This is a genomic window from Anaerolineales bacterium, from assembly GCA_003105035.1.
GTDB lineage: Bacteria > Chloroflexota > Anaerolineae > Anaerolineales > UBA4823 > FEB-25.
The window spans coordinates 17,614-63,241 of sequence record PQAL01000021.1 but is presented as its reverse complement, the minus strand read 5'-3'; the positions used below and the strand labels follow the sequence as shown (position 1 = coordinate 63,241).

Sequence of the window (45,628 nt, the reverse complement as noted above, 5' to 3'; positions counted from 1 at the left end):
TCTATTTTTTAGGGTTCAGATCAGAGCATGGCGGTTCATAGAAATTCTTCTTTAAGGATCAGGCTTGTTCCAGATATCTTTCAAGTTCCCAATCTGTGACCTTCATCTGGTATTCCACGATTTCTTCCTTCTTTGCCCTGACGAAAGTTTCGTAAATCGTATCGCCTACTGAGTTTCTGATAACGGTGTCATTCTCCAACTCGTTCAATGCTTCACCTAATGAGCCAGGCAGCTCTGCCACACCCAATTCCTTACGCTCATCACTGGATAGCTCATAGACGTTAACCTGATTCAAGGGCTTGGGGCAAGGTAATCTCCGATCGATGCCATCCAGGGCGGCTGCCAGCATAGCCGTGAAGGCCAGATAAGGATTGGAAGACGGATCGGGGAAGCGAAGCTCAGCACGCGTGGAATTATCCCTGCCAGGTGACCAACGCGGGATGCGGATGAGAGCCGAGCGGTTTATTTGCGCCCAACCGATGTATACCGGAGCTTCATAACCCGGCACAAGACGTTTATAGGAATTCACCGTGGGTGCTACGATAGCTGCCAGGGCACGTGCATGCTGCAACTGACCAGCGATGAATTGATAAGCGGTATTTGATAAATGGAATTCATCCTCGGTGTCAGAGAATAGATTTTTACCCTGCATGTCAAACAGTGATTGATGCACGTGCATCCCCGAGCCATTGATGCCAAAAATGGGTTTCGGCATGAATGAGGCAATCAAACCGTGCTGGGCAGCAATCGCCTTGACGGTGTATTTTAAAGTCAAGACGTTATCGGCGGTGCGTAAGGCGTCATCGAAGCGGAAGTCGATCTCATGCTGCCCCAGTGCCACTTCATGGTGGCCAGTTTCCACTTCTAATCCCATCCCTTCCAAGGCATCCATCAGCTCGGTGCGAACCCTCACAGCTTCATCGTTGGCTGAAAAATCAAAATAGCCGCCCACGTCATGGGGAACTGGATGAATACTCTCCTGACCGTTTCCCCCGCGGAAGAGGAAAAACTCCGGTTCAGGGCCAACGTTATACTTCCAGCCGCGCTTGGCTAACTCAACCAGTAGTCGTTTAAGGGTGCCGCGCGGGTCCCCAGGAAAAGGTTTACCGTCCGGTTGGAAAATCTCACAGAAGATGCGCGCCCGGCGTAAATCCGGCAATGTCCACGGCAGCACGGCATACGTGTCGAGATCCGCTACCAGGCGCATATCACTCTCCTGGATGCGGGCGAATCCTTCAACCGACGAGCCATCGAACCACATGCCATCTTCTAATGCGTCGGCTAGGCGGGCGATAGGGATATCCACGCTCTTCACAGTGCCGATTACGTCTGTAAATTGCAAGGAAATAAACTTTACTGCGTCTTCTTTTACACGTGAGATTAATTCCGCACGATCCATACATCCTCCAGTCACAAACAGATCAATTATTATCCGGTTGATCTTCCTGCTGACAATTGCCCGATATTTTATCACACCCTAAGAAACCCAAGAGGGTTAATGGAAGTGGTATGATATGCCGTCAGGAGAAAATATGCAGGAAATCGCTATAATAACCGATACAGATTCAAGAATTCCGTTTGAGATTGCAGCACGTTATAACATCTACCAGGTGCCCATCACAGTAAACTTTGGTGAACAATCCTATGAAGCGGTCTATGCGATCAACGATGCAGACACCTTCCGCCGTATTGATGGAGAGGGTAAACTGCCTACTACAGCCGCTCCAGCACCAGGAAAATTCATCGCTGCGTATAAAAATGCATTCGATGCTGGAGCAGCGAAGATTGTATGCATATGCGTCAGTAAAGAAATGAGTGCCACCTTTAATGCTGCGGTCACTGCCAGTGCAGAATTTCCTGACCGGGAAATCCAGGTGATTGATTCCCGCAGCCTGTCAATGGGGTTGGGGTTTATGGTTCTGGCAGCCGCGGAAGCTGCTGCTCAAGGTGCAACTGTTCGGGAGATCATCCAGGTGGTGGATGATCTTCGATCAAGGACTTGTTTGTATACAGCCCTTTCCACATTAAAATATCTGGCCATGGGTGGCCGGGTAAGCAACCTGGCTGCTGGTGTTGCATCAGTGCTGAGTGTAAAGCCCATCTTAACCATCCGTGACGGAAAGCTAGACTTGCTAGAACGGGTGCGGACCCAGAAAAAATCCTGGGAAAGGGTCATCGAACTATGTGCCCTTTCTATCGGTGAAAAACAGATCGAAAAGATGTGCGTTCTGCACGTCAACTCCACCCAGATGGCCCAACAGTTTTCCGAAGAGATGCGGAGCAGGATGAGCTGCCCAGCGGATATTCCACTGGTTGAAGTCACACCCGGCTTATCTGTCCATTCTGGTGCCGGGATGGTCGGCACTGTAATTGTGGTTAAATAGGTGCATGACAGTCATCACGCTGCTAACGGATTTCGGGATCCGGGATGGATACCCAGGAGTCATGAAGGGGGTGATCTGGAGTATCGCCCCTCAAGCTCAGATTGCTGATCTCAGCCATGAAATTGCCCCTCAAAACGTGCTGGAAGCTGCGCTATTGCTTGGTCGTTCCTACTATTATTTCCCGGATGAGAGCATTCATGTGACGGTCGTCGTCCCGGGTGTGGGCACGCCTCGCCGGGCGATTGCTGCCAATATTGGCTCACACTATTTCATAGCCCCCGATAATGGACTATTGACTATTGTTATTGAACAGGCCGAATCTAATAATTTGCCTGCGAGGTTTATTAACCTGAACAAACCAGCATATTGGCTGCCATCGGTGTCGAACACCATTCACGGGCGTGATATATTTGCTTCGGTCGCAGCCTATCTGGCCTTGGGAACAAGGTTTAGATCCCTGGGAACCTTGATTGATGATCCGATCCGCTTGGAAATACCCAGACCACAATCGACTCAAAAAGGCTGGATTGGACAGGTAATTTCCATTGATCATTTTAGAAATTTATCCACCAACCTGCACTTCAGTCTCGAGGGTGAGCAAAGGAATGCAATTGTCAGGATAAAAAATAAGTCGATATCCGGTTAAGCATCCAGTTTTGCGCAGGAACCATCTGGAACCCTGATTGCCTTACGAGATAGTAGCGACTCAATTGCCATATCCATCGTGAATGGGAATGCCGCGCAGTCCCTCAGTGCACAGGTTGGTGACCAGGTTGAGTTGATCTTATCTTGATGGTTTGCGCTTTCTGGCCAGCCAAGGGAATATCCTGGTTGCTGCTGCCACCAAAGCTCAATGCGTGACGATCAGAAATTAAGTATATTAAACTGAAGAAGATCTACAAGATTACCAATGACATATCGGTTGGAATCCTAACTTCCCAATATACTTATTTCTCAGAATTGTTCAACACAAACGCGACATTCCCCTTGAGATGCCTCTGGGCGGATTGTTCACATAGCCTGATAAACTTAACTTAACCTTGTTTCCTTGCCAAAAGCACCCCCCTGCGGTATCCTTAGCCGTTGGGAGTGGTTGAGTTCCGGTGGGCTCCCCGGTCTTCAAAACCGGTGGCGGGTCGCGTTGCGGGCCGCGGTGGGTTCGACCCCCATCCACTCCCGCCTATTATTAATGGTAAAGGATTGGGAAAATTATGCTTCCTGAAGAGAACGATCTCTACACACCGATCATCACGAAATACTTTCGGGTGTTCGAAACCTACGAAGGTGATGAAAAGAAAGGCTATTTACTACGCTATCGGGGTAATTTGCTTAACGATAATTCTGCCGAGGCGTATGAGCAGCTAGCGCAGGAGCTGCGGCCATTATACGTGACTCCACTGTTCCGCATGGAAGGTGATCAGCAAGTTATCCAGCTGATGAAAGGTATCATTCAACCCAAACCAACCAAGGTCTGGGGAAATATTGTGTTTTTCATCCTGACTGTAATCAGCGTGACGTTTGCTGGGGCATTCTTCTTTTCGACCGGCGTACTACCTAACACAGTCAATGGCTGGATGAGTTTTATGAAAAGTGGCCTTCCTTTCGCCATACCGCTCATGACGATCCTGGTCTTCCACGAATTTGGCCATTACCTTGCCGGTCGGTATCACAAAACTACAGTCACCCTGCCTTTTTTCATCCCATTTCCACTCAGCTACTTCGGGACGATGGGTGCGTTTATCCAATTAAAAGAACCACCTAAAAACAGACGGATATTATTAGATATCGGCATCGCCGGTCCCCTGGCAGGTGTGCTGGTGGCTATCCCAATTCTGATTTTAGGTATCTATCTTTCACCGGTTCAGAAGATCCCTTACCCATTGCCACTCGGCCAGATTTTTGAGGGCAACTCTATCATCTATCTGCTCCTCAAATTGATCATCAAAGGGCAGCTTTTACCCCAACCGGCTACCTATGCGGGTGTAAACCCCATCTTATATTGGATCCGTTACTTCTTTACCAGCTCGCCCCTACCCGCGGGTGGTTTCGATGTCATCATCAACCCGATTGTTTGGGCGGGTTGGGCCGGGCTACTGGTGACATCCCTGAACCTGATTCCTGCTGGTCAGCTAGATGGTGGGCATATCATGTATGTCTTGATCGGAAAGAAATCGGTGAGGTTGCTCCCCTTCATCTTGGTCGCTTTAATTTTATTAGGCTTTGCCTGGAGTGGCTGGTGGCTATGGGCAGCACTGATCTTCTTCCTCGGTCGCCTGCATGCAGAACCGCTCGACCAGATCACCCCACTCGACCCGAAGCGCAAAGCCCTAGCAGTTCTGGGTGTGATTCTCTTCATCCTGGTATTTATCCCGGTCCCGCTGGTGTGATCGGCTATCCTCCTCAGGTCAATTAGATCTATATTCACAATCAAGAAATATTATAAGGCTTTCCCCGGATTTATTGATAGACTATTCATGTGTCAGGCTTGGGGGAAGTCGCGTGAGTCTCGTAATGCTAACTACGGTCTTGCTTCGGCCAGCACTTCGATGTGATCAATTGCACCCGCCAGGCTGTATACCGTGAAATCAAACTCGGTCTCCCCCGCCGATTTCCACTTACGCATCCCGAGGATATTCCCATCGGCATCGAAAGCCACAGCCAATAACCATAACTGCGAAAGTGTAGACCCTTCGGGGAGCAGCACATTGCCGCTCAGCGTGGCTTCACTGCCATCTGGGTCGATCACCACCTGGTCGATATTCACCTGAGGATCAAGGTAGCGTTCGTCAGCACCATTAACTATCAGTGCGCTTAGTAGTTCACTGCGCGGTTCGAAAGTATCTGGCAAGGGTGGGGCAAAGTATGCCATCAACGGCATGCTATCTCCCGGTCTTAGGATATTCAATGGTGCATAGGCAGTTTGGCTGGCGAAAGTCTCACCCTGATCATCCAATAGACCGATCCATACCGATAGGTTTTCGAGACTCTCTTCGAGATCATTCTTGATGGCAACGATACACCAGGCACCCCCATCGCCGGTGCGTACGCAGCGTGGCGACCCTAGAACCACGGGCACAGCAGTGGGGCTGGGGAGAGCTTCTGGGGTGGCACCGCTCAAAGGTATGACCAGCTGTAAACCCTCACCCATGAAATGCGGGTCGACTGTGGGATTAGCCGCCTTAAGCTCATCCAGGGTGATCCCGAATTGAAAGGCAATACCCAGCATGGTGTCATCGTTTTTAACAGTATACAGGAATGGAGTGGGGGTAGGCGAGGGTGTCACGGGGATCGTCAGCTGGATGGTTGGCAGCGCACGAGTGGGGCTAGGCGTCACCGTCATATATGGAGTCAGCACGCCTGGAGAGGTGATGGTGGGGCTAGCTACAGTAGTCACCTGGGCGCATCCACTAACGACAACGCTCAGGATTAACAGCAAAATGGCTAGTCTTGGTATCATAGACCTTGATTATACCCAATCCGAGCAATGGTTATTTTCAGAACAACCATAGAGAATGAATCATAGTTATTGCCTGGTTCTCAATATTTATAAGACCACTCAATGGATTTTTCATTTCATGTATCAGAAAAATCTTGTCGTTCTCAACTTGCTCTACGTGAAATGCTGTGCTAAACTTTAGCGAAGAGACCAATGGCTGAAGAAAAGATGTATAAAGCCGCCCTGGAGGCGATCGACCAGGGACAGACTGCCCGAGCTCGTGACTTGTTCACCCGCCTGTTGCGGACGGATTCCTCCAAGTCAGAATACTGGCTCTGGATGAGCACGTTGGTTGAATCCAACCAGGAGCGCATCTACTGTCTTGAATCTGCCCTGCGAGTTGATCCCGATAACGAGGCTGCAAAACGCGGGCTAATCATCCTGGGAGCCCGGGAGGCAGGTAAGGATGTCACACCTGCGCCACCCACTAAACGCAACTGGGAAAAAGAGCTGGAAGTAGTCGCCGAGCCACCCAAATCCCTGTTCAGGCGTATCTGGGACAACCGTGTTTTCCGGTTTGCTACCCTCATCATTGCGGGTCTCATCGTGGTTGGGCTGGTTCTTGGCACAGTATTTGGCACGCCGCATAAACCCGAAGAGGTAGTGATCATCAAGGTCTCTCCATTCCCAACCAAGACCCCTGAGCCAACCCTCACCCCTACAGCTACACGCACCCTGGCGGTACGCACACCTACCCCGGCTTTTGTAGGTGCCACACCGCTCTGGAAGTTCCTATCAGAGACATACACACCCATGCCGTTATATATCAACACACCCCACCCGGCACTGGAGGCGTATCGCGCGGGGATCAGTGCTTATGAGAAGGAAAATTGGGCCGCAGTGTTGGACTTCATGAAACAAGCAGCTGCGCTTGAGCCAGGCTCGCCCGACATCCTTTACTATATTGCAGAAGCCTACCGCATGATGGGTGAATACCAGGAAGCCGTGATTGCTTATGAGCAAGCCCTAGAAGTCAATCCACGATTTGCCCCTGCATTCCTCGGGCGGGCTTTGGCATATGAAAAAATCAATCCGACAGCGGACATCGAAGGTGAGCTGAACTACGCCATCGAGTATGATCCCAACTATGTCGACGCCTACCTAAACCGAGCCCGGGTGAAGATTGAGCATAACAATCCGACCGGTGCATTGGACGACTTGCTGGCGGTGGATAAACTGGTCCCGAGCCAACCTATGATGTATATTTTATTAGCCCAGGCCTACCTAGAATTGAACGACTCGAATGCTGCGTTGGAGGCTGCCCAGGTGGGCTACCAGCTAGATAAAACATCCTTAACTGCATACATAACACTTGCCAAGATCTACCTCGCTAAAAACAACTCGAAGCAGGCCATTCAATTTATTGACCAATACAACGGATATGCCCCTGATGATGCCGAAGGTTGGGCAATAAAGGCACAGGCTGAGTATCAGCTGGGAAACTTCACCCAGGCATTGAATGCCTGCCAGGAAGGCATCACCGCAGATGAAAGCAATGCCCAATCCTGGTATTACTGTGGGCTGATCCACCTGAACCAGGGAGATGCACGCGCAGCTGTTAATGAGTTCGTTGCAGCAGTCAATGTCGATCCAGCCAATTATCCATACAGCCTTGCCTTAGCCAGGGCTTTATGGGCTGACGACCGGTTGTCTCAAGCGGCTCAACAGTTTGATGGTGCCGAGCTGCTGGCTGCTACCGATCGCCAGCTAGCTGAAGTGTATTACAACCGGGCTCGGGTTTACGAACAGGCCGGCAACTTGACCAAGGCTAAGAAAGATTGGGAGCAACTGCTCGCCCTACCTCCCGACCAGGTGCCTACTTACTGGCTGCAGTATGCCCAAGAACATGTCAGGTTAATAAACCCTGCCACACCGAGCGAAACGCCCGAGGGTACCAACCAAGCAACTAAGACCGAAACAACTACGGGTACACCTGCACCGAACCGTACTCCGACCCCCAGCCCAACTCCGAAGAAGTAATTCGTAACAGATACATTTATCCTCAATTTGTTAGAGTAATGTTAGAACTACCCTGATGATGTCTTGTCACTCAGGCAAGGACGCGCTATAATGCGCTCGAATTAGTAAAGGGTAGGGAAGGTTCGAGGAAAAATGCCAGTATATAGCTATCGTTGTGAAAATTGTGGTGTCCAGTTCGATCGTTTTCAAAGCTATAACGATCCGGTCCTCACCCGCTGCCCTGAATGCAACAAGAAGGCACTCCGTAAAGTTTACACACCCGTGGGAATTGTATTCAAAGGCTCAGGCTTTTACTCCACCGATCACCGCTCAGCGTCTGGTTCCTTCAATCGTTCACCGAAGGAAAGCGAGTCAGGAAAAAAGGACGAGCCAGCGAAGCCAACTACGGAAAAATCATCGGAATGATAAAAACAATTTTTCAAAATGGGCACAGCAATGAGCCCATTTTTTTTATTAATATCATGGATAAAACAACGGGGAGTTGGAGATATCTCCAGTTTCCTTAATAACAGAGCAATCAGAGAATTGTGACTAAAAATTTGTCTCGGCCACTACCCCTAGAGTGTGTCTTGAGCTTTCATGCCCGCATTAGAAAATGACTAATCTCTTCAACCAAGGGTCGCCCTGTTGCCAAAATGGGAACCTGGAGGCTAGTGGTTAACAGTTTTTATCACCATGGGTACCGTAAGCTCTATTAAATAATAAGCTCCTCGACTTGAGCGTTCTTTGCGAAACACCACAGGTTTTTTGTGGTGCTGAGCGCTTTTTGCGAAACACCCGGTGGTTTCCCGGGTGCAGGACTCGACCGGTCCCGCAAACGGGAACCTAGAACCTAGCGGTTAACAAGCCAGTACCCCCATGGGTACCGCAAGCTCTATTTAAATAATAAGCTCCTCGACTTGAGCGTTCTTTGCGAAACACCACAGGTTTTTTGTGGTGCTGAGCGCTTTTTGCGAAACACCCGGTGGTTTCCCGGGTGCAGGACTCGACCTGTCCCGGAAACGGGAACCTAGAACCCAGCGGTTAACAAGTTAGTACCCCCATGGGTACCACTCGCTCTCAGTTAAAACGAAATTAAAGAAAAAAAGCTCCTCGACTAGGACTCGAACCTAGAACCTAGCGGTTAACAGCCGCCCGCTCTGCCGAATTGAGCTATCGAGGAAAGCGTCGTGATTATAAGCGTAAGGCCAAGCAGTGTCAAGGATTTGGCTTTTTAGCCTTAAGCAGGTAGCGTATCACTTGCCTGGTGATGTTGTCGGGTGATTCCGACTTATTAATGAAGCCTGACACCCTCTCAAAGTTGGTCGCTTGAATTTCTGATTGTAGGCTTTTTTCGAATAGCATTATTACAGGAATTGAAGCTGTCTTTTCATCAACTTTCAACAGCTCATCGACGGGATTCGAGTTTATATTATGCAAGTCATAATCAAGCAAAATTAGATCTGGCATGTGTAGCCTGGCCAGAGATAAGCATTCATCCCCACTAGCCGCACCGAACGCAAACAAGCCGGTGAAGCGCAAAGCAAAAATGATTAACTCCCGGAACTCCCGGTCATCATCAACGATCAAGATCTTGGTCAATGTCACCAGCTTCGGGGAGTACTATTCAGGTGAAGCGATCTCCATCTCTTCGAGGATGCTGTAAAGCAGCTCTAAGAGCACCTTTTTTACCGCTTCTTTGTCTTTCGCCACACAAGGTAACAACTTCACCTGTGGGCTCAAACGTAAGGCAATGCGAATATCAGCGATATCCCAGGCTTCCTTGTCATCCTGCTTATTGGCTGCAACAACATAAGGAGTGGGTGCATAAGCCCGAAATGTCTCCAGGATATTTCGCGCTTCTCGGAAAGTCTCCGGTCGAGAGCTGTCCACCATAACGATAAATCCCAGCATGCCCTCGGAGAGGATTTCCCACATAAAATCAAATCGGCGCTGACCTGGAGTACCAAACAGGTATAGGACCAGGTTTTCATCAATGGAGATGCGGCCAAAATCCATGGCTACCGTCGTTTGATCTTTAACCCGTTCTGATTCGAGGGAAATTTTTCGTTCAGTCGAAACTACTTCAATCTCACTGACCGAACGGATGAACTCGGTTTTTCCCGCATTGAATGGACCAGTGACCACCATTTTTACAGTTTGCATAACGACATCCCTTTATGCGATGCTATCTCTCGATTAGATTGAACGGATCCGGTTAATAATGCGGTTGATCAACGACTTAAATTCTGGCTTATTTGTCTGTGGTAATCCGATGCGTGGCTGGACAGGTGGTGCAGCCTCAACGGTTTGGACAGGTGGTTGCACTGGCCTGCCTTCTGGCCTGACCATTTCAACCAGGCCGGCCTGGATGAAGCTATACACGATCTTGCGGATCTCCATGTCGTTTTTGTTGGTTGCCCTGGCAATCTGGTGGATCGTGTTTTTGGGATTGATAAACGAAATAACTTTCCATTCATCAGCGCTGAGGTTCAGGGTGCGTAAATTCACACCCGGGCGTTCGCTGAATTTTAAAGCCATCTCCAGGCTGGGAATCTCGCCCTGTAGCTGTTCCCACTCGCGCATCTTTCGGGTACCATCGATGATCAGGTTCTCCAGATTGATGCGCACGGTAATCTTATCGCTGGGTGGAAGCAACTCATTTTCAAAACGGAATAAACCCTCACTCCAGGTGAACAAGCGGTTGACCATGCTCAGGTAGTAAGCCTGTAAGCTTGCTAGTATTTCCTGTTGGGTGATCACATTGGAGTTGATTAATAAGAGGCCCAGTTCCTTATCGGTCATCGCCCCCACACGCTCGTTGATGGCACGTACCTGGGCAGCATTCAGCTTGTTTGCATGATAGAGAACCATGGTTAAGCTGGCAGCATCTGCACCATTACGAGCAAAGGACAGTTTTCCTTCCCTGAAGGATACAAAAACCTGTTCCTGGGAGCGTTCTACAATCAGCGTGCCGGTTTTGCGCGCAACGTTGACCAAGTTGAGCAATTGGGTGATCGAAAAATCGCGTAGATTGCCCTTTAATGCCATGGTGGGGCCTCCTGCCACCCCTCATTATGAAGAGGTGCAAAGATTATACATTTAAGACGATGCCGCGTCAAATAATAATGCGGTTTGCTGGTCGAAACTTGACATTTTTGTAAATAGGGATATACTGACCTGACATTCGTAAACATGCACGGGGAGCCCGGTATACCTGGGCTGAGAGGAGATCCACAAGATCTCGACCCGCGAACCTGATCCGGATAATGCCGGCGGAGGAATCGCAAGAACAACCAACTCCTTCCACCGGTAACGGGGTAAGGAGTTTTTCTTTTATGCACCGAGTATTCATATTCGCCAATGGGAAGATGGAGCAAGCGCCTCCAATCATCAATGAGCTCCGTCCTTCCGATCTGGTCATTGCGGCTGATGGGGGTACACACCATTGCCGTGCTCTGGGAATCTTACCCCAGGTCATCATCGGTGATCTCGATTCGCTCAAACCAGATGATGTTTCCTATTATCACTCAGCAGGCACGGAGATCAAACAATTTCCGGCTCACAAGGATGAAACCGATCTGGAGCTCGCCTTGTGGCTGGCTATCGAGCGAGGAATCAGCCAGGTGAACATAATTGGGGGGATGGGTGCCCGTTGGGATATGACCATCGCCAATGTTATGTTGGCTGCTCATCCGAAATTCTCAGGCCTATCCATCAGCTTGCTGGATGGAAATCAAGCGTTGCACGTCATACATGGTGAAAGCCGATCGACTTTCGCTGATCGAGTCGGAAGTACATTATCACTGATTCCGCTCGCCGGTGATGCCCAAGGAATCACCACACATGGCCTGGAATATCCCCTGGTGGACGAAACCCTTAAAATCGGTTCCCCACGCGGTGTCAGTAACGTTATTATCGAAAATCCTGCCTGGATCTATCTCCGGCAAGGAACACTTTGTTGTTGTTTATCAATGGGCGAGAACGATTAATCGCATTTGGAAATGAAAGGGGCAAGAAAATGAAGGTTAAAATACTTACCGTTTTGTTTGTAGCCTCCCTGGCCCTATCTGCATGCAGTTCACCTTCATCAACGTCTGCTACCACACAAGCAGAACCGCAAACACTGGTGGTAATGACGCATGATTCCTTTGCTGCTTCGCAATCTGTGATCTCTGAGTTCGAAACCGCAAACAATGCAAAAATCCAATTCATTGCTTCAGGTGACGCTGGTACCGCCCTGAATAAAGCTATCCTGGCCAAGGATAATCCATTCGCCGATGTATTTTATGGTGTGGACAATACCTTTCTGAGCCGAGCAATAACTGAAAATATCTTCCAGCCCTACAGCTCGCCTGTCCTGTCGGAGATCCCTGGGCAGTACAAGCTGGACCCGACGGACAGTGCCTTACCAGTGGACTGGGGCGACGTATGCCTGAACTATGATAAGGTGTATTTCGCTGTCCACAACTTGCTGCCTCCGCAAAACCTTGAGGATCTGCTCAAGCCCGAGTATAAGAACTTGCTGGTGGTGGAGAACGCCGCCACTTCCTCACCCGGATTGGCATTTCTTTTAGCCACTATCGGTCATTTTGGTACCGACAAGTACCTGGATTACTGGCGGGGACTGGTGGCGAATAACGTCCTCGTAGTGAACGACTGGGAAACTGCGTATTACACCAATTTTAGCCGCTGGGGTGGCGATCGCCCGATTGTTGTTTCTTATAACTCCAGCCCGGCATTCGAGGTGATCGGATCGAAGACCCCCGTTACAGCGCCTGAGACAGGGGTGGTAACCGGTGATGGCTCGTGCTTTCGGCAGATCGAGTTTGTTGGCATCTTGCGTGGCACCAAGAACCTGGACCTGGCCCAAAAATGGGTTGATTTCATGCTTTCTAAGACTTTCCAGGAAGATATGCCCGAGCAGATGTATGTCTTCCCGGTCAATCAGAACACCAAGCTGAACGACACATTCCAGAAATTCCTGGTAACACCTGCCCATCCAGCTTACGTCAGCCCGGAGGATATCGCTGCTAACCGGGAGGCCTGGATAAACGCCTGGACTGAGACCGTATTGAAGTGAGCTCTCAGCGCTTTTGCACTCTCACTGTTATCCTGCTGTGGGTAGCACCACTATGCTTCTTGCTGGTGTTTTACTTCTACCCCATGGGGAGCATCCTGAAGCTGAGCCTTGAGCGATCTGCGGGGAGCATCTTTGCACCCTTCATCGAGGCGATCAACTCAGCTGCCACGTGGCGAGTGGTGATCTTCACCTTTTGGCAGGCTATTCTATCTACCTTGTTGACGCTTGCGCTGGGTTTGCCCGGAGCCTATTTACTCGCTCATTACGAGTTCAAAGGCAAAGCACTCCTCCAGGCACTGACCGGGATTCCCTTTTTGATGCCCACCCTGGTAGTGGCAGCTGCGTTCAACGCTCTCTTGGGACCAAATGGCTGGATAAATATCGGGTTGACCCGAGCATTTCACTTGAGCACCTCTCCAATCCACTTCACTAACACTTTGATAGCAATTCTGGTGGCACATGTATTCTATAACACGACCATTGTGCTGAGGATGGTGGGTGATTTTTGGTCACATCTTGACCCACGCCTCTCACAGGCGGCGCGCATGTTAGGCGCTAGCCGCTGGCAAGCGCTTCGGAAAGTAACCTTCCCCTTGCTTGCTCCTGCGATTGTAGCTGCAGCCCTGCTGGTTTTCATCTTCGATTTCACCTCTTTTGGTGTAATCCTCATCCTGGGTGGGCCCCGCTTTGCCACATTGGAAGTAGAGATCTATTACCAGACCATCAGCCTGTTCAACCTGCCTCTGGCAGCGGTGTTATGCATCATCCAGTTAATATGCACTCTTGGATTAACCATCATCTATACAAGATTACTCCGCCGACTTTCCATACCACTTTCCCTAAAATCTCGCCGCGTAACCCAACGTAGATTATCCACTCTACGTAGTAAGGTGATGGCTGGCATTATCATTATTACTTTGCTCGTCTTGCTGATCTTACCATTGGCAGCCTTGATGGTTCGATCGGTCACCCACTTAGAACCAAACCGGGGTGAGCAGTTCGTCGTGTCACCGGGCTTCACCCTCGATTTTTACCGGGCACTATTCAGCAATACCAGCCAATCGATATTCTATGCACCCCCTACGACCGCCATCGTCGTCTCCCTGGGTTACGCCACAGCAACCACCGTTTTAGCACTGCTGCTGGGTTTCCCGGCAGCATTGGCCCTGTCACGAGCAGAGACATCACCCGTGAGCCGGGGGTTCGACGCTTTGCTGATGCTTCCTCTTGGCACAAGCGCAGTCACACTGGGCCTCGGTTTTATCGTTGCGCTGGACAAACCACCTCTTGACCTGCGCTCTTCATTGTTATTGGTGCCACTGGCTCATACCCTGGTGGCTTTTCCATTCGTTGTGCGTAACCTTACCCCTGCCCTGCGCAGCATCCGGCCACGCATACGCCAGGCGGCAGCCATGCTGGGTGCCTCGCCGAGCTCTGTGCTCAGGTTTATTGACCTGCCATTGATAACCCGTTCACTTATCGTTGCAGCTGCTTTTGCTTTTACCATATCCCTAGGTGAGTTCGGTGCCACAGCCTTGATTGCCCGCCCGGAGTACCCCACTGTGCCGATAGCAATCTACCGCTTGTTTTCACGACCAGGGGAGATGAATTATGGCCAGGCCTTAGCGCTGAGCACCATCCTGATGCTCGTTGCTGGAGCTGGCATGCTTCTTATCGACCGGTTACGTATAGGGGATATCGGCGAGTTTTAATGTAGTTCAGGGATGAGGATTGAGCTTATGGCGATTCTGGAGATACGAGAAGTAAGCAAATCATTCGGCACTACCCGGGCATTAGCAGGGATTATGTTTGGCGTGGATGCCGGTGAGATTGTGGCATTGCTGGGTCCGAGTGGGTGCGGAAAATCCACCTTGCTCAATGTGATTGCCGGCCTTGAGATTCCTGACCAGGGACAGATATTATGGGATGGAAAAGCGTTGGATAACATCCAACCCCATCAACGTGGCTTTGGCTTAATGTTCCAGGATTTCGCCCTTTTCCCGCACATGAATGTCTATACGAATGTCGCGTTCGGATTGAAAATGGCGCACCTCGATGAATCCACAATGGACGAACGGGTGAAGGAGATGCTGACCCTTGTGGGATTGCCCGATTTTTCGAAACGTGATGTAAACACGCTTTCGGGTGGCGAGCAACAGCGGGTGGCTTTAGCCCGTGCCCTGGCACCTCACCCCCATCTGCTGATGCTAGATGAACCCCTCGGCTCACTCGACCGGAACCTGCGTGAGCGACTGGTCGTCGAGCTTAAAGATATCTTGCATCGCATGCACCAGACGGCTATCTACGTCACTCATGACCAGGAGGAAGCCTTTATCATCGCCGACCGTGTCATTTTGATAAACGCAGGGCAGGTCGAGCAGATTGGCACTCCCGAGGCCATCTACACCGATCCAGCCACCCTGTTCGTGGCGCGCTTCCTCGAGATGACCAACCTGGTCCCAGCCAGGGTAGTCAGGCAAGCAGGACGGACCGAAATCATTTCGCAGTTGGGAAATATCCCGTTCGACACAGCTTTATCGGGGGATGTGACCCTTTTGGTCCGTCCAGATACCGCCCGGTTGGATAACGCTGGACCGTATACGATCAGGGGTGAATTAGAAGCGACATCCTTCCGCGGTAGCCGCCAGAGAGCAACCATTATTGTGAACCAATTCCCACTCACCTTTGAATTCCCCTTTTCCGAGGTGCTTCCAGTACCAGGCACTCAAATCAACCTAAGCATCACACCCCAAAACAGCTTAAAAGTATTCTCGAAAAAATAAACCAACAAATCATCTTTCCTCCTTGTTGAGAAGCTGGAACTGAAGGGCAGGGTAAATCGTCATAGATATGATCACGCAAAGACTCTCCTATGCCAAAACGGATACTCCTCGCCCTCGTGATGTTATTGCTGCCATTGAGTGCTTGCACTCAAATCTCAGTAACCGAACCCACGCCACCACCTTCCAGTGGTATTGAGGGATGGGTGACGATTGGTCCTGTTTGCCCCGGCCCAGTACTAGTCGGAGACACCCACTGCCAGGACCAGCCTTACCAGGCAACAATTTCGATCCTTGACGCTGACAACCAGGAAGCGACCAGGGTTCAATCAAGCATGGAAGGATATTTCAAGCTTCCCCTGCCAGCTGGCGAATATACCTTACACCCCATTTCCGGGTCACCCCTGCCTCAAGCATCTGACCAGATCGTAAATGTTACCGCAGACCAGTATACCGGAGTAAAAATCAGCTACGACACCGGGATGCGGTGAGCCAGTTGTAAAAACAAGGGATATTTCGTCATCGAACTTGTGGGTATTGATCACCTCGGCGTTCGCGATTGATCCGACGCCAGATCAACCAAACAAAAAGGGCTCCGAGCATCACCAACAACACGGCGATCAGCACCGGTAATACGATGGCGATGACCGATAAGATGGTAGAAGTGATATCTTCAGCGACGCTGACAGGAACATTACCAGCCCCTCCAGTGGTTGCAGTGACTGCAGGTCTAACTGCCAATGACTTCACTGCGTGGACAGTGCCTGCCACCAGCAAGCCCATGACCATCGCCAGTACCGGGTGAATTTTAGTAATAATATGGGCACTTGAGGCGAATAATATCGCACCGGCGACCGGCCGTACTAAAGTTTGGATGATATCGTTGGCATGATTGACCGCCGGAACTTTATCGGCGAAGAATTCGACAGCCGATAAGAGCACCAGAACTCCAATCACCCACCAGCTTTCAAGGGTGTCCCATGGTGAACTTAATGTGATTAAGTCGGTAAATTTTGATAATAATGCTACAACCAGGAGAGGGATATATGCATTTAACCCCGCACTTGCTGAAAGACCAAAAGCTGAAAATATATCCATCGAATGAACTCCTCAATATCCACTTTGAGCGTCAATAGCTTATTCTATCAGTATACGTAACTGTACGCAATTTGGTTGTTTTTTTAACACTGGTGTTGTCGTCTCTTTATTATGATGTTGATGTGTATAGAATTGGCAAATATAGACGAATGCGGTATGATTGCCGTTTGATTTATCCTCGGAGGCTCTATGGTAAAACCTATCTTCATTGGCTTTGTAATCATCATCTTGCTTACAGGTTGTGGTCAGATTCTAGGCCAGCCTGCACCGACCCTGACTCCCTCTCCCATCGTCGACACCGTGACCCCCAGCCCGGTTCCAACCGACACCAGCACCCCTACTTTAACTCCGACGGTCACTGAAACACCTACCCCTTCATTGACTCCAACTCCGGTGGTCTATGGTCCAGCGAATTTTCCTGCCAATGTCGACCCATTGACTGGCCTGGTCGTAAGCGACCCAACCTTGCTCGAGCGGCGACCAGTGGCTATCAAAGTCAATATTGTCCCACGTTCGTCCAACCGGCCTCCATGGGGATTATCGCTCGCTGACATTGTTTATGATTACTATCACAACGGTGGTTATTCACGATTCCATGCCATTTTCTACGGTAACAACGCCAATCTGGTCGGCCCTATCCGCTCTGGCCGCATGCTAGATTATGAGCTGGTGCATATGTACCAGAGCATATTAGCATATGGTAGTGCCGATGCATTGATCAACCAGCGTTTCTTCAATTCGGATTTCTCCAACCGCTTGATCCTGGAGGGGAATCCTATTCCATGTCCACCTACAACTACTGACCCCATGTGTCGTTTTGAGCCTGCAACTTATGATCTTCTGCTAGGTGATACCGCCATGATGACAGCCTATACCACAGCTCATGGAGTGAGTAATTCCCGTCAAAACCTGGATGGCATGACCTTCAATCCAGCAATCCAATCGAATGGTGTGGCTGGCAATCAAGTTTATGTACGCTACTCAGGCGATAACTACACCCGCTGGGATTATGACCCGGCATCGAGCAAATACATGCGTTTCCAGGATAATACTTACGATACCGGTCAGGGCGAGGAGTACACCCCACTCACCGACCGGCTCAATAAACAGCAGATAAGTGCATCGAATGTTGTCATCGTGCTGGTGAGACATGAGTATTACCAGCAGCCACCGAATGAGATCATCGATATATTGTTAAGTGGAACCGGTACCGCATACGCTTTTAGGGATGGGCAGATGTACCAGCTGGTGTGGAATCGCCCCAACATCAACTCTGTTCTTTACCTGACCCTTCCCGATGGAACAGCGTTCCCCTTCAAACCGGGATCGACCTGGTTCCAGGTTGTTGGCGTCTCTACCCAGCCTACCCAGGAAAATACGGGTGCCTGGCGGTTCAACTTCTTAATGCCGTAATTTTGAAAAGGCGTTTTTTAATAATTGCGGGAGTGTTGCACTTAGATTCTTGAGCTACAAATCACGTAGAATACGCTTCACCAATCCAGGCCCTTCATAGATCAGGCCCGTATAAATTTGAACAAGCACTGCTCCGGCGTCCATCATCTTGTGGACGCCGATTGCGTCAGAGATTCCGCCCACGCCGATCACCGGCAGCTTCCCGGAAGTTCGCCGAGTAATCTTCTCAACCATCGCCAGACTTTTCTCGAACAGTGGTTTACCACTCAAACCTCCCTGCTCTGACCTCAACGGACTTGACACCCCTTGGCGCGATAAAGTTGTGTTGGTAGCAATCACTCCATCGATATGATTGGCCAAAATCACATCCAGGGCATCATCCAGCTGGTCATCGGTTAAATCTGGCGCTAGTTTGACCAGGATGGGTAGTGTTTGCCCAGATTTTTCTATCAGGCCCTTCCTGCATACAATTATCTCCGTAAGTAATTGATCGAGTGCTTGCCGTTCCTGGAGTTGGCGTAATCCAACCGTATTGGGAGAGCTCACGTTGATTGTTATGTAATCCACTATAGTAAAAAATGAATTAAGCAGAAAAAGGTAATCTTGAATAGCGCTCTCGAGGGGTGTATCCTTGTTTTTACCAATATTTAACCCCAAGATCAAGTTTTTTGGGCGGGGTTGCCTCACCTGATTCATGACGAATTCAGCCCCGAGTCCTGGGAAGCCCAGACGATTGATCAAAGCCTTATCTTCTGGCAACCGAAATAACCTGGGCCTGGGATTTCCCACCTGAGGCTGTGGGGTAACTGTGCCGATCTCAATGTGGCCAAACCCCAGGCAAGCCAACCCTCGCCAACCCAACCCATCTTTGTCATAGCCGGCAGCCAGTCCGATCGGGTTTGAGAAACTCAGCCCGAATGCCTGAACCGGTCTTGCTGGCAGCTGGTAAATCGCACGAAGCACCGCCGCGGTAGGCTTAAATCCACCTGCTATGCGAATGGCATAAAGAGTCAGTTTATGGGCTGCCTCTGGATTCAGACAGAAGAGCAATGCCCGGAAGTATGGATAGATTTTCACTGGCTCGATTTTAAAAACTGGCGTACTTCTGCGATCTTAATTGCATCTACTTTTTTGGCCCGCTCGTAATGATCCAGTAGATTGGTTAGAGTGACTACCGAATGCAGCTGGTAGCCTTCTTCGTCCAGGGCTTGGGATGCACGGGATTGGCGGTCGACCAATACTACGATATCCTTCACCATCAAGCCTGCTGAAGATAGTTTTTCGATTGATTCGAATTTTGACCCGCCGGTCGTAGCTAGGTCATCAATCACCACAACCGTCTCACCCGCTTTGTACTCCCCTTCGATTTCAGCCTTTGTGCCGTAAGCTTTTGCTTCCTTGCGCGGGTAAATCATTGGCCAGCCGGCCTGCAAGCTGATTGCAGTGGCGATCGGCAGCGCGGCATATGGCAGCCCAACCAGGCGATCGAAAGACAGTTTTTTTAGTATTTTGATGTATGCCTTTGCCACCTTCTCCAGCAACTTCGGATACGAAACCAGCTGGCGTAGATCGATATAGATGGGTGACACCAGACCTGATTTCAAAGTGAATTGACCAAACTTAAGGCAGCCAGCTTCGAGTAATCCATCGGCAATTTCTGCGATATCTCCAGATGGGTCTGGATGGATCCTCTCAGCTTTCGATACCCATGGTTTCGAGAGGATCTCTTCTTGAACTGCATTGATCTGACGTTGAATACCTTCAGCGGTCTTTGTTGGGTTGTCAGACTGTGAGATAGCCCGCGAGATAGGTAGAAGCAAACCCAATCCATCCGGTTTTAATCCGGCGCGCAAGGTTTGCTCCAGGTTGCCACCTTGCACACCAATTCCGGGCGCCAGGATCCACAAGTCTGGCGCAAGATGCCTGACCCGTTCAAGGGCTTCAGGCTGTGTGGCTCCGACGACCAATCCGAGGTTGTTTTTAGAATTCCATGTGTGAGCTAGAAGGGCTACTCTTTCATATAGTGCTATACACCCAGCATCAACATCATCTTCTGGGTCCTCGACCACCCATAAATCTTGTAAATCGCTGGCTCCGGGATTGGAGGTTTTACATAATAAGAAGACACCCTTTTCCGAATCAAGCAGGAAAGGCTCAATGGCATCGTAGCCAAGGTATGGGTTGATGGTGACTGCCTGGGCTTTATACACCTGAAATGCTGCTTTTGCATACGCCTGGGCAGTCGATGCAATGTCGCCACGCTTGAAGTCCAGGATGACCGGGATTTCAGGTGGGATGCTGGCAATAATCTCCTGCAAGACTGCCATCCCCTCTGGGCCAAAAGCTTCAAAAAATGCGCTGTTGGGTTTGTAAGCTGCGGCGACATGGGTGGTTGCCTCAATCAATCTCAAACAAAAATCCCGAAGACCATCTACCGTAGGGGTCGCTAAGTCGGTTGGGTGGGGGTCAAGGCCAACACACAGGAGGGAATTTGCTCGCTTACACCTTTGCTCCAGCTTGCTAAAAAAGCCCATGCTTAAGCCTTTCCCAAAACCATAGCCAGTAGAGCCATCCTGACATACAACCCGTATTCCATCTGGCGGAAGTATGCGGCCCGTGGATCACTATCGAACTCCATGCTGATCTCTCCCACACGTGGGAGCGGGTGCATGACGATCATATTCTGCTTGGCGGCTTTCATCAGCTCAGGTGTAATCACATAAGAGCCGCGTACACTTTCATATTCTTCTTCACTGGCAAAGCGCTCTTTCTGGACGCGCGTCACGTATAAGACATCGGTTTCCTTCAATACTTCCTCCAGGTTACTATATTCCTTCTGGGCCATCGTGCGGGGGAGTTCTTGCACGATCTCAGCAGGCATACGCAGGATCTCTGGAGCGATGTAATTCAAGCGTACATTGTATAAGGATAACAGGCGTGCAAGTGAATGGACCGTGCGACCGTATTTGAGGTCACCCAGCATGGTGACAGTCAGACCATCGATAACACCCATCTCTTCACGAATAGTGAAGGTATCCAGCAACGCCTGGGTTGGGTGTTCACCAATACCATCACCAGCATTGATGATGGGTTTGCTGGCATATTGGGCCGCCAGTGCAGCAGAACCGGTTTCAGGATGGCGCAGCACGATCACATCCGCATAACACTCCAGGGTTCGGACGGTATCAGGTAACGACTCACCCTTGGCAACCGAAGAATAGCGTACCTCATTGATGGGGATAACACTCCCTCCCAGGCGTTCCATAGCAGATGTGAAGGATGAAGAAGTTCGCGTGGACGGCTCGTAGAATAAGCTGGCCAAGATTTTACCCTTCAAAAGGTCGAATGTCCCTACATGATCCACCATCATGTGCATTTCGTGAGCTACTTCGAAGATATATTCCAGGTCGGAGCGTGAGAATTGCTTCACAGATATGATATCCTTACCATACCAGGGTGCAGTTCGCTGGTCACCAAAGGGCAGGTGGGCGTTTTGCTGGTGCACAGATTGGGTGTTATTGGTCATCATGATATCTCCTTTTCGTTAATTATTCTGATATTGCGATTTCTCTGATGTTTCTCCCTGAGCCAGGAGGCGCAAGGCCTTCACCATCCCGGAAGGCCACCTTGCCACGCAGCACAACTTCCCTGATGCGCCCGCGAACTGTTCGCCCTTCAAATGGAGTCCAGCCGCAGCGGGTAAATGTATTAGAGGCGGCAATTTCCCACTCTGCGTCTGGATCTACTTCTACTCTCGTTTCGGGCTGCTCAGGAATATGAAAAATCTGCCTTGGACGGACCACCATGCGCTGGATGGTGTCACCCAGGCTCAGCCTTCCTTCGCTCACCGCGGTTAATATTAGCGGTAAGGCAGTCTCCAGGCCTGGGAAGCCCGGTGGTGGGTTTTGCCCAGACTTCTCATCCAGGGTATGAGGCGCATGGTCAGTGGCAAAACAATCGACCACTGGCAGGTTCTCCCATAAAGCTTGCTGGTCTACCGGTGAAGCCAGGCGAGGCCGCACTTCACTCAACCCTTCACCAATTTTAGGGATATCCTGGTTGGTGAGGAAAAGGTGGTGCGGAGCCACTTCGCAAGTGACCTTGATGCCCTTTTCCTTCGCCTGGCGGATGAGCAAGATCTCTTCCCGCAAGGAAACATGGGCGATGTGCACTGAACGGTCAAAGATTGCTGCCAGCAGGATGACTGCAGCCATGGTGCGGGCTTCTGCATGGGCAACGATAGGCAAAGCGCGTGGCCAACGCTTGAAATGCTCCATCCACAAGACCATGTCATCCAGGCGTAGTGGACCATAGGTCTGGTCCAGGTACATCTTCAAGCCAGCTGTGCTGCTACCCAGTGCAGCTGCATCATCCAGGTTGTCGGGCCCAGCGCCTAAGAATTGCGCATAATCGCAGCGTGCCTTGGACTGTGCTGCTTCTAACGCCAGTGCCAGTGTCTCCTGGTTGGTCACTGGTGGGCGGGTATTGGGCATAACCAGGACGGTGGTAAAACCCCCCGCCAAAGCTGCAGCCGTGCCTGAAGCCCAATCTTCCTTGTGTGTGCCCCCCGGTTCCCGGAAGTGCACGTGCGGGTCAATCAGGCCGGGTAAGGTTAGCATGCCGGTCTCCCCATGGGCAAAAAAATAGAGCCGCTAGGGCTCTCCATTTTTATAAAAAAATCGCCCAATGGAGCGAGCGCTCCTGGGCGATATTTATCAACGAAGCAGAGTAATTTGCAATATTTCACTCCGCCCGATTTTACAGCGATTCTTCCACATGTCAAGGGCAAAAGGGGTGAGTTTTCCCTACCAGCGGATATTCATCAAAGCATCCATAGAATGGAAATCGGTCAAGTCAAGGTGGAGAGGGGTAACCGAGACATAACCACGTTCCAGGGCACCATAATCCGTACCTTCATCCGGTATAGCCGTGGGAGAATCTCCACCGATCCAGTAGTAGGGCTTGCCGCGTGGATCTACCCGCCGGTCAAGCCGGTCACGGTACACGCGCAAGCCTTGCCTGGTCACCAGGATACCCTTGATCTTGTCATCTGGTAGATAGGGGATATTTACATTCAAAAGGAGATCAGGTGTAAAACCTTCCCTTTCCAGAGTGGCTACGATCCGGTTGGCAACCCTGGCGGCCGGACCATAATCGACGGCAGCCTGGGCTTCTACAGGAACGTGAAGTGAATAAGCAATACCGGGCACACCCCCAATGGCAGCCTCCATGGCTGCCGTGACCGTGCCCGAATAGGTCACGTCATGCCCGATATTCGCGTTCGGATTGATCCCTGATACAACCAGGTCAATCTTTTCAGCAATAAAGCCTAATAATCCAAGTGCCACACAGTCGGAAGGTGCCCCATCTGACGCCCAGGCTGGTGAGCCATCGGCTAATTGGGTCTCTTTCACCCTCAAAGGGCGGTGCATGGTTTTTACATGCCCTGAGGCAGACCAATTACGGTCTGGTGCAAGCACGCTCACGGTAGCAAGCTTGCGCATTTCCTGCACCAGGGTGAGCAATCCTGGGGCAGTTACCCCATCATCATTGGTAACCAAAATATGCATCCTGAGATTATAACAACAAATCCCCTTTGCATGCCGGTTGGGAAGGTTTATCAGAGAGTATCCTTATCTTGAAACGCTCCGCCTCAGCTTAGTGGTAAAATGAATCTCACAAAGCAATCGAAAATGGATCATCTGGAGGAAAGCGAATGAGTCCAACAGTAAAAAAGGTTATTGGAGTGGTATTAATTTGTATCACAGCATTGGGCTTCCTCCTGAGCATTTTTATGCTATTCCAGGTGTGGAATTATCGTCAGCCAGTCATCAATGGCCTGCAGGTGGGTCTTGACCACACATCGACATTGCTTCAAACCACGGATGAAGGGTTATATATCATTGAGCAAGTGGTATCGAATGTATATACCAGCACCTTATTGCTCAATGATTCCAGCAAAGCATTGGCGCAGACCATGCAGAGCACAACAGATTTTATGGATTCGGCGGGGCAGTTCGTTGGGCAGGATTTAATCAATACCATCACCAATACTCAGACTGCACTGAACTCTGCACAATCCAGTGCCAAGGTGATTGATAACGTGCTCAGCAGCATTGCGAGCGTGCCCCTACTGGGCTTGCAGTATAACCCGGGTACCCCCTTAAACACAGCCATTGGCAACGTATCCTCCAGCCTTGATCCGGTCCAGCAATCCCTCATGAATTTTCAAACCAACCTGGATACCACCATATCCAACGTCCAGGGGTTGACAGACCAGGTGAACGAGCTTGATAGCAAGATCAGCAATATAAATAATAACCTTTCAGACGCGCGAGCAACGATCAAGAATTACCGGTCTCAAGTGGCTTCATTAAAAATTACCGTAGCTAACGCCAGGGCGAATTTAACCAGCTGGATCACCGGATTGGCAACCATCCTGACGATCATCATCCTCCTGCTGATGATTCTGCAGATTGGCTTGTTCCTGCAGGGGATCACACTGCTGATGCCGGAACATTCCACCAACGAAAACAAGCAACTACAGGAATAGAGGCGCAGATCTCTTGGTGATTTATGCGTAGTAAGGGATCCGGGAATGATTGAGATCGCCATCATGATTGAAGGACAAAATGGCCTCAACTGGGAGCGCTGGCAACGCATTGCAGCGACCGTTGAAGCCTGTGGTTACGCAGGTCTTTACCGCTCCGACCACTTCACCAACGCCAGCCCACCCGATCTGGATAGCTTGGAATGCTGGACTTCACTGACCTGGTTGGCGTCTCACACCCAACGGATTGAGTTCGGCCCTCTGGTTTCTCCACTGTCTTTTCGCCACCCTGCTTTCCTTGCACGTATGGCCACTGCGGTGGACGACCTCTCTGGAGGCCGTCTGTCCTTTGGGGTCGGAGCTGGCTGGCAGGCACGCGAGCATGCCAATTTCGGGTGGGATTTGCTGGATAAACCACGACGTTTTAATCGTTTCGAAGAAGGCCTGGAAGTCATTTCTAGATTACTGAAGAGTGACCAGCCAGTGGATTTTTCTGGGAACTATTATCATCTACAAGAGGCGATTCTCTTGCCCAGGCCAAAACGGCTTGGAGGCCCACCTATCCTGGTGGGTGGGAGCGGCGAAAAGCGCACATTACCATTGACTGCCAAATTTGCCAATGAATGGAACGCCCCATTTACCACGGCAGTAGAATTCAAACGCCTGAATTTCCTTCTTGACAAGCTTTTACTGGCTCAAGGTCGCTCGGTAACGGACGTCCGCCGATCGCTGACCGTTGGCTGTGTTTTCGGCAGCGATTTCAGCGAAGTGGAACGTAAGGTCAACATACGTACGCATGGTCAGCGGACTGTGAGCGACTTGCGTGAGCGAGGCCTGGTGGTTGGCACTCCAGGTGAGATCGTTGAGCAGTGCCGTAAACTGCAGGAAGCAGGCGTGCAGCGCCTGATGCTGCAATGGCTGGATTTGGAGGATACGGCAGGTCTTAAGGCCATGGCGGATGGCATCCTGGGGGCACTATCCTGATGAGGGAAACGGTGGAGGTTACCATAAACCAGAAAACACCCTTGTGCTTGCTCATCTTGCTGGTGATGACGGTCTCCATCGCTTGTTCTCTTCCTGGCATCATTCAAAAAGCTTCTTCAGCCAAACAGACGGCTAGTGCTCTGAAAACTGAGGTAGGTGGCGTTATCAGTTTTGGGAGCTCGATTATCGAGACAGCCCAGGCACTCGAGACCCAGCATCCTGGTGTACTGGCAACCGTAAAAGCGATTGGTACTCAGTCTGCTCCACTCTTGAGAGCCCTCGAATCCGCTGCTACCGACCATCCAAATCTTGTTCAGACTGCACAGGCAGCCATCCAGCAGGAAGTTCCGTCCGGTGAGCCACCGTCTGACATCCCCCTGCTCGAGCACCAGCAAATGGCTAATTACTTCGGTTCCAGTCAATATATATTCTATACCAGCTCAAGCGCATATTCTTATGTGCTGGATTTTTATCAGAGTGGCATGGCAAATAATGGCTGGCAATATATCAAAGATGAGTCGCACCTTTACCCCAATGCTACCCAATTGGTCTTTGAAAAAGGTGATCGCCGAGCTACCATAAACCTATCATTAAACACAATGAACAACACCTCTACTATCATTATCAATATTTCGAAGTAATATATGAACAGGATCGATGCCTTCTTTGCCCCACAATCTGTCGCAGTGATCGGAGCATCCACCAATCCCGAGAAGCTGGGATATGCTGTCGTTAAGAATTTATTAGATGGGGGTTATTCTGGCAAAGGAAAGGTTTACCCCATCAATCCCAGCGCAGCTGAGATATTAGGATTCAAAGCGTATCCTTCCGTAATGGAAGTGCCAGACCCAATCGATTTAGCCGTCATCGTTATCCCTTATCCTCATGTACCAGAAGCGCTGCGTACATGCGGGCAGAAAGGTATCCGTTCTGCCATCGTTATCAGTGCCGGATTCCGTGAAGCAGGCCAGGAAGGCCTGGAGCGGGAGCTCGAGCTGGTACAGATCTGCCACGAGTTTGATCTACGCCTGATCGGCCCGAACTGCCTGGGAGTGATCGATTCCTATACGCCATTGAACGCTTCTTTTGCCGCTGGAACACCCCCTTCAGGGCCGCTGGCATTCATGTCTCAGTCGGGTGCCCTGGGTACAGCGGTACTGGATATTGCCCTGGCAGGCCGACTCGGCCTGTCCAAGTTCGTTAGCCTGGGGAACAAGGCCGATGTTTCCGAGATCGACCTGTTGCAGACCTGGGTAAAGGATGATCACAGTAAGGTCATCCTGATCTACAGCGAGGGTATGCCCAGCGGGCAGGAATTCATCCGGGTTGCACGGGAAGTAACCCGCGCAAAACCGGTGGTGGCGATCAAGTCTGGAGTTACTCAATCAGGTTCGCGGGCTGTATCCTCCCACACCGGCTCTTTGGCCGGCTCAGAACAGGCGTATCAGGCTGCTTTTCAGCAAGCCGGCATCCTGCGGGCAGATTCGATGGAATCCCTGTTCGATATGGCCCTTGCCCTCGGTTATCAGCCGCCATTAAAAGGTGACCGTATTGCCATCATCACCAACGCCGGCGGGCCAGGCATACTGGCTACTGATGCTCTGGAAAAAAGTGGCCTCGCATTAGCCAGGTTTGAGCTGGAAACGATTTATGCCCTCGAGCAATACCTGCCGGATGCTGCCAGTGCAGCCAACCCGGTGGATGTCCTGGGTGATGCTCGCCAAGACCGTTATCGCTTTGCCCTGGAACAGGTAGCTAAAGACCCGAATGTGGATGGGATCATGGTCTTGCTGACACCCCAGGCAATGACTGAGATTGACGCGACCGCCCGATCAATCGGCACCATCGCAAAAACTCTCAGCATTCCTGTGCTTGGGTGCTTCATGGGTGAAGCCCGCATCAAGTCGGGAATAGACATCCTGACCGAATTTGGTGTACCGAATTACCCATTCCCTGAACGGGCTGCGAATGCCTTTCGCGCCATGGCGCTTTACCGCTCAATACAGAGCCGGCCTACGCCCCAGTATAAGCAGTATAAGGTCAACCGGGAAGCAGTGAAAAAAGTATTTGACAAGGTACGCGCTGAGAACCGCCTGACCATCGGTGATGCTGAATCGCGGCAGGTGCTGCAGGCATACGGACTGCGTATCCCTCAATCCGAGATTGCTGAGACTCCTGAGGCAGCTGCAGCCATCGCCGCCAAGATCGGTTACCCGGTTGTTTTAAAAATCGCCTCCCCCGATATCCTGCACAAGACCGATGTCGGCGGTGTGAAGGTCGGCTTGCAGAATGCTGCGGATGTGCGTGACGCATTCGAGCTGATGGTTTACCGGGCTCAACGCTATATCCCGGAAGCACGCATCTGGGGCTGCCTGGTCCAGGAGATGGCGCCCGCAGGAGGTCTGGAAATCCTGGTAGGGATGAATCGCGATCCCCAGTTTGGGCCGTTGATCACCTTCGGCCTGGGTGGCATCTATGTTGAGACGCTCAAGGATGTCACCTTCCGGGTTGCCCCTCTCTCCCACCAGGAAGCCGAGGAGATGCTGGAACAAGTACGCGCCCATGCCCTGCTGGATGGTGTACGTGGACAGCCGCCGATGGATAAAATCGCCATCGTGGATGCCCTCCTGCGCGTCTCACAGCTAGTTCAGGATTTTCCGGAAATCATCGAAATGGATATCAACCCGTTGATGGTCTACCATGAAGGCGAAGGGGCCTTAGCGCTGGATATGCGCCTGGTTCTAAAATAAGGCAATTATCATGGTTTATTCTTTAGCCAAATCGTGGTCATAAGGTCGGTTTGTGGTATGGAAAGGGAAAAACGATGAAATCACTCTACATAACTGGCGCAGAGAGATTTTCGGGGAAAACCGCCACCTGCCTGGCATTAGGTATGCGGATGCAGCAGGACGGCTACCGGGTCGGCTATCTCAAGCCACTCAGCCTGCAGCCATGGCGGATTGAGAACAAGATTGCAGACGAAGATGCCGCGTATGTCAAACATGTTTTGAACCTCTCTCTGGAGCCATGGGAGCTTTCGCCGGTGGTGATCACACCTGAGTTTCTACGGGATTGGCTGATCAACCCCGACCGGGAAGATCTGATGGAGAAAGTCACGCAGGCATACCAGAGATCGAGCCAGGACCAGGATATCCTTATCCTGGAGGGAGGGGGCAGCTTGCGTGAAGGATACGTGGTCGGTCTGCCCACGGTAGGAGTGGTTAAAAAACTTGGTAGCAAAGCACTGGTCATCGCAAAGTACCGTGAGGAAGTGCGCATGCTAGACGACGTGCTATCTACCCAAGCGCGCCTGGGAGAGGCATTTTGTGGGATTCTGATCAACCGTGTGCCAGAAGATGCCAGTGATTTCGTCAGAAAAATCGCCGTTCCCTTCCTGGAGAAGAAGGATGTTAACGTCTTTGGAGTGCTACCGGAAGTGCGCGGGCTCTCTGCCTTGACGGTAGGAGAGCTGATTAAATTGCTGGATGCTGAAGTACTCACCAAGTATCAGCGCACTGAAGCCCTGGTGGAAAACCTGACCGTCGGGGCGATGACGGCTGAAGCAGCCCTGAGCCGCTTCAGGCGCTCATCCAACAAGGCAGTGATCACCGGTGGCGACCGGACGGATATCCAGCTGGCTGCTTTGGAGACCTCCACCACCTGCCTGATCTTAACCGGCAACCTGCGACCAAGCCCACTGGTGATCAAGCAGGCTGAGGAGTTTGGCATCTCGGTGCTGTTGGTGCGTACCAACACCATGGAAACCATCGAGCAGATCGAAAAATTTTTCGGTAAAACCCGCTTGGGCCAGAGTGCCAAGCTTAAGCAATTCCAATCCTTGGTAGAAGCCCACCTTGACAAGGAAAGGCTATACAAAGCCATCGGGCTATAAAACACAATAAAATCCCCATCCAGATAATCAAAAAAGACCAGGCCTGATAAACCTGGTCTTTCTTATCTCGATCATAGCTTTTGTTTGACAGTAAATTCCTTTATCTCTGCGGTTGCTGCTGGGTAATGCAATGGATGTTCCCCCCGCCGAGTAAGATCTCACGCGCCGGGATGCCCACAATCTTCCGCTCAGGCATCCATGTCTGCAGGGCATCCAATGCCGCCTTGTCATGCCGATCACCGAAGGTCGGGACGATCGCGGCACCATTGCAAAAATAAAAATTGACATAGGAGGCAGCCATGCGGTCGCCTGCTTCGCGAGGTAGGGAGCCATCTACCGCATCCACACCATCCGCTTCTTCAGGGGTGATGAAGATCGGGTCAGGTTGATGTAGTTTATGCACCTCAAACCTGCGGCCTCGCGCATCCCTATTGGACATCAGGTAATCGTAAGCTTCTGCGGAACGCTCATACTGCGGGTCCGATTTATCATCCGTCCAGGTCAGGGCGATCTCCCCTGGTTGCAGGAAACAGGCGATATTATCCACATGACCAGTTGTCTCATCGTGGAAGACACCGCGGGGAATCCACAATACTTTCTCAACATTGAGATATTCCTTAAGGTGGCTTTCGATCTGCTCCTGGGCCAGGTCAGGGTTACGTCCCGGGCTGAGTAGGCACTCTGCGGTGGTCATGCAGGTGCCCTGCCCATCCACATGGATCGAACCGCCTTCAAGCACGATGGGAGCCCGGTAGTAATCAACCTGCTCGATCTCAAACACCTTGGGTGCCACACCCTCATCGAGGTCCCAGGGGAAGTAGAGTCCATTGAACAACCCACCCCAGGCATTGAACACCCAATCGATGCCGCGTATCCCGCCCTTCTCATCAATCAGGAAGGTCGGGCCACAGTCGCGCATCCACGCATCGTTGTTGGAGATCTCGACCACACGGATATTCGCAGGGAGCATTTGGCGAGCATTGCTGAACTGGTCATGGTTGACACCCATCGTGAGGGGTTCAAATTGAGCGATAGCGCTGGCAACCGCCACGAAGGCTTTTTGGGCAGGCTTGCCACCCATACGCCAGTTATCGGGGCGTTGAGGCCACAACATCCAGGTACCGGCATGGGGAGAGAACTCCGCCGGCATTCGGAAGCCATCTGCCTGGGGTGTCGAGCTGAATACCTGCGCCATCATGCCACCTTATTCTTCCTACCCTGTACCAGGAGCAGTATTTCACCGATGATGAGCGTGACGACGATCCCGATCAACACCGGCCCTGCATACGCCCAGTCGATTGGCTCACCCGGTACATAAATGAAGAAGATTATTCCTCCGATAATGATGATCTCACAGATGATGGCAAGGATAAACCCAACCACTGTACCACCAGGTACTTTATATGCTCGTTCTTGAGCCTTATCCTTCACCCGCAGCGCGAGAAAAGCTGGGAAAAGGATGGCGTAAGGGATGAAGAACAAGATCGAGCTAAAGGCAAATAATGTCCAGAACAGGTCCTCAGCATTGGTAGCCAGAAAACCGTAAATGATCAGGACTACCGAGGCGACTATACCCGTCAGTAGTAAGGAGCCAATCGGTGCCTGGTTGCTGGAGCGTAGTTTTCCGAAGAAAGCCGGTAACTCACCGTCCTGACCAGCCTGAGCGGAGGTTCGTACGGTACCTATCGCCCATGATACGGTCTGGGCGAAAATGGCATACAAGGCAAACAAGCCGAAGATGAAGGCGATCACTCCACCAATACCGCTGGTGCCAAAAACTGCCCAGAAGGTATCCATCATGCCGGTAATCAGGCCGAGGCTGTCAACGGGGATTACCACCAGCATCGAGCGAATCGCCAGGGTGTAAACCACGCCAATGAACAGGGCAGCGGTGATGATCGCCCGTGGTACGTCACGTTTGGGATTCTTCATTTCCTCACTGGCACCCGACATCATCTCAAAGCCAAGCAGGCTATAGATGATGGCTGGTAGGAAGAACAGCGCATCGCCCCACACTGGAGTGATGCCACCAAGCGAGACATCATTTTGTGGGGCACTGCCATTGAGCACATAGATGATCCCAGCCAGGATGATTCCCAGGATGAGCACGATCTTTAGTACCGAGGCGACGTTCACCACCCACTTGCTCTCGCCCAGGTTGATAATGCCTAGCAAGACCATTAACCAGGTGAAGACCAAACCCAGCACGATGATCCAGACCAAGGACATGCCGGGGAAAAATAGTTGTGAAAATAATCCCGCTAGAAAGATATAGGAGGAAGGTACCCAGAGGGCCATATTGACCCAGTAGAGCCAGGAGGTGCGGGCTCCCCATTTGTTGCCGAAGGCACGTTTCACCCAGGCATAGATGCCGCCCTGCTCAGGGTAGGTAGAGCCGAGCTCGGCGACAATCAAGCCATAAGGGATGAAAAACAGGATCACCAGGATCACAAACCAGGTAATGGCAGTCGGACCCATGGAGGCCATTGGGGCGACAGTATCCACGAACAGCAGTGCACAGATCGTGAACAGGAAAGTATCTAATGCGCCTAACACCTTCTTGTATTGCGGTTTCTTAGGTGCCTGTACAGGCAAAATCTCTGCGGTCATCTCATTCTCCTTAGTAATGAATATTTTTTTGCAGGAAAGATTCAGTCTCTCCTTCAATATACTTTTGGTATTCGGGGCTGGGAGCGTACCGGTTGGGATACAGGAACCATAACAGTAAGGCCTTTTGGGTGTGGAACCTGTTTTCTGCTTCATCGAATATGATGGAAGATTCTGAATCCATCACCTCACTGGTGATCTCGTAATCGCGATTGGCAGGCATGCAGTGTAAAACCTTGCAGTGGGCTGGTGCGTGCTTAAGCAGCTCTTTGTTGATCTGGTATCTCGGCATGAAGATTTTTAAACGGGCTTCTTTTTCATCATCATAACCGTGGTACCACCACACATCGGTGACGATGAAGTCGGCATCTCTGACCGCTTCTATGGGATTCTCAGTCATGGTAAAGCTCGCCCCGCTACTCAGGCAGGCAATGCGGGTTTTCTCAGCTTCCTGGGCTTCCACCTGGTATGCTTCAGGGGCTGCCACCACCAGATGTGATCCCAGCACTGGCAGGATCTGCCTGAGCGAAGTGCAGATGCAACCCACAGGTGATGCATCGCTGATGAAGGCCACCTTCATTTCTTCCAATGGTTTACCCTGAGGGAGACACTCGGTCATGGTGAATACATCGCACAATCCCTGCGTTGGGTGGCTGTAGACGGTCATGCCATTGATTACCGGTACCATTGAACAACGGGCGATCTCCTGCATGGTCTCAAGTGCGTCAGTGCGAGCCATAATGCCATCGCACATGCGGGAAAGGACCTGGACGGTGTCGTAAATCGATTCACGCGCCCCAAGATGGATCTCTCCAGGCTTGAGATAGACGGCATGTCCGCCCAGCTCCATCATGGCAGTTTCGAAGGATAGCCTGGTACGCAGCGAGGCGGATTCGAAGAGCATTCCCAAGCTCATGCCACGCAGCAGGCGGGGGCTCACCCCCTTGCGATCAGCCTGCTTAAGAAAGTTGATAAGCTCCAGCATGTGCAGGAGCTCATCCTTCGAGAAGTCATCCAGCTCAAGAAAATGTTGTGGCATGCCTATTTACCCGCTCGCAGGTGGGCTTCAACTTGTCCTTTATGGTAGGCCTTTAGTGCTTCAGAGGGATGTTGTAACCTTGGGTAAACAAAGTAAACCAGCAAGCCTTTCTCGGTGTGCAGGCGGTTTTCCGACTGGTCGAAAATAATCGATCTGGGGTGATCCATCACCTCATCTGTTGCTTCCACGCCACGCGATGCAGGCAGGCAGTGCATGAACTTGCAATGTGCAGGCGCTTTTTCAAAGAGCTGCAGGTTAACCTGGTAATTCGGCATAAAGGCAGCCCTTCGTTCCGGGATCTGCTCTTCCTGTCCGACCCACCACCACAGGTCAGTATAGATAAAATCCGCTTGACTAACCGCTTCAACCGGGTCATCTGTCAACCTGACCGAACCAGAAGATACCTTGCAGTTCTCTTGTGCCCACTCCACCCACTTCGCCGGAGCCTGGTATTTCACAGGGGCTGCCTGGGTAAAATGCATGCCCAGCCTGGTGCAGATCAGCATAAGCGAGCTGAGCACATTGGTTGCATCTCCGATAAAGGTGACGTTCAGATCCTCAAGCTTCTTCCCATCCGGCATATGCTCGATCATGGTCAGCGTATCACAGACCACCTGGGTGGGGTGGTTATAATCGGTCAGCCCATTGATGACCGGTACCGTGGCATGTTTTGCCAGATTGACCACCGTGTCATGCTGAAGCGTGCGAGCCATGATCACATCACACATGCGTGAAAGCACCTGGGCTGTGTCATATAGTGATTCGCGTATGCCCAGGTGAATCTCACCCGGCTTCAGATATAGGGCATGCCCACCCAGCTCGGTCATGGCGACTTCGAATGATACCCGGGTGCGGGTCGAGGGTTCTTCGAAGATCATTCCCAGCGAGGCATCAGCCAGCAGTTTGGGGGTGCAGCCTTGCTTATCGGCTGTTTTAATCAGGCGGGTGAGCTGGATGATGTCAAGTAATTCATCCTTTGAAAAATCTTGTGTGTCAATGAAGTGCTTCAAAAGCATACCATTCTCCCAATATTTTGTTATTCAGTTATTCCAAAATCATCCCGGGGAGGGAACCATTCATCGATATTACGCAGGATGCGCGGCACCAGGGCATACCCGGTCACTTTAACGCCGGGTAACTCAGGCAGGGTATGGTGCAGGAATGTGAAAAGCTCATCATTATCCTTGAAACGGGCTTCGATCGAGATATCCTTGGAGCCTTGTCCGAAGGCAATATAAGTAATTTCAGGGAGGAGCAGCAGGCCTTCCAGGATCTCCTTTTCATGGTTGGGATCCGCTTCAAGAAAGATATCGGCTGTATTGATATAGCCGAAGTATTGAGGCTCGATTATGGCAGTCAGACGGAATACCCCATCTTCAACCAGGTGATCGATGCGTTTCCGGATCGTCCGCTCATTTGAGCCGGTTCGGCGGGCAATTTCTGTCGCCGAAATGCGTGCATTCGCATGCAAGTGTCGAATGATCTGGTAATCAAGCTCGTCGAGGTGTGATTTTCTAGGTGGCATAATCGTTCCGAATCGGTATTATATAATTCCGAATACGGTATCAGTTTAGCAAATGCGTTGTCATAAACTAAAGTATCAAATGTCATATGCCTGTCATATCCCTGATCATCAGCAAAACTATGCTAGGATGTTCGATCATGCTGCCCAAAGATGGAATACAATTATTGTTTGAATAAATATTTCTTAAACGAGGTAAACCATGAATGTTACTGAAGCTATTCGCTTGAAAAGAGCCATCCGTCATTTCAATGGTCAACCGCTACCTGAAGAAGCTACCCGGACAATCCTCAACGCGGGCAGGCGCGCCCAATCGTCGAAAAACTCACAACCCTGGCATTTTATCGCCATCACCGACCGAGTAACCCTTCAAGCCATATCTGAGTGTGGCATGTATGCGAGTCACCTGGCTGGAGCTGCCTTGGCTGTTGCGATTGTCCATCCCGACCCTGGTGAGAAGTTCCAGCTATTGTTCGATATTGGGCAGGCTGCGGCATACATGCAGCTGTCAGCCTGGGAATTAGGGATCGGCTCGTGTATTGCTTCAATCTATGACGGGGATAAAGCACGCCAGATCCTTGGATTCCCTGCGGACCTCCACCTGCGCTTCGCTCTCTCGTTTGGCTATCCGCAAGATGCCGAATCCATGGTACGCCCACCTCAAAAAGGTGGCCGGCGCGAGTTAAGCGAAATCGTCCATTGGAACCAGTGGTAGATCATGAGCGCGACTTTTTATGTCATGCTGCGTTAATACAAGTAGAGAATTCGTTCCTTGACGGTTATTAATGGAGGTGGCTATGTCTATAAATGATAAGAAAATTCTACGGCGTTCACGGAAAAATCGGATTTTTGCCGGGGTTTGTGGTGGCCTGGCTGATTTCTTCGGGATCAGTGCATTTTGGTTCAGGCTGGCATTTCTAATTGCCCTGATCCCTGGGGGTATCCCCGGTTTCTTACTTTACCTGATCCTCTGGATTGTCGTACCTTACGAATAATCTAGCTAAACTCCGACAAAAAGAGACGCCACGCGGCGTCTCTTTTGTTTATCAACTCCCCTTATGATGTGCATCTTGCTCTGCCATGGCGATCCTTTTCCCGATTGCGGGGTGCGAATAGAGCAACCACTCCACCCAGGGTTCAGGGTCTGCATCAGCCAGGTTCTGGTTCGCCAGCCTGCGTAAGGCGGAAGCAAAGGCACTTCCGTTGAGGGTTAATGCCAGGGCATATTGGTCAGCCTTGCTCTCCCGCCAGCGTGAGAATCCGTTCTCCAGAGGCATGCTTACCAGCCCGAATACACCCAGCACGAGTACGAAAAGTGGAAAAGCGGCGATATCGCCTGAACTTGAAAAACCAAATGCACTCACACCCCAATTCAACGCCAGGGAAGCCAGGTATAAACCTACCAGGGTCGTTATGCTCCCAAAAATGATACTCAAGGGAATGTCCTTGTTCACCTGGTGGCCAAGCTCGTGTGCCATAATCGTCTCAATCTCATCGCTACTGAACTCTTTCAGCAGGGTATCACCAATGATGATCCGCCGGGAATTCCCCAGCCCAGTCAGACCAGCGTTGGCTTCTTTCGTCCGCCTGCTCATATCGAAGGAGAAAACCCCACGAACGTAAGTTCCCGATCGTTTTGCCAGCTGTACCAGCCGCTCGGCCAGCTCAGCGTGTTCCTCGCCCAGTGGAGTAAATTTGTTGAACAGGGGCATCAAGAGCGTTGGTGCCAGGTTAGCCAGGATGACATTGAAAATAAGCAGTATTGCGGCTGCGATCAGCCACCAATAAGTCGGGTAGGCTCGCAGGACTGCATAGATGATCTCCAATACGATCAGCCCAAGGACGCCTCCAACAAGGATCCCCTTGACTTGATCAATCACCCACCCGCGCACTGTTTGTGTAGAGAGCTCATAGCGATGGGGCAGGATGAAACCCTGGTAATATGAGAGCGGCAGGTTGATTAGGAACAGGATGCCACCAATACTTAGCACAAACAAGAACACTAGCAGCCACTCGTTGGATGTGTACTGCATCAACCAATCTTTTAAAGCCCCTGACCAGCCAAGGACCAGCCAGGCGAGAAAGTAGATCGCCGTTATCACCATGTCGACGACCATCAAACGCCGGTTGAGGCGGGCATATTCCTTGGCCCGCACCTGCCTCCCCGGATCTAGCTCAACATTTGTTATCTTTACCCCTTGTTCCATTCGATTACCATCTTTCTTTGCCCATCTGTCTCAGGAGAAAGTTTTTCATGATCAGGTACGCCACGCCGTAATTCTTCGATCTTGCGCAATGCACTTTCCCCTGGATATCCATGCTCCGCCAGGTAGCAGCCCACCACCGTCCCGGTACGTCCCTTGCCCCCGTAACAATGCAAGTAGATGTTTCCCCCAGCCTGCAGAGCACGCTCAATTTTACCTAATACATTCTTCACTTGTTCCTGCGAAGGAGTTGAGAAATCCGCCATGGGTAATCGCGTATACCGGACGGTCTTATTTTCTTTTTTTGCTTCATTCCTCAATAAACTTTCATACGCGATCAAGCCATCCTCACCCGGCTGGGTCAGGTCAACGAAATCATAAATTTCTTGGTCCAATAGCCAGCGTAATTTGGCTCTCGCTTCATCATTTTCTACAGATCCCGGGTATTCTCCTGCTCTGAAACGGCCTTGGATGACCCAATAGGATTTTTGGATGATCATGGATTCTGGTTGCATACCTGTAATTTCCCGCTCTCGTTCCTTCGCAAACGCAGTAGTCAATCGCAAATCCCAATTCTACTCCAATGTAGCCGGATATTTGCCTATTTATCAAATGCTTAACTGGTAATCACTGTCCAATGCTATACTACCCACACCTGATCCTCAGACTGGGCGACGACTGGCTTGACGCAATCAACTCAGCTTTCTAAGCAACGCATATTTCATACCTGGTGGCCGTTAGCTGCCAGCTGGCTGCTGATGGCAATTGAGCTGCCATTGATCAGTGCGGTGATTGCCCGCTTGCCCTATCCTGAGATCAACCTGGCTGCATATGGTGGCGTGATCACACCCCTGGCGTTGATCATTGAATCACCCATCATCATGCTGCTGGCAGCTTCTACAGCCTTGAGCAAGGATTGGACTTCGTATATAAAAATCCGCCGTTTCATGATGGTGGCAGGCGTAAGCCTGACTGTCCTGCATATCTTGATTGCCTTCACTCCGTTATACTATTTCATCGTTGAGCAGCTGATGGACGTGCCCCAGGTGATTGTTGAACCTGCCCGCATCGGCTTGATGATCATGCTTCCTTGGACCTGGTCGATCGCTTACCGACGGTTTAATCAGGGTGTATTGATCCGTTTTGGACACTCCAAGTCGGTCAGCACTGGGACGCTGATCCGGCTGGCAGCCGATATCCTGGTGCTGGCGATCGGATATTCCATCCATTCGATCCCTGGTGTAGTGGTGGCAACCGCGGCTGTGGCTGCAGGCGTTCTCAGTGAAGCTGTTTACTCAGGAATCATCGTCCGTCCGGTGCTTGATACGGAGCTGAAACCTGCACCAGCTGTCCAGCCTATCCTGACCAGACGGACTTTCTTTGCCTTCTATATCCCCTTGGTCATGACCTCACTTTTATCGTTGCTCGTTCAGCCAATCGGTGCAGCTGCCCTTAGCCGCATGCCCCAGCCACTTGAATCGTTAGCTGCCTGGTCAGTGGTCAGCGGGCTGATTTTCATCTTCCGCAGTTTTGGGATCTCTTTCAACGAGGTTGTCGTGGCATTGTTGGATGAAAGCCAATCTGCCCGTAAATTATGGTCCTTTGCTGTAAATCTGATCCTGGCGACGTCGATTGCCTGGCTACTGATCATCGCGACGCCACTTTCTAGCTTCTGGTTCAAGATCGTTTCAGCCCTGCCCGATAATCTGGCAACCCTGGCTCAAACCGGTATCTGGCTTACCTTGCCAATGCCTGCCCTGGCGGTTCTCCAATCGTGGTATCAGGGCTCAATCCTGCATAGCCATAAGACCAGGGGTATCACCGAAGCCGTGATTATCTTCCTTGTAGTGAATTTCGCCACCTTGGCCTTGGGCGTCACCTGGGGCCAGGTGGCCGGTCTGTACATCGGCCTGGCGTCGTTTGTGATCAGCACATTGATTCAGACCGGGTGGTTATGGTATCGTAGCCGGACGGCAATTCACGCGGTCAATCAACGTGATGCTACAGAAGTAGCACTGCCACCCATCGGGTTAGTCTAGAGTATTCCAGATGGGGGTTCATTTCTAGCAAAAAGGGGTAAGCATGCAAACACTATCACCAAACTGGCTTGAAGTTGCACATAAAGTATTACTGTCCAGGAAGATGGATAGCCTGGAAATTCAACAGCTCACACCGCAAGGTAAGATAAAATACCAGTTCTCCGCTATGGGGCACGAGCTGGCACAGGTACTCCTGGCTCAGGCTCTCGACCACCCCCATGATGGGGCTACCGTTTACTACCGTTCCAGGCCGTTTATGCTGGCGAGAGGGATGTCCGCAGCAGAGGCCCTGGCAGCAGGCATGGCTCGGGCTGCAGGTCCTTCGGGTGGGCGCGACACGGGCGTGATGTTCAACCTGCCGGGATTGGGCAAGCTGACCGTATTACCCACTTCCGGGAATGTTGGCGCACAATACTCGCCAGCTGCAGGCTGGGCGCAATCCATCCGGTACCATACACAGGTGCTCGAAGAGTCAGATTGGAATGGGGCAATGGCGGTTGCCATCGGCGGTGAAGGATCCGTAGCTGCGAATGGTTTTTGGGCTGCCCTGAATATCGTTACCACCATGTGGTACCCGTATTTGTTTTTTATTGAGGACAACGAATACGGTCTTTCCGTGCCTTCCTTGTGCCAGACACCTGGAGGCGATATTGCCGCCAACCTGGCGGTTTATGAAAACCTGAAGTCCATCGATGCCGATGGCACTGATCCAGCCATCACCTGGCAGGCAATCCAGGAAGCTGTGCAGTTCGTCAGGGTCGAGGGAGGTCCATGCCTGCTGCGAGTGCGCGTGCCACGCCTGCTTGGCCACACATTTGTGGATACCCAGGCATATAAATCAGCTGAGCAGCTCATGGAGGAGGCCTCACGCGATCCCTTACCCAAATTGCAATCCTACCTGCTGAATAATGAAATATTAGATGATGCGGGCTGGCAGGCATTAGAAAACCAGGTGGATGAAGAGCTCCAGGAAGCACTACGAGAAGCGGAAAGCACCCCGGAACCCGACCCTGCTACTGCCCTGAAACATGTATATTATGAAGGTGAAAGCCCCTTGCAGGGAGGGCTACGCCCGATGAATGCCATGCTTTCAATCGGCTCACCTGACCCCGAGCCACAAGGAGCTCGCATCAACCTGCTGGACGCTGTCCGCCGTACCCTAGAAGCCGAGATGTCTAGCAACCCTCGCATCCTGGTGTTTGGCGAGGATGTGGGGGTTAAAGGTGGCGTGCATGGAGCAACCCAGGGCATGCAGACCCGCTTTGGTGTGGATAGGGTTTTCGATACTTCTTTGAATGAAGACGGTATCATCGGACGTTCGACCGGGATGGCTGCTGCAGGTCTCTTGCCGGTGCCTGAGATCCAATTCCGTAAGTACGCGGACCCAGCCCATGAGCAGCTCAGCGACCTGGGCACACTTCGCTGGCGAACACAAAACCATTTTGCCGCACCCGTCGTGGTACGCATGCCGGTCGGTTATGCAAAAAAGACCGGGGACCCGTGGCATAGCGTCTCAGGAGAGGCTGTCTATGCTCATTTTATCGGCTGGCGGATTGCTTATCCATCCAATGCGGAAGATGCTGTGGGTTTGCTGCGCACCGCATTGCGCGGGGATGACCCGACGTTTTTCTTCGAGCACCGGGCACTGCTGGACAGTGCAGAGGCTCGCCGCCCTTACCCTGGAGATAATTTCTGCCTACCATTTGGGGTTGCAACCCATCTCCTGCAGGGGGATGAGCTGACAATCATCTCATGGGGAGCAATGGTGCACATCTGCCAGGATGCTGCCCGTGATTTCACTGGGCGGATCTCCCTATTGGACCTGCGAACCATCCTTCCATGGGATGTGGGCAGTGTTCTGGAGGATGTGCAGCGCACTGGGAAGGCACTGGTCGTGCACGAAGACACGCTGACAAATGGTTTCGCCGCAGAAATCATTGCTACGATCAACGAGCAAGCCTTTACCTTTCTGGATGCACCCGTGCGGCGTATCACCGCACCTGATATCCCAGTCCCATACAACATCAATATGATGAATGCCGTCATCCCCAATGTCACCCGAATTAAGGAGGCTATTGCTGGCTTATTAGCCTACTGATCGCTGAACAGCACTGCAAAGGTGGAGAATATTCTCCATCTGGCCACGCCCAGCGATAAGGTAAAATTACGGATAAGGAAAACGGAGGAGTTCATGTCAACTGTAAAACTTGAAAAATCTATTAAAGCCCCACCTGCTGAAATCTACCATTATTTCACCAGCTCAACTGCCTTGCGTGATTGGATGTGTGATGTTGCCACCGCAACAGCCCAACCGGGTGGTCATTTATATATGTGCTGGTCAGGAGAGTACTATACCAGCGGGGAATATCTCGAACTAAAAGCGGATAAATCCATCTCCTTCACCTGGTTTGGCAAAGGCGAGCCACACAAAACACGTGTAGATGTAACGCTGAAGGGAGTCAGAGGTGGCACGCTGGTAAAGCTCGCCCATCGCGGTATGGGAAAGGGACAAAAATGGGAGTCAATTACCAAGGTTTATCAGAAGGAGTGGCAGAGTGCCTTGGAAAACCTGGCTTCGGTCACTGAGGCAGGTCCAGACCTGCGAATTACCCGCCGGCCCATGCTGGGTATCTATCTAGGCGATTTCGATGCATCAATTGCAAAAAAGCTAGGATGCCCGGTCGATTTCGGCTCACGGCTCGATGGCGTTGTGGAAGGGATGGGAGCAGCCAAAGTCGGCTTGCAAAAGGATGATGTAATTATCGCCGTCGATGGGCATGAGCTCATTGCTGGTACCACACTTGGCACCATCCTTGGGACGAAGCATGCCGGTGATGTTGTGGAAGTCACCTTCTACCGCGGTGCTGATAAACTCACCGCAAATATGACCCTTTCCGGACGACCAATTCCGACTATTCCCGCATCCTATCAGGAGTTATCAAAGGAAGTTGAGAAGCAATATCGCCAATCCATGGTTGAAATTGAAACGGCCATTAATGGCGTCAGCGAAGCACAGTGCGCTCACCAGCCCAATCCAAAAGAATGGAGTGTTAATGATATCCTTGCCCATCTAATCCAGAGCGAGGTCGGTTGGCAAAATCGGGCTAGTGAGATCATCAGTGGAACCGAAGGCGCTTATGATGAGTATTCTGGCAACCTCCAGTCTCGTATCGATGCTACTCTGAGCATTTACCCAACAAAAGCAAGTCTGATCACCCAGCTCAAGGCAGTTCAGGCTGAAACGGTTATATTTCTGGCAAGCGTCCCCGCTGATTTTCTTGTCCACAAAGGTCGGTTCTGGAAACTTGTCTACGAAGTAGCACAAAACCCATATCACATGCAAAGCCACCTTGAACAGATCCAAAAAGCCCTCCAGGCGGTCAAGGCATAGTCAAGGTACCAATTAAAGCATGCGAACAGAGCCCATTGGAGTATTTCTCCCATGGGCTCTGAACGAAATGACCAGTAAGTGACGACCTCGGCCGGAATTCAGAAGTAATATGATTGGTAGAGGTGAATATGGACATCAAGATAATCCATTCCCAAACACTATTCGATAACCCTTATGCAACAATAAAGTTGGATACATTGGAGTATGACGGTCAAGAACACCCATATTTCTATGTTACCAGCCCAGTTGAAGCAGTTGCAACTGTCTCTCTCACTGCCGAAGGTTGTATCATCCTAACCCGCCAATACCGTCATCCGGTGGGGAAGGTGATCTATGACCTACCAGCAGGTCACCTTGAGCCGGGTGAAATTCCTATCGATGGAGCCAGACGGGAATTTGAAGAAGAAACCGGATATTACCCTCACAAACTCGAAAAGTTGGGATATTACAACCAATTCCCAGGCGTGCTCAAGGCAGCCACTAACCTGTTCTTTGCCTCTCAGCTGGAGCAAACCAGCCAGCGTCTGGAGCCTGGTGAGATATTAGAAATTATCCACATGCCAGTAGACGATGTCTTGCTGGGCATCCTGAATGGAGATTTCATCGATGGCTCCCTTCAGCTGGGTGTGCTGCTTGCTTACCAAAAAGGACTATTAAAATAGGGTAATCACCGGGTATATTGATCAGTGGATAGGAGGAAATTCATGGAATATCGATCACTGGGAAGAACGGGTCTTAAAGTATCAGAGCTGTGCCTCGGCACCATGCAATTCGGCTGGACTGCGGATGAACCCCTCTCAATAAAAATCCTAAGTGCAGCGTTCGAGGCGGGGATTAATTTCATCGATACCGCCAATGTCTATTCCCGCTGGGTGGAAGGAAATCCCGGAGGTGTGGCTGAATCGATCATCGGAAAATGGATGAAGCAGGCGAGCATCCCGCGCGATCAGCTAGTCATTGCCACCAAGGTGCGTGGAAAAATGAGTAGTGCTCCAAACGATGAAGGCCTGTCACGAAAAAATATCATGCACGCCGTTGAAGGGTCGCTCAAACGTCTGGGAGTTGATTATATCGACCTGTACCAGGCCCATTCTTACGATGGGAATGTCCCCATTGAAGAAACCCTGGGTGCATTCGATGACCTGGTCCACCAGGGTAAGGTACGCTATATGGGTTGCTCAAATTACCCTGCCTGGCGCCTTACGGAAGCCCTGTGGACAAGCCGCTATTTTCACACAGCCAGATATGATTCGCTACAGCCACGTTACAACCTGGTTCATCGAGTGGAATTCGAGAGTGACTTAATGGCCGTGTGTCGCGCATACGGGCTGGGAGTAATTCCTTATTCACCCCTGGCCTCAGGATTTCTGACGGAGAAATACCGTCTCAACCAGCCTGATCCGGATACCGTTCGCCTCGAAGGTGTAAAACAGAGATACTTTACTGACAAGGGCTGGGCGATTCACGAAGCAACAGAGAAAGTTGCCAGAGAAAATGGCAAATCGATCAGCCAATTAGCATTAGCCTGGCTCCTCAGCAACCCAGTAATTACCAGCCCGATAATTGGCCCACGCAGCCTGGAACAGCTGGAAGATAATCTTGGCGCGGTTGGCTTCAGATTGAGTGAGGATGCTAAGAAAATCCTAGATGAAGCCTCTGCCTGGCAGGATACTTAACCCTGAAGTGTGATTTAATTCAAGAATCAAAACCGAGGCCCAGGCTATCCAACAGCTTCAGCCACAAATTTCGCTGGCCTTCATGGTGGTCTGCTTGATCCAGAGACTTGCGTGTCAGGTTGATCACGATGGACCTGAATGGTTCGCCAGGAAACGGGACCGGTTTCGAACGCACCATTTCTAGCCTGGTGCGGTCATTTGACCTGCCTGCGAGCAGGTCTAGCATCACCAGGGCGCCAAAGCGAGATGACCCAACCCCCAACCCGGTGAAACCCAACACATACGCGGTGTGCCCGTGGTGTGCCGTACCCCAAAACTGGCTAAAGCGTGAGCAAGTATCAATGGCACCACCGCAGGCATGCGTGAAGCGTAATCCTTCCAATGAGGGGAAGGTGGTAAAGAAGTGCTCTGCCAGACGACCAAAGACCTCATAATTAACTTCCAGGTGCTTGCCGACACCATTGTTACGGTAATATACCGCGTCATAGCCTCCCCATAGGATCCGTCCATCCGCGGTGGTGCGGTAGTAATGGAACTGATTACTCGAATCGCTGACTCCCTGGCGGCCTTCCCAACCGATCGATTGCCGTTGCTCCGCCGAAAGCGGTTCGCTAACGAGTACGTAATCATACACCGGCACGATATAACGTGAGAGCCAACCGAGCAGGGGTGGAAATGCATTTGTGGCAAGGGCAACCTGAGATCCCAAGATGTGCCCATAAGGCGTTCGCACCCTTACCCGATCGCCATCCTCATCCAAAGTTAGTGCAGGGGTATGTTCAAAAAGCGCAACCCCACATTCCAGGCAGGCTCTACGCAAACCCCATGCCAGGCGGGCAGGGTTGGCCATGGCGACCCCGCTTGGATTGAATAACCCTCCAAGGTAGAGAGGCGAATTGATCATTGCTCGGGTTTGCTGGCCGTCGTACCAGATTAATTTTTCACCATAAGGTGCTGCTTCTTCGGGTTGATGACATAATTCTTCAACCTGGTATGGCTCGGTGGCGACCAACAGCTCGCCAGAGCGGAGAAAGTCGCAATCGATGCCATACTGCCGGACGGTGGCTTCAATTGCTTCCAAATTCTCATGGCCCATCGCTGTCAGCGTTGCCAGCTCCTGCGGCCATCGCTGCAGCCCATTCTCAAAACCATGCGTAAGCGAAGCAGCAACAAATCCACCATTGCGGCCACTTGCTCCGCTGCCTGTTTCTTCAGCTTCGATCAAAACTACTTCTCGTGAGGCATCAGCTTGCTTTGCCAGAAGGGCAGTCCACAAGCCGGTGAACCCGGCACCTATGACCACCAGGTCAGCAGTGTGCCCGCCGGTTAGCGCTTGTGAAGGTTCGGGGCGGTCTGAATCATCCGTCCAGAAGGGGATGTATACCGCTTCAGAGAGAGATTTCAATGTCTCTGAGCGGGGTGAATTCGGAAATGGCATTCAGCCTCCATGGAAATGCAGGATTGCTTAATATTATACAATGACCGCTGGAGCCAGGTACGGCCAACCAGCC

General features: G+C 51.2%; 42 protein-coding genes, 2 tRNA genes and 1 riboswitch. Of the genes, 24 read left to right on the top strand and 20 right to left on the bottom strand.

The genetic code is table 11. From position 1 onward, the window contains the following. Positions 1-58: 58 nt before the first annotated feature. Complete coding sequence (gene glnA / locus C3F13_09910; protein ID PWB53274.1) at positions 59-1,399, bottom strand: type I glutamate--ammonia ligase; 1,341 nt, start codon at positions 1,397-1,399, stop codon at positions 59-61. Positions 1,400-1,514: 115 nt separating this feature from the next. Between glnA and C3F13_09905 the strand changes: the two genes are divergently transcribed. The 4 genes from C3F13_09905 (at position 1,515) to C3F13_09890 (ending at position 4,771) form a co-directional block, all read left to right on the top strand. Next, entirely contained in the window at positions 1,515-2,384 is an 870-nt protein-coding gene (locus C3F13_09905; protein ID PWB53273.1) for a hypothetical protein, read from the top strand. 4 nt (positions 2,385-2,388) lie between these two features. Next, complete coding sequence (locus C3F13_09900) at positions 2,389-3,030, top strand: hypothetical protein (protein PWB53272.1); 642 nt, start codon at positions 2,389-2,391, stop codon at positions 3,028-3,030. A 440-nt stretch (positions 3,031-3,470) separates the two neighbouring features. Further along, a tRNA-Sec gene (locus C3F13_09895) sits at positions 3,471-3,562 on the top strand. A gap of 33 nt (positions 3,563-3,595) precedes the next feature. Beyond that, entirely contained in the window at positions 3,596-4,771 is a 1,176-nt protein-coding gene (locus tag C3F13_09890) for a site-2 protease family protein (protein ID PWB53271.1), read from the top strand. 131 nt (positions 4,772-4,902) lie between these two features. Here the strand turns inward: C3F13_09890 and C3F13_09885 are convergent, their stop codons facing one another. Continuing rightward, the gene (locus C3F13_09885; GenBank protein ID PWB53270.1) at positions 4,903-5,841 is read right to left on the bottom strand and encodes a hypothetical protein; all 939 of its coding nucleotides are present in this window, start codon (positions 5,839-5,841) and stop codon (positions 4,903-4,905) included. Between the two features lie 192 nt (positions 5,842-6,033). Between C3F13_09885 and C3F13_09880 the strand changes: the two genes are divergently transcribed. After that, on the top strand, positions 6,034-7,860 hold the full coding sequence (locus tag C3F13_09880) for a hypothetical protein (GenBank protein PWB53269.1): 1,827 nt from the start codon (positions 6,034-6,036) through the stop codon (positions 7,858-7,860). 132 nt (positions 7,861-7,992) lie between these two features. After that, positions 7,993-8,265: an FmdB family transcriptional regulator gene (locus C3F13_09875; GenBank protein PWB53268.1), complete on the top strand. Its 273-nt coding sequence runs from the start codon at positions 7,993-7,995 to the stop codon at positions 8,263-8,265. 683 nt (positions 8,266-8,948) lie between these two features. On the opposite strand, the gene C3F13_09870 is transcribed toward C3F13_09875, so the two are convergent. The 4 genes from C3F13_09870 to C3F13_09855 form a co-directional block, all read right to left on the bottom strand. Then, positions 8,949-9,022: transfer RNA gene (locus C3F13_09870), tRNA-Asn, on the bottom strand. A 35-nt stretch (positions 9,023-9,057) separates the two neighbouring features. Continuing rightward, positions 9,058-9,450, bottom strand: coding sequence for a hypothetical protein (locus tag C3F13_09865; protein ID PWB53267.1), 393 nt, complete (start codon positions 9,448-9,450; stop codon positions 9,058-9,060). A 12-nt stretch (positions 9,451-9,462) separates the two neighbouring features. Continuing rightward, positions 9,463-10,005, bottom strand: a complete 543-nt coding sequence (locus C3F13_09860) for a GTP-binding protein (GenBank protein PWB53266.1) — start codon at positions 10,003-10,005, stop codon at positions 9,463-9,465. Between the two features lie 33 nt (positions 10,006-10,038). After that, complete coding sequence (locus tag C3F13_09855) at positions 10,039-10,890, bottom strand: hypothetical protein (GenBank protein PWB53265.1); 852 nt, start codon at positions 10,888-10,890, stop codon at positions 10,039-10,041. Between the two features lie 139 nt (positions 10,891-11,029). Further along, positions 11,030-11,141: riboswitch (TPP riboswitch) on the top strand. A 36-nt stretch (positions 11,142-11,177) separates the two neighbouring features. Here C3F13_09855 and C3F13_09850 point away from each other — a divergent pair. The 5 genes from C3F13_09850 (at position 11,178) to C3F13_09830 (ending at position 16,193) form a co-directional block, all read left to right on the top strand. After that, positions 11,178-11,831, top strand: coding sequence for a thiamine diphosphokinase (locus C3F13_09850; protein ID PWB53264.1), 654 nt, complete (start codon positions 11,178-11,180; stop codon positions 11,829-11,831). A gap of 29 nt (positions 11,832-11,860) precedes the next feature. Then, positions 11,861-12,922, top strand: coding sequence for a thiamine ABC transporter substrate-binding protein (locus C3F13_09845; protein PWB53263.1), 1,062 nt, complete (start codon positions 11,861-11,863; stop codon positions 12,920-12,922). Positions 12,923-13,005: 83 nt separating this feature from the next. After that, complete coding sequence (locus C3F13_09840) at positions 13,006-14,634, top strand: iron ABC transporter permease (GenBank protein ID PWB53277.1); 1,629 nt, start codon at positions 13,006-13,008, stop codon at positions 14,632-14,634. A gap of 12 nt (positions 14,635-14,646) precedes the next feature. Then, entirely contained in the window at positions 14,647-15,705 is a 1,059-nt protein-coding gene (locus C3F13_09835) for a spermidine/putrescine ABC transporter ATP-binding protein (GenBank protein ID PWB53262.1), read from the top strand. Between the two features lie 119 nt (positions 15,706-15,824). Next, positions 15,825-16,193, top strand: coding sequence for a hypothetical protein (locus tag C3F13_09830; protein ID PWB53261.1), 369 nt, complete (start codon positions 15,825-15,827; stop codon positions 16,191-16,193). Positions 16,194-16,221: 28 nt separating this feature from the next. Here the strand turns inward: C3F13_09830 and C3F13_09825 are convergent, their stop codons facing one another. Further along, complete coding sequence (locus C3F13_09825) at positions 16,222-16,800, bottom strand: DUF4126 domain-containing protein (GenBank protein PWB53260.1); 579 nt, start codon at positions 16,798-16,800, stop codon at positions 16,222-16,224. A gap of 189 nt (positions 16,801-16,989) precedes the next feature. On the opposite strand from C3F13_09825, the gene C3F13_09820 reads away from it, so the two are divergent. Next, on the top strand, positions 16,990-18,213 hold the full coding sequence (locus C3F13_09820; GenBank protein PWB53259.1) for a hypothetical protein: 1,224 nt from the start codon (positions 16,990-16,992) through the stop codon (positions 18,211-18,213). 54 nt (positions 18,214-18,267) lie between these two features. Here C3F13_09820 and C3F13_09815 read toward each other — a convergent pair whose 3' ends face one another. The 5 genes from C3F13_09815 to C3F13_09795 all read right to left on the bottom strand — a co-directional run bounded on the left by C3F13_09815 (position 18,268) and on the right by C3F13_09795 (position 23,783). Beyond that, positions 18,268-19,284, bottom strand: coding sequence for a dihydroorotate dehydrogenase (quinone) (locus C3F13_09815; protein PWB53276.1), 1,017 nt, complete (start codon positions 19,282-19,284; stop codon positions 18,268-18,270). A 2-nt stretch (positions 19,285-19,286) separates the two neighbouring features. Further along, positions 19,287-20,747 (bottom strand): orotate phosphoribosyltransferase, encoded by a 1,461-nt coding sequence (locus C3F13_09810; GenBank protein ID PWB53258.1) that lies wholly within the window; start codon positions 20,745-20,747, stop codon positions 19,287-19,289. Between the two features lie 2 nt (positions 20,748-20,749). Then, on the bottom strand, positions 20,750-21,739 hold the full coding sequence (locus C3F13_09805; protein ID PWB53275.1) for an aspartate carbamoyltransferase: 990 nt from the start codon (positions 21,737-21,739) through the stop codon (positions 20,750-20,752). Between the two features lie 22 nt (positions 21,740-21,761). Beyond that, entirely contained in the window at positions 21,762-22,832 is a 1,071-nt protein-coding gene (locus C3F13_09800; protein ID PWB53257.1) for a hypothetical protein, read from the bottom strand. Positions 22,833-23,018: 186 nt separating this feature from the next. After that, positions 23,019-23,783 carry a 5'/3'-nucleotidase SurE gene (locus C3F13_09795; protein PWB53256.1) on the bottom strand — a complete coding sequence of 255 codons (765 nt, stop codon included), beginning with the start codon at positions 23,781-23,783 and terminating at the stop codon, positions 23,019-23,021. A 146-nt stretch (positions 23,784-23,929) separates the two neighbouring features. Between C3F13_09795 and C3F13_09790 the strand changes: the two genes are divergently transcribed. From C3F13_09790 to C3F13_09770, 5 genes are all read left to right on the top strand, one after another. After that, positions 23,930-24,766, top strand: a complete 837-nt coding sequence (locus C3F13_09790; protein ID PWB53255.1) for a hypothetical protein — start codon at positions 23,930-23,932, stop codon at positions 24,764-24,766. Between the two features lie 45 nt (positions 24,767-24,811). Continuing rightward, complete coding sequence (locus C3F13_09785; protein PWB53254.1) at positions 24,812-25,747, top strand: LLM class F420-dependent oxidoreductase; 936 nt, start codon at positions 24,812-24,814, stop codon at positions 25,745-25,747. Beyond that, the gene (locus tag C3F13_09780) at positions 25,747-26,388 is read left to right on the top strand and encodes a hypothetical protein (protein ID PWB53253.1); all 642 of its coding nucleotides are present in this window, start codon (positions 25,747-25,749) and stop codon (positions 26,386-26,388) included. Before C3F13_09785 ends, C3F13_09780 begins: the two co-directional genes overlap by 1 nt. Before the next feature lie 3 nt (positions 26,389-26,391). Beyond that, positions 26,392-28,497 (top strand): acyl-CoA synthetase, encoded by a 2,106-nt coding sequence (locus C3F13_09775; protein PWB53252.1) that lies wholly within the window; start codon positions 26,392-26,394, stop codon positions 28,495-28,497. Between the two features lie 74 nt (positions 28,498-28,571). Continuing rightward, the gene (locus tag C3F13_09770; GenBank protein PWB53251.1) at positions 28,572-29,639 is read left to right on the top strand and encodes a hypothetical protein; all 1,068 of its coding nucleotides are present in this window, start codon (positions 28,572-28,574) and stop codon (positions 29,637-29,639) included. Positions 29,640-29,739: 100 nt separating this feature from the next. On the opposite strand, the gene aguA is transcribed toward C3F13_09770, so the two are convergent. Genes aguA through C3F13_09745 form a run of 5 tightly spaced genes read right to left on the bottom strand, consistent with a single transcriptional unit; the run spans position 29,740 to position 34,810 of the window. After that, a complete protein-coding gene (aguA, locus tag C3F13_09765; protein ID PWB53250.1) occupies positions 29,740-30,834 on the bottom strand; it encodes an agmatine deiminase in 1,095 nt (364 codons plus the stop codon). Then, a complete protein-coding gene (locus tag C3F13_09760; protein ID PWB53249.1) occupies positions 30,834-32,402 on the bottom strand; it encodes an amino acid permease in 1,569 nt (522 codons plus the stop codon). The genes aguA and C3F13_09760 overlap by 1 nt, the downstream gene beginning before the upstream one ends. Continuing rightward, positions 32,260-33,285, bottom strand: coding sequence for an ornithine carbamoyltransferase (gene argF, locus C3F13_09755; protein ID PWB53248.1), 1,026 nt, complete (start codon positions 33,283-33,285; stop codon positions 32,260-32,262). The genes C3F13_09760 and argF overlap by 143 nt, the downstream gene beginning before the upstream one ends. Positions 33,286-33,287: 2 nt before the next feature. Further along, complete coding sequence (locus C3F13_09750; GenBank protein ID PWB53247.1) at positions 33,288-34,301, bottom strand: putrescine carbamoyltransferase; 1,014 nt, start codon at positions 34,299-34,301, stop codon at positions 33,288-33,290. Between the two features lie 20 nt (positions 34,302-34,321). Then, the gene (locus C3F13_09745) at positions 34,322-34,810 is read right to left on the bottom strand and encodes an Lrp/AsnC family transcriptional regulator (protein PWB53246.1); all 489 of its coding nucleotides are present in this window, start codon (positions 34,808-34,810) and stop codon (positions 34,322-34,324) included. Between the two features lie 199 nt (positions 34,811-35,009). Between C3F13_09745 and C3F13_09740 the strand changes: the two genes are divergently transcribed. Together C3F13_09740 and C3F13_09735 are read left to right on the top strand one after the other, a co-directional pair. Further along, on the top strand, positions 35,010-35,522 hold the full coding sequence (locus C3F13_09740) for a nitroreductase (protein ID PWB53245.1): 513 nt from the start codon (positions 35,010-35,012) through the stop codon (positions 35,520-35,522). Positions 35,523-35,604: 82 nt separating this feature from the next. Beyond that, complete coding sequence (locus C3F13_09735) at positions 35,605-35,802, top strand: hypothetical protein (GenBank protein PWB53244.1); 198 nt, start codon at positions 35,605-35,607, stop codon at positions 35,800-35,802. Positions 35,803-35,853: 51 nt separating this feature from the next. Here C3F13_09735 and C3F13_09730 read toward each other — a convergent pair whose 3' ends face one another. Next, positions 35,854-37,014: a peptidase gene (locus C3F13_09730; protein PWB53243.1), complete on the bottom strand. Its 1,161-nt coding sequence runs from the start codon at positions 37,012-37,014 to the stop codon at positions 35,854-35,856. Continuing rightward, positions 36,999-37,526, bottom strand: a complete 528-nt coding sequence (locus tag C3F13_09725) for a serine/threonine protein phosphatase (GenBank protein ID PWB53242.1) — start codon at positions 37,524-37,526, stop codon at positions 36,999-37,001. The genes C3F13_09730 and C3F13_09725 overlap by 16 nt, the downstream gene beginning before the upstream one ends. 168 nt (positions 37,527-37,694) lie before the next feature. Here C3F13_09725 and C3F13_09720 point away from each other — a divergent pair, with 168 nt between their 5' ends. The 5 genes from C3F13_09720 (at position 37,695) to C3F13_09700 (ending at position 44,117) form a co-directional block, all read left to right on the top strand. Next, on the top strand, positions 37,695-39,050 hold the full coding sequence (locus C3F13_09720; protein ID PWB53241.1) for a hypothetical protein: 1,356 nt from the start codon (positions 37,695-37,697) through the stop codon (positions 39,048-39,050). Positions 39,051-39,093: 43 nt separating this feature from the next. Then, complete coding sequence (locus C3F13_09715) at positions 39,094-41,148, top strand: pyruvate dehydrogenase (protein ID PWB53240.1); 2,055 nt, start codon at positions 39,094-39,096, stop codon at positions 41,146-41,148. Positions 41,149-41,241: 93 nt separating this feature from the next. Then, on the top strand, positions 41,242-42,441 hold the full coding sequence (locus C3F13_09710) for a hypothetical protein (GenBank protein PWB53239.1): 1,200 nt from the start codon (positions 41,242-41,244) through the stop codon (positions 42,439-42,441). 128 nt (positions 42,442-42,569) lie between these two features. After that, entirely contained in the window at positions 42,570-43,103 is a 534-nt protein-coding gene (locus tag C3F13_09705; GenBank protein ID PWB53238.1) for a hypothetical protein, read from the top strand. 42 nt (positions 43,104-43,145) lie between these two features. After that, positions 43,146-44,117: an aldo/keto reductase gene (locus C3F13_09700; protein ID PWB53237.1), complete on the top strand. Its 972-nt coding sequence runs from the start codon at positions 43,146-43,148 to the stop codon at positions 44,115-44,117. Positions 44,118-44,136: 19 nt separating this feature from the next. Here C3F13_09700 and C3F13_09695 read toward each other — a convergent pair whose 3' ends face one another. Next, a complete protein-coding gene (locus C3F13_09695) occupies positions 44,137-45,555 on the bottom strand; it encodes an FAD-dependent oxidoreductase (GenBank protein ID PWB53236.1) in 1,419 nt (472 codons plus the stop codon). Positions 45,556-45,628: the final 73 nt, after the last annotated feature.

Excerpts from the sequence above, each read along its gene's own strand:
- glnA (PWB53274.1), bottom strand. The coding sequence starts at position 1,399 with ATGGATCGTGCGGAATTAATCTCACGTGTAAAAGAAGACGCAGTAAAG.
- C3F13_09905 (PWB53273.1), top strand. The coding sequence starts at position 1,515 with ATGCCGTCAGGAGAAAATATGCAGGAAATCGCTATAATAACCGATACA.
- C3F13_09900 (PWB53272.1), top strand. The coding sequence starts at position 2,389 with ATGACAGTCATCACGCTGCTAACGGATTTCGGGATCCGGGATGGATAC.
- C3F13_09890 (PWB53271.1), top strand. The coding sequence starts at position 3,596 with ATGCTTCCTGAAGAGAACGATCTCTACACACCGATCATCACGAAATAC.
- C3F13_09885 (PWB53270.1), bottom strand. The coding sequence starts at position 5,841 with ATGATACCAAGACTAGCCATTTTGCTGTTAATCCTGAGCGTTGTCGTT.
- C3F13_09880 (PWB53269.1), top strand. The coding sequence starts at position 6,034 with ATGGCTGAAGAAAAGATGTATAAAGCCGCCCTGGAGGCGATCGACCAG.
- C3F13_09875 (PWB53268.1), top strand. The coding sequence starts at position 7,993 with ATGCCAGTATATAGCTATCGTTGTGAAAATTGTGGTGTCCAGTTCGAT.
- C3F13_09860 (PWB53266.1), bottom strand. The coding sequence starts at position 10,005 with ATGCAAACTGTAAAAATGGTGGTCACTGGTCCATTCAATGCGGGAAAA.
- C3F13_09855 (PWB53265.1), bottom strand. The coding sequence starts at position 10,890 with ATGGCATTAAAGGGCAATCTACGCGATTTTTCGATCACCCAATTGCTC.
- C3F13_09850 (PWB53264.1), top strand. The coding sequence starts at position 11,178 with ATGCACCGAGTATTCATATTCGCCAATGGGAAGATGGAGCAAGCGCCT.
- C3F13_09845 (PWB53263.1), top strand. The coding sequence starts at position 11,861 with ATGAAGGTTAAAATACTTACCGTTTTGTTTGTAGCCTCCCTGGCCCTA.
- C3F13_09840 (PWB53277.1), top strand. The coding sequence starts at position 13,006 with ATGGGGAGCATCCTGAAGCTGAGCCTTGAGCGATCTGCGGGGAGCATC.
- C3F13_09835 (PWB53262.1), top strand. The coding sequence starts at position 14,647 with ATGAGGATTGAGCTTATGGCGATTCTGGAGATACGAGAAGTAAGCAAA.
- C3F13_09830 (PWB53261.1), top strand. The coding sequence starts at position 15,825 with ATGTTATTGCTGCCATTGAGTGCTTGCACTCAAATCTCAGTAACCGAA.
- C3F13_09825 (PWB53260.1), bottom strand. The coding sequence starts at position 16,800 with ATGGATATATTTTCAGCTTTTGGTCTTTCAGCAAGTGCGGGGTTAAAT.
- C3F13_09820 (PWB53259.1), top strand. The coding sequence starts at position 16,990 with ATGGTAAAACCTATCTTCATTGGCTTTGTAATCATCATCTTGCTTACA.
- C3F13_09810 (PWB53258.1), bottom strand. The coding sequence starts at position 20,747 with ATGGGCTTTTTTAGCAAGCTGGAGCAAAGGTGTAAGCGAGCAAATTCC.
- C3F13_09805 (PWB53275.1), bottom strand. The coding sequence starts at position 21,739 with ATGACCAATAACACCCAATCTGTGCACCAGCAAAACGCCCACCTGCCC.
- C3F13_09800 (PWB53257.1), bottom strand. The coding sequence starts at position 22,832 with ATGCTAACCTTACCCGGCCTGATTGACCCGCACGTGCACTTCCGGGAA.
- C3F13_09795 (PWB53256.1), bottom strand. The coding sequence starts at position 23,783 with ATGCATATTTTGGTTACCAATGATGATGGGGTAACTGCCCCAGGATTG.
- C3F13_09790 (PWB53255.1), top strand. The coding sequence starts at position 23,930 with ATGAGTCCAACAGTAAAAAAGGTTATTGGAGTGGTATTAATTTGTATC.
- C3F13_09785 (PWB53254.1), top strand. The coding sequence starts at position 24,812 with ATGATTGAGATCGCCATCATGATTGAAGGACAAAATGGCCTCAACTGG.
- C3F13_09780 (PWB53253.1), top strand. The coding sequence starts at position 25,747 with ATGAGGGAAACGGTGGAGGTTACCATAAACCAGAAAACACCCTTGTGC.
- C3F13_09775 (PWB53252.1), top strand. The coding sequence starts at position 26,392 with ATGAACAGGATCGATGCCTTCTTTGCCCCACAATCTGTCGCAGTGATC.
- C3F13_09770 (PWB53251.1), top strand. The coding sequence starts at position 28,572 with ATGAAATCACTCTACATAACTGGCGCAGAGAGATTTTCGGGGAAAACC.
- aguA (PWB53250.1), bottom strand. The coding sequence starts at position 30,834 with ATGGCGCAGGTATTCAGCTCGACACCCCAGGCAGATGGCTTCCGAATG.
- C3F13_09760 (PWB53249.1), bottom strand. The coding sequence starts at position 32,402 with ATGAAGCAGAAAACAGGTTCCACACCCAAAAGGCCTTACTGTTATGGT.
- argF (PWB53248.1), bottom strand. The coding sequence starts at position 33,285 with ATGCCACAACATTTTCTTGAGCTGGATGACTTCTCGAAGGATGAGCTC.
- C3F13_09750 (PWB53247.1), bottom strand. The coding sequence starts at position 34,301 with ATGCTTTTGAAGCACTTCATTGACACACAAGATTTTTCAAAGGATGAA.
- C3F13_09745 (PWB53246.1), bottom strand. The coding sequence starts at position 34,810 with ATGCCACCTAGAAAATCACACCTCGACGAGCTTGATTACCAGATCATT.
- C3F13_09740 (PWB53245.1), top strand. The coding sequence starts at position 35,010 with ATGAATGTTACTGAAGCTATTCGCTTGAAAAGAGCCATCCGTCATTTC.
- C3F13_09735 (PWB53244.1), top strand. The coding sequence starts at position 35,605 with ATGTCTATAAATGATAAGAAAATTCTACGGCGTTCACGGAAAAATCGG.
- C3F13_09730 (PWB53243.1), bottom strand. The coding sequence starts at position 37,014 with ATGGAACAAGGGGTAAAGATAACAAATGTTGAGCTAGATCCGGGGAGG.
- C3F13_09725 (PWB53242.1), bottom strand. The coding sequence starts at position 37,526 with ATGCAACCAGAATCCATGATCATCCAAAAATCCTATTGGGTCATCCAA.
- C3F13_09715 (PWB53240.1), top strand. The coding sequence starts at position 39,094 with ATGCAAACACTATCACCAAACTGGCTTGAAGTTGCACATAAAGTATTA.
- C3F13_09710 (PWB53239.1), top strand. The coding sequence starts at position 41,242 with ATGTCAACTGTAAAACTTGAAAAATCTATTAAAGCCCCACCTGCTGAA.
- C3F13_09705 (PWB53238.1), top strand. The coding sequence starts at position 42,570 with ATGGACATCAAGATAATCCATTCCCAAACACTATTCGATAACCCTTAT.
- C3F13_09700 (PWB53237.1), top strand. The coding sequence starts at position 43,146 with ATGGAATATCGATCACTGGGAAGAACGGGTCTTAAAGTATCAGAGCTG.
- C3F13_09695 (PWB53236.1), bottom strand. The coding sequence starts at position 45,555 with ATGCCATTTCCGAATTCACCCCGCTCAGAGACATTGAAATCTCTCTCT.